The sequence below is a fragment of the Solimonas soli DSM 21787 genome (genome assembly GCF_000474945.1).
Lineage (GTDB): Bacteria > Pseudomonadota > Gammaproteobacteria > Nevskiales > Nevskiaceae > Solimonas > Solimonas soli.
In genome coordinates this window covers 270308-311466 of sequence record NZ_KI440838.1, presented here as the reverse complement: position 1 = coordinate 311466, position 41159 = coordinate 270308, and the positions used below count along the sequence as shown (strand labels likewise).

The following is a 41159-nucleotide window of genomic DNA, read 5'->3' as shown; positions in this document are numbered from 1 at the left end:
CATGATCAGCATGATGATCAGTACGCCCTTCGCCACAAAGTCGCCCTGCGCCCACAAGGCCGACAGACCGTAAGGGTTGTCCACCTGCTCGGTGTGCGCCCCTTCGCCGGCGGCAGGCGCGGCGTCCGCGGGCGCTTCGGCCGGGGCGCTTTCCGTCGTCGGCGCCGGCGGCGGCGTCTGATTCTGGGCCTGAACCGGCAGGCTGGCGACCAGCGCCAGCAGGCTTCCGGCGACCAGCGCCTTGCATGTTTGCTTCAACGACATCTCACATCTCCAAGAGGATGGTGGCTCGGGTTTTTGTATCGGCGCTCGCGCACCGTCGCTTACGGCTGACACTTACGGCTTCTAATAAAAACTGTTCTTAGTCTTCCGGACGGAAGGTGTACTTGATCGTGCCCCATGCCGGCTCGCTCGGCGCATCGAACTTGCACAGGCTCAGGCCCTTGCGCGCGGCTTCGTCGAGCCGCGGATAGCCGCTGGAAGTCACGATCTTGGCATCCTTGACGCGGCCGTCCGTGCCGACCAGCAGCTGCAGCACGACCGAGCCCGCCTCGTTGAGACGCTGCGACACCGAGGGATATTCCGGCGCGCGGCAGCGCTTGCCGTCGATCTTCAGTGAAACCGACGGCGGCGCCTTGACGGCCGGCACCGGCTGCGGCGGCGGCGTCGGCTGCGTGCTCTGCACCGTGATCGCGTGCTGCGGCGGCGGCGTGGCAATGTTGATTTCCGGCGGCGGCACGAACGGCGGCGGCGGCACATCGAGGGTCGGCGGCGGCGGCGGCGGCGGCTCGTCCGGCGGCTTGATCTCTTCGATGATTTTCGTCTCGATGGGCGCCGGCAGGACCTCGATCGCCTTGCGCGCCAGACCCGACACCAGAGCCCAAATCAGCAGCGCGTGGAAAATCACCACGCCCGCGAGACCGACCAGTCGACGGCTCTGATTCGGCTTCTGACCAAATTCCATTGCCAAAACTCGCTCCACGATTCGTTTCGCCGCGATCCTTCCGGCGCTGCCGGACGACCCGGGGGCACCGATCAGTCCGGCGCCCGTGTAGTGAAATCCGCAACCCTGTCCCACGGAGGAACGCCCGCGATTCATCACGGACCGGGCCTACACGGAAGAAATTCCGCGGCGGCCCACGGGCAAGCCTGTCAATGGCGCCGCCGGCCCTGCGCCGACACCGCCATGTCGAATCGACACTGATTCGATCTTGCTTACCGTGAGTTCATCGCAACCGACGCCGTTCGCGCCGCTCGCCTCTAACAACGCCGCACTGCAGCAATCCGGAAATCGCTTCCGTGCGGCCGAAAGGCCAATTGACTTTAACGGCTAGCCGACGGGTTGGCTAGTCCGTTTGGCGGAGATGGTGCCGACAGAGGGATTCGAACCCCCGACCCACTGATTACAAATCAGTAGCTCTACCAGCTGAGCTATGTCGGCGTGGCCCGCGATTGTATCCGGACGCCGAATGCAGACAAATGAATGATGTTCCTTTCCATGCCATGAAGCGAGCGCCGATAATCGGCGTTGGTCTTCTGCCCGCCGGCCGCGAGCCGCGCCATGAGTGAAATCGAACTGCACCGTAAGCTGCTCGGCGACGCCGCGCGCAACCAGGCGTTCCACGCCGCACTACGCACCGTCATCGCGCCGGGCCGCAGCACGGTGCTCGACATCGGCGCCGGCACCGGCTTTCTTTCCTTCCTCGCCCGGCGGCTCGGCGCGCGCCAGGTGACGCTCGTCGAGTACAGCGACGCACTCGAACTCGCCGAGGGACTGGCGCGTCGCAACCGCATCGACGGGCTGTCGTTCATCAAGGCTCACTCGGGTGAGCTGCGGCGCAAGCTCGCCGTCGACATCGTCGTCACCGAAACGCTCGGCAACTACGCGCTCGAGGAGAACTTTCTCGAAACCGCGATCGACGCGCGCCGCTTCCTCAAGGCCGACGGCATCGTGATCCCGGGACGCCTGCGCCAGTTCGTCGCGCCGGTCGTCGGCGATCGCCTGCAGAAGGAGATCGACATCTGGCCCGCGGTCGGCTTCGATCTCGACCTGGCGCCGGCGCGGCGCATCTCGCTCAACAACATGTACGTGCGCAGCGTCGAGCCTTCGGACCTCGGCGGCGACGGCTCGCAGGCGCTGCTCTGGGACGATCTCGACGTCCGCCCGCAGCGCCCGGCGCCGGCGAGCGCGCGGCGCAGGACCCTGCAATGGCGCGGCGCGGCGCTGGCCGGACGACGCATCGAAGGCTACGCGCTGTGGTGGGAGGCCGAACTGGTCGAAGGCATCACGATCAGCACCTCGCCGTTCGCGGCGCCGACGCACTGGCAGCAGATCTATCTGCCGCTGCTGGAACCGCTCGCGCCGCAGGACGGCGACCTCGTCGAATTGACGCTCGGCTCGGACACGCGTCCGGAAGTCGGCGTGCGCGTGTCGTGGAAGACGCGGCTGCTGCGCGGCGACAAGCCAATCGGCGAACAGTCGCTCGACAGCCTGCGCGGGCAGCTCTAGGCGCGGCTGGCCGCCGGCGTCGTGAGCTGCTCGAGCTCGCGCAGATGGCGCAGCGCGTATTCGCGCGTCGTGCCGCACATCTCGGCGCTGGGCTGCAGGCTCGCGCAGAAGGCCGGGCGGCGCGGATCGCCGAACAGCTCGCAGCGCGAATCCTCGCGCAGGTGCACGCAGCGCACGCCGGCCGGCTTGCCTTCCGGCATGCCGGGCAGCGGCGTGGTGATCGACGGCGCGATGCAGCAGGCGCCGCAGCCACTGCGGCATTCGAGCACGGTCATGCCTTACGCTTGTCAAAATTTTTCCCTTCGGATTCTCTCATGAACCGCATCCTCAAGGACCTCATCAAGCTGCTCGATCTCGAAACGCTCGAAGACAATCTGTTCCGCGGTGAATCGCGCGACCTCGGCGGCAAGAGCGTCTTCGGCGGACAGGTCATCGGCCAGGCCCTGACCGCGGCCTCGCGCACGGTGCGCGAGGCGGCTCCGCATTCGCTGCATGCCTACTTCCTGCGCCCGGGCGACATGAACAAGGCGGTCGTCTACGAAGTCGACCGCATCCGCGACGGGCGCAGCTTCTCCGCGCGCCGCGTGCAGGCGATCCAGAACGGCCAGCCGATCCTGTCGATGATGGCTTCGTTCCAGCGGCCCGAATCCGGGCTCGAGCATCAGGCCCCGATGCCGCAGGTGGCGGCGCCGGAACAGTTGAAGACCATGGCGACGCACGTCGAACAATGGCTCGACGAAATCCCGGACGTCGACGAGCGCACGCACGCGGCGCTGACGCGCGAGGTGGCGATCGAGTTCAGGCCAGTGCACCCGCACAATCCGCTGCGGCCGAGCGTGCAGGCGCCGGCGCAGGCGATCTGGCTGCGCGCCGCCGGTCGCCTGCCGGACGATGGCCTGCTGCATCGCTGCGTGCTCGCTTACGCCTCCGATTTCCATCTGCTGTCGACGGCCCTGCGCCCGCATGCGATGAGCTGGTTCGGCGAATCGACGGCCGTGGCCAGCATCGACCACGCGCTCTGGTTCCATCGCGAGCTGCGCGTCGACGACTGGCTGCTGTACGCCATGGATTCACCGACCGCGCAGGGCGCGCGCGGCCTTTCGCGCGGCTTGATCTACGACCGCAACGGTCGTCTCGTGGCCAGCGTCGTGCAGGAGAACCTGATGCGCACGCTGCCGGCGCCCTGAGGCGACGCGGCGTTCAGGCGGCGGCGCTGTCCGGCCGATCCTCGAAGAAGCGCACGACCGCCGCGCGCTGCACGGCGACGTCGGTGATGCCGTTGATCGCGTGCCAGAAAGCCTCTGCCTCGGAGCGGCCCGGCTGCTGCAGGCTGCGCTGTCCGACGCAATACCACTGGATGTGCTTGCGCGCGACGCGCACGCCGCGGCCTTCGCCGTAGAACGCGTACAGCGCGTCGAGGTGTTCGAGCAGCCAGCGGCGGATTTCGAAGCGCGACGGCGGCGCCAGCGGCGCGCCGGTCGCCAGCTCGTGGGCGATCTCGCGAAAGATCCACGGCCGGCCCTGCGCGGCACGGCCGATCATCAGCGCATCGGCAGCCGTCAGGCGCAGAACCTGGCGCGCCTTCGACGCACTGTCGATGTCGCCGTTGGCGATCACCGGAATGCGCACCGCCTGCTTGATCGCGGCGATCGTCTCGTATTCGGCCGCGCCGCCGTACTGCTCTTCACGCGTACGGCCATGAACCGCGAGTGCCTGGATGCCGCAATCCTCGGCGATGCGCGCGATCGTCACGCCGTTCTTCTGCGCACGCGTGTAGCCGGTACGGATCTTCAGCGTCACCGGAATATTTCCCTCTTTGGCGACGGCCGCGACCACCGCCGCGCAGATGCGCGCGACCAGCGCCTCGTCGCGCAGCAGCGCCGAACCAGCGTCGACGCGGCAGACCTTCTTCGCCGGACAGCCCATGTTGATGTCGATGATCTGCGCGCCGTGCGCGACGTTGTAGCGCGCCGCCGTCGCCATCTGCTGCGGATCGTAGCCGGCGATCTGCACCGAGATCGGCGCACTCTCGCCGTCGTGGTCGATGCGCAGCCGCGATTTCTCGGTGTGCCAGAGGCTGGCGTCGGAGGTCGTCATCTCGCTGACCGCGAGGCCGGCGCCGAGCCGGCGGCAGAGTTGGCGGAACGGCCGGTCGGTGACGCCGGCCATCGGCGCCAGCACCAGCGGAACGGCGATTCGGTAAGGGCCTATCTGCATGCGCCTATTGTCGCCGATGCGCCGAGCGTCGCGAAGGCTCCGGTTCAAATGCCTTGAAGCCGGGCCTCAAATCATTTCGATTTCGCGCGTCCGCGGATCGCCGTATCGTGCCTGCGACGTCAGTCCCCAAACGTCACCCGCCCCCAACCCCCCGGGTGACGTCCCCCGGCGGCGGATCGCAAGATCCGCCGTTTTTTGGGTCGCGCGCATCAGCCAGGGAATCGTGCGCACGTGCTCCAGCATCTTGCGGCCGAAGCCGGCGTCGAACAGCAGCACGCCGCGCGGATGCTCGACGACGACCACGTCCATGCCGAAAGTGCGCGGCTCGAAACTGCCGCCGCGGTACGCGAACAGCGCGTTCGACTGCATCGCGCCGGTTTCGAGCACGCCGAAGCGCAGATCGACCGGCGCGGCGAGCGGCGCCAGCGTCGGGGCGCCGCCGTCCGCGGCGGCCGGCAGGGTTTGCGGAGTGAAGCTCCAGGCCAGCGTGCCGAGCGCGAGCACGACGACGAGCCGCAGCGTTTCTTCAGTATGGCGATTCCCTTCGAGGCGAAGCTCAGAACGCATCGAGCGGCATGGCCAGGCAGGTATCGTCGAGCTGTTTCAGCAGCTCGGCGAGCCGCGCCGCCTTCGGCAACTCGTAGCGGAAGAAGTAGCGACAGGCCTGCCGCTTGCCGAGGTAGAACGCGCGATCGGCGGGCGACGCCGCGCCCTCCGCGGCCTGCGCGACCAGAGCCTGGCGCAGCCACATCCAGGCGATGACGATATGGCCGAGCATTTCGAGGTAGGCCGTCGCGTTGGCGACGAAGCGCTCGACGTCACGCGCCGCCACCGCCGCAAGCTGCAGCGTCACCTCGCCGGCCAGCGCCACGTAGTGGCGCAGCGCCTCGCCGGATTCGGCGAGCGCCGGCTCGCGCACGGCCTCGTCCGCCGTCGCGGTCATGCGCGCGAGCAGCAGGCGGAAGGCGGCGCCCTGGTTCATCAGCACCTTGCGGCCAAGCAGATCGAGCGCCTGGATGCCGGTCGTGCCTTCGTGGATCGGGTTCAGGCGGTTGTCGCGGTACAGGCGTTCGAGCGGATAATCGCGCGTGTAGCCGTAGCCGCCGAGCACCTGGATCGCGATCTTGTTCGCCTCCAGGCAGAACTCGCTCGGCCAGCTCTTGGCGATCGGCGTCAGCACTTCGAGCAGCTGATGCACGGCCTCGCGCTGCGCCTCGTCCTCCGCGATCGCCTGCTCGTCTACCAGGCGCGCGCAATACAGGCACAGCATCAGCGCGCCCTCGACATAGGCCTTCTGCTGCAGCAGCATGCGGCGCACGTCGCTGTGCTCGATGATCGCCACCGGCTTGCTGGCGGGGTCCTTGTTGGCGATCGGCCGGCCCTGCGGACGCTGCCGCGCATACGCGAGCGAATAGCGATAGCCCGCGTAGCCGAGCGCCGCCGCGCCCATGCCGACGCCGATGCGCGCCTCGTTCATCATGTGGAACATGCAGGCGAGGCCCTGGTTCGGCGCGCCGATGAGCTCGCCGACCGCCGGCTCGCTCTCGCCGAAGTTCAGCGCGGCGTTGACGGTGCCGCGATAGCCCATCTTGTGATTGAGGCCCGCCACGTGCACGCCGTTGCGCGCGCCGGGCTTGCCGTCCTCATCGACGCGGTACTTCGGCACGATGAACAAGGAAATGCCTTTGACGCCGGCCGGCGCACCGTCGATGCGCGCCAGCACGTGATGCACGATGTTCTCGGCGAGCTCGTGATCGGCGCCGGAGATCCACATCTTGTTGCCGACCAGATGATAGCGGCCGTCCGGCTGCGGAATCGCCCGCGTGCGGATGTCGCCGAGCGAGGAGCCGGCCTGCGGCTCGGACAGGCACATGGTGCCGAACCAGCGGCCTTCCAGCATCGGCTTCATGTAGCGCGCCTTTTGCGCATCGCTGGCGTGCGCGCGCTGCAGATTCGCGGCGGCGGCGGTGAGAAAGGGATAGCCGGCGGTGCCCGCGTTGGCGGCGGTGAAATACGCCATGGCCGCCGCGGTGAGCGTGTACGGCAGCTGCAGGCCGCCGTCCTCGATCGGAAAGGCGGCGGCGATGAAGCCGCCGTCGACGTAGGCGCCGAGCGCCTGCTTCACTTCCGGAATCAGCGCGACGCGGCTGCCGTCGAACTGCGGCTCGTTGGCGTCGAGCTTGGCGGCATGCGGCAGGAATTCCTCTTCGGCGATCTTCTGCGCGGCGTCGAGCACGCTGTCGAAGCTGGCGCGGTCATGCATGGCGAAGCGCGGCGCGGCGCACAGCGCGTCGAGACGCAGTACTTCATGGAGCAGGAAATCCAGATCACGGCGTTCGATCAGCTGCGGCACGGTTGCTCCCCCGACGTTTTTTCCTGCGCACCGTTCACACGGCAGGCGGCGGCGCGCAGGATAGCGCAGCGTCGGCGCCCGGCGCCGTGCGGCGTCGCCATGCATTTCGCTAAGCTCTCGCACCTCCATCTGCCGCGTCCGCCATGCCCGTCCAGGACCTTGCCGCACCGCCGAAGACCCTGCTGCTGCTCGAAGGCCGTCTCGGTCTCGAACTCGCCGGTCTCGCCCTGTCCTACAACCGCCTGCTGCGCGAGCTGCCGCGCGGACACGGGCAAGCGGTGATGGTCGTGCCGGGCTTCGGCATGAGCGACCGCACGATCGCGCCGCTGCTCGGGCTGCTGCGCCGGCTCGGCTACACGGCCCGCGGCTGGGGCTGCGCGCGCAATCTCGGCATGCGTGGCGACGTCAAGAACCGGCTCGCCGCGCGCCTGCGCGAACTGCACGCGCAGCAGGGTCCGGTGACACTGGTCGGCTGGAGCCTCGGCGGCGTCTTCGTGCGTGAAATGGCGCGCCACCAGCCGCAGCTGGTGCGTCGCGTCATCACGCTCGGCAGTCCGATCAACGGCCACCCGAACGCCAACAACATGGTCGCCCTGTTCCGGCTCGCCAATCGCGGCCAGCCGCAGAAGGTCGATCTCGAAGGCTTCGCGCGCCGCATCGTCCCGCCGCCGGTGCCCTGCACAGCGATCTACACGCGCAGCGACGGCATCGTCACCTGGCGTGCCAGCCTCGAAGACGCCGCGCCGAACACCGAGAACGTCGAAGTGCGCGGCAGCCATTTCGGCCTGCCGTTCAACCCGCAGGTCATCCGCCTCATCGTCGAGCGTCTGGCGCGGCCGGACTGAGGCGCGCGCCGGTCGCACGCCGCCCCGCCGTCGTGCTTTTGTTGGACACGTGTTGAATGATTGACATGATGTCAGTAAAGTGCCGCCCATCCACGGCAGGGGGAGGAACCGTGAGCCGCAAGCCGAGCCGCAGCCGCCTGCGCCGCGACGACGAGAAAGAACGACGGCGCGAGGCGCTCATCGATGCCGCCGAAGCCGTGTTCGCGCGCCACGGATTCGAGGCGGCGAAGATGGAAGACGTCGCCCGCCGCGCCCGCGTGTCGCGCGCACTCGTCTATGTCTACTTCAAGAACAAGGCCGAGCTGCAGTTCGCGGTCTGCCGGCGCGCCCTGCGCGTCCTGCGCGAGCGGCTGTCGGCGGCGGCCGACGGCGAGAAGCGCGGCTACGACAAGATCGTCGCGATCGGCCGCGCCTACATGGCCTTTGCGAGCGAATTCCCGCTGTATTTCGCGGCGCTGTCGCGCTTCGAAGCCCACCAGCCGGACCGCATCGACGCCGGCTCCAGCGAGCGCGCCGTACTCGAAGCCGGTGTCGCCGTGCACGAGGTGACGATCGCCGCGCTCACGGCCGGCGCGCGCGACGGCACGATCGCCAGGATCGACAAGCCGATGCTGGTCGCGCTGACGCTGTGGGGCTACACACACGGCGCGATCCAGATCGCGCAGACCAAGGCGGCGTTCCTCGAAGAGGTCGGCCTGTCCGCCGACGAGTTCCTCGCACACGCGATCCGCTTCGGCCTGCAGGGCCTGCGGCCGGCCAAAGGCGCAAAGCCGTGAAGGCCCGAGCGCTCGCGCTCGCCGCATTGCTGCTCGGCGCAACCCTGCCGGCGGCGGCGGCCGACACCCAGCTGCAGGCCTATCTTGACGAAGCGTTGCGCGACAATCCTGCGCTCGCCGCGCGCGGCGCGAACGTGCGCGCCAGCGATTACGATCTCGAGGACGCGCGCGCCCGGCAGTATCCGCAGCTGGATTTCAACGCGCGTTACACGCGCGCGCACGGCGGCCGCACGATCGACATCCCGACCGGGGATCTGCTCAATCCGGTCTACGACACGCTGAACCAGATGCTGGAGCAGCAGGGCCAGCCGCCGCAGTTCCCGAACATCGCGAACCAGAGCATCGCCCTGCTGCGCGAGCGCGAGCAGGAAACCAAGCTGTCGCTGTCCGCGCCGCTCATCGCGCCGCAGCTGTGGGCGAACGTCGATGCCAAGCAGGCGCTGGCCGGCGCCAGCCGCGCGCAGCGCGAGGCCTACGCGCGCAGTCTGGTGCGCGAACTCAAGCGCGCCTATTACGGTGCCGTGCAGGCCGAGGCGGCGAGCGGCATTCTCGAGGCCAGCGAGCGGCTGCTCGCCGAAAACGTGCGGGTCTCGCAGGCCCTGCTCGATGCCGGCAAGGCGACGCGCGATCGCGTGCTGCGCGCCGAGGCGGAGCGTCTCGCCGCCGCCCAGCAGCTCGATGCCGCGCGCACGCAGGCAAGGCAGGCGCGACGCCTGGTGAATCTGCTGCGCGGCGCACCGACCGACGCGCCGCTGACGCTGCCGGCGCCGGATGCGCTCGAGCTGCCGCTCCAGCCGCTCGTCGATCCGCGCCCGCGCCCCGAACTGCGCGAGCTCGACGCCAATCTCAGCGCCGCCGAAGCCGGCGAGCGGGCGGCGCGCGCCGCCCGCTGGCCGACGCTCGGCCTGGCCGCCGACTACGGCATCCAGGGCGAGGAGTACCACTTCGGCCGCGACGACGATTTCGACACCGTCTCGCTGGTGCTGCACTGGGATCTGTGGGACGCCGGCAGCCGCAGCGCGCAGCGCCGGCGCGCCGCGGCGCAGAGCGCCGGCCTGCGCGCCGAGCGCGAGGACCTGCAGCGCCGCCTGGCGCTGGCGCTGCGCGCCGCCGAGGAGAATCTCGCGACCTCGCTGCGCGCCGTGCAATCGAGCCAGGCGCAGCTGGCCGCCGCCGAGGAAAGCTTCCGCATCGCCGAACGCAAGCGCGACGCCGCGGCGCTGTCGCAGATCGAATTCCTCGACGCCGAGCGCGCGCAGCGCGAGGCGCGCATGAATCTGGCGATCGCGCGCTGCGAGGCGCTCGACCGCGCCGCCGAATACGAGCTGGCCAATGCCGGCTATCCATTGCCCGAATCACTGCTGGCGCCGTGAACACGAAGGTTTTGGCATGAACGTCCGCATCATCTTGCTGCTCGCCTTCACCCTCGCCGCCTGCGGCCACGAAGTGCCGCCGCCGGCCAAGGCGCCGCGCGCGGTGCGCGCCGTGACGGTCGAAAGCGGCCCGGCCGAAGCGCCGATCGTCGCCAGCGGCCTGCTGGCGACGCGCGACGAGGCCCGCCTCGCCTTCAAGACCGGCGGCGTCGTGCGCGACATCGCGGTGCGCGCCGGCGACAGCGTGCGCCGGGGCCAGGTGCTTGCCGAAATCGAGACGACCGAAGTCGGCGCCGGCGTCGCGCAGGCGCGCGCCGCCTACGAGAAGGCGCAGCGCGACCTGCGGCGTGGCCGCGCACTGTACGCCGACGACGTCATCACCCGCGAGCAGCTCGACGATCTCGGCACCGCCGAGGCGGTGGCGCGCGCGCAGTTCGACGCCGCGCAGTACAACCTCGGCCACGCGCAGATCGTCGCGCCGGCCGACGGTGTGGTGCTGCGCCGGTACGTCGAGCCGCGCGAGACGGTTGCCGCCGGCCAGCCGGTGCTCGAAGTCGCGCAGTCCGGTTCCGGCCACGTCCTCAAGCTCGGCCTCGCCGACCGCGACGCGGTGCGCGTGCAGCTCGGCGACGCCGCGCAGATCGAGTTCGACGCGTATCCCGGGCGTCGCTTCGCGGCGCGCGTCATCGAGCTGAGCCGCGCCGCCGATCCGCGCAGCGGCGCATTCCCGGTCGAGCTCGGCCTCGAGGCGCAGGCGGACGGCGACACGCCATTGCCGAGCGGCCTGGTCGGCCGCGCGACGATCAGCGTGCGCGGCAGCGGCGCGACGCGCAGCTACGTGCCGATGGCGGCACTGGTCGAAGGCGACCAGCGCGCGACCACGATCTTCACGCTGGACGGAACCACGGCGCATGCGCGCAAGGTCGCGGTCGCCTTCCTCGCCGGCGAGCGCGCCGCCCTCGAGCAGGCACTGCCGGCCGGCACGCGCGTGGTCACCGACGGCGCCGCGTATCTGAGCGACGGCGAAGCCGTGCGCGTCGTCGAGCCGAACTGAGCCGGCGCCATGCGCATCTCCGATTTCGCGGTCCGCAACATGCCGTTCATGCTGGTGGCCTCGCTGCTGCTGGCGGCGCTCGGCGCGTCGGCCTGGCTGAAGATCTCGCGCACCGAGGACCCGCACTTTCCGATCTCGGCGTTCTCGGTGGTCGTCGTCTACCCGGGCGCCGATCCGCAGGAGATCGAGCGTCAGGTCGTCGAACCGATCGAGGACGCCATCCATACGCTCGACGACGTCAAGGAAATCGTCTCGACCGCCGACGACAGCCTCGGCATCATCCGCGTCGAGTTCGAGGCCTACGTCGACACCGACAAGAAGTACGACGAACTGACGCGCGAGATCGACGCGCTGACGCGCAAGCTGCCGGCGGCGGTGGCCAGCGTCGAGATCAACAAGATCAATCCGGGCGACGTCAACATCGTGCAGTACGCCCTGGTCTCGGCCACGGCTTCGTACCGCACGCTGGAGGATGCGGCCGAGGACCTCAAGGACGCGCTCGAGCGCGTGCCGGGCGTGAGGAAGTCCGAGAGCTGGGCCTATCCGCAGCGCGAGCTGCGCGTGGAACTGAATCTCGAGCGCATGGCCGAGCTGCATCTGCAGGCCGGACAAGTGCTCGGCGTGCTCCAGGCCGACAACACCAACGTGCCGGGCGGTGCCGTCGAAGCCGGCGCGCGGCGCTTCAACCTCAAGACCAGCGGCGCCTTCCACAGTCTGCAGCAGATCCGCGACACGGTGATCGCCGGCAATGGCGAGCACGCCATCCATGTCGGCGACGTCGCCGACGTGCGCTGGGACTCCGGGCCCTACGACTACGTCGCGCGCTTCGACGGCCGGCGCGCCGTCTACGTCACCGCCAACCAGAAGACCGGCCGCAACATCTTCGAGACCAGGGCGGCGATCGACGCCGAGGTCGCCGCCTTCGCCAGGACGCTGCCGGCCGGCGTCAGCCTGCAGCTCGGCTTCGACCAGTCGCAGAACGTCAAGTCGCGTCTCGACCGGCTCAGCCACGACTTCCTGCTCGCCGTCGCGCTCGTCGCCCTGACCTTGCTGCCGCTCGGCCTGCGCGCCGCCGGCATCGTCATGGTCTCGCTGCCGCTGTCGCTGCTCACCGGGCTCGCGGCGCTGTACTTCGCCGGCTTCTCGCTCAACCAGCTGTCGATCGCCGGCTTCGTCATCGCCCTCGGCCTGCTGGTCGACGACTCCATCGTCGTCACCGAGAACATCGCGCGCTTCCTGCGCATGGGCCATACGCCCGACGAGGCGGCGATCCGCGCGACGCGACAGATCGCGATGGCCGTGCTCGGCTGCACGGCGACGCTGCTGTTCGCCTTCGTGCCGCTGCTGGCCCTGCCCGGCAACGCCGGCAAGTTCATCCGCTCGATGCCGCTTGCCGTCGTGTTCACGGTCGGCGCCTCGCTGCTGGTGTCGCTGACCATCATTCCCTTCCTCGCCTCGCGCGTGCTGCCGCGCGACGGCGATGAACACGGCAACGCACTGCTGCAGGCCCTGCTGCGCCTGATCCACGGCGTCTACGCGCCCTGGCTGCGCCGCGCGCTGGCGCGTCCGAAGCTCACCGTCATGCTGTCGGCGCTGGCCTTCGCGCTGTCGTTCGCGCTGATTCCGCTGATGGGCCTGTCGCTGTTCCCGACCGCCGATACGCCGCAGTTCCTGGTGACGATCACCACGCCGAACGGCACCGGCCTGCAGCGCACCGCAGCGATCCTCACGCAGGTCGAAGACATCCTCGCCCGGCATCCCGAGGTCAAGCACACGCTGTCGAACCTCGGCCACGGCAATCCACGCATCTACTACAACGTGTTCCCGCACGAGAACGCCGCGAACTACGCCGAGATCTTCGTGCAGCTGCAGCGCTACGACCCGCGCCGCACGCCCGCCCTGCACGAGCAGCTGCGCACGCAGTTCGACGCGCTGCCCGGCGCCGAGATCGTCGTCAAGGAATTCGAGAACGGCCCGCCGATCGAGGCGCCGATCGCGCTGCGCATCATCGGTCCCGATCTCGACCGGCTGCGCGAGCTGGCCGGTGAACTGGAAGCGTTGATGCGCGCGACGCCGGGCGTGCGCAACATCAGCAATCCGTTGCGCCGCGCGCGCCTCGATTTGCAGCTCGACATCGACACGGCCAAAGCCGGCCTGCTCGGCGTGCCGCTGCTCGATCTCGATCGCACGGTGCGTCTCGCCGTCGCCGGACTCTCGGCCGGCGATTTCCACGAGCCCGACGGCGACAAGTATCCGATCGTGCTGCGCGCGCCGATGCAGGCGCAGCCCTCGCTGGCGACGCTGGAGGGCCTGCATGTCGCCAGCGCGGCCGGCGCGCAGATTCCGCTCGCCGAGCTGGCGCGGCTGCAGCTCAGCGAGTCCTCGCCGCGCATCTATCGCCGCAACCGCGAACGCGCGGTGTCGATCACCGCGTACACGCAGGCCGGCTACAACACCGAAGCGCTGACCCAGCAGCTGCTGGGCAAGCTGGCGCAGATGGATCTGCCGCCCGGCTATCGCTACGAAGCCGGCGGCGAACTCGAAGGCCGCCAGGACAGCTTCGCCGGCTTCGGCACGGCCATCCTCGTCGCCATCGCCGGCATCATGGCGGTGCTGGTTCTCGAATTCGGCAGCTTCAGGAGCACGCTGATCGTCGCCGGCGTCATCCCGCTCGGCGTGATGGGCGGCATCGTGCTGCTGTTCCTCTGCGGCTACACGCTGAGCTTCACGGCGATGGTCGGCTTCATCGCGCTGATCGGCATCGAGATCAAGAACTCGATCCTGCTCGTCGACTTCACCAACCAGCTGCGCGAACAGGGCAAGCCGCTCGATGACGCGATCACCGAGGCCGGCGAGATTCGCTTCCTGCCGATCCTGCTGACCTCGGTGACGGCGATCGGCGGCCTGCTGCCGCTGGCGCTGCAGAACTCGCCGCTGTATTCGCCGATGGCGCTCGTCATCATCGGCGGCCTGATCAGCTCGACGCTGATCGGCCGCCTCGTCACGCCGGTGATGTACAAGCTGCTGCCGCCCGATCTCGCCGGGCCGCGAGTGGCGGTCGACTGAGCGCCAGCGTCCTCGAAGCGGTGGCGGAACGTGGTTCAGTGCCGCAGATATTCCTCCCCCATCTTCTCCAGCCCGTCGCGGTAGTAGTCGAAGCGGCCGGACAGCTCGCCGAAGACCTGGCGCAGCCCGAACTCGGCGGCGAGCGGATGGCGCGCGGCGGTGAAGTAGTACGAGCGGCCCATCTTGCAGTAGTACTCGACGGTTACCGGCCGGCGCTTGTAGCGGTGGCGATGCTCGACCCACGCGGCGCAGATGCCGGCCGTGTAGAGCGCGTAGTTGCCGATGTGCGAATGCACGAGGAACCCGCGCTCCGGCCCGGCGTTCGCGGCGGCGGCGACGAGATCGACCAGATACTGATAGTTCGCCTCGTCGTCGCGCGTGACGCGATAGAGACGCTCGGTGCGCGTGAACAGGCCGAGCAGATTGGCGAGATAGTGAATCGCCTGCCGCTCCTGGCTGTTGCGCCGGCCCGGCAGACAGCGGCGCAACAGGATGTTGAAGAACAGCTGCGGCGACACCTCGAGCCACTGCGTCTTCTGGTCGCGAAGCGCGTCGAACACGTAGTCGGCCTCGAGCATCGAGTCGAGCGTCGATGGCTGCTCGATGAGCCGTTGTGCCGCCTCGACCGCATCGATCCCGGGCACCGGGAAATGCTCGAAGAGGAAGATCAGATCCTGCCGCGTCAGCGGCGCCGTGCCACATTGCGCAAAGTCCGGCATCTGCATCGTCATCACCTCCGCACAAAATAGACATTACCGACCAAGCAATTCTTCTGCCAGAGGGCGATGCGCGCCGCTCAGCGGTCGTTCAGCGCGGCTGCGCGGCGCGCGCGACAGCGGGGGCTCGCTATGATCGCGAGCGTGCCGCAGAGCACTGAGACGAAGGAAACAGGAAGCACATGAACCGACGCCATCTGCTGAAATCCGCCGCCGCGCTCACCGCCGCCGGTTTGCCGGCACCGGCCGCGCTGCTGTCGCAGCTCGCGCAGGCCGACGAGCTCAAGCCGCTCGGCAAGCCGCAGCCTTTCGACTACGCGCGCCTCAAGGGCCACGCACGCACGCTCGCCGCGCAGCCGTACAAGGCGCCGCCGGACACGCTGCCGCCGCCGATCGCCTCGCTCGACTGGGACCGCTGGCAGTCGATCCGCTTCCGCGACGCGCACTCGCTGTGGCGCGACGAGAATCTCGACTTCCAGGTGCGCTTCTTCCATCTCGGCTTCACGGTCCGCACGCCGGTCCACCTCTACGAAGTCGTCGACGGCCAGGCGACCGAGATCGCCTATGACGGCGCGATGTTCGACTACGGCCGAAGCGGCGTGAAGGCGGGCTCGCTGCCGGAGAATCTCGGCTTCGCCGGCTTCCGCCTCAACTTCCGCGACGACTGGGCGCGCGATGTCGCCGCCTTCCAGGGCGCCTCGTACTTCCGCGCCGTCGGCGCCTCGAAGCAGTACGGCCAGTCGGCACGCGGCCTCGCCGTCGATTGCGGCCTGCCGCGCCCCGAGGAATTTCCGGTCTTCGTCGCGTACTGGCTCGAACGTCCGGCGAAGGGCGCGAAGCACGTCACCGTCTACGGCCTGCTCGACTCGCCGAGCATCGCCGGCGCCTATCGCTTCGTGCTGACGCCGGGCGAGCCTTTCGCGATGGACATCGACGCGGCGCTGTATCCGCGCCAGGACATCGAGCGCATCGGCATCGCGCCGCTGACCAGCATGTACCAGTTCGGCGAGAACGATCGGCGCATGGCCAACGACTGGCGCCCGGAAATCCACGACACCGACGGCCTGCAGATCTGCAATGGCCGCGGCGAATGGATCTGGCGGCCGCTGGTCAATCCGCGCGACGTGCACGTCAACTCCTTCTTCGACGACGGCCCGCGCGGCTTCGGCCTGATGCAGCGCGACCGCGATTTCGATCACTACCAGGACGACGGCGTGTTCTACGACCGCCGGCCGAGCACCTGGGTCGAGCCGAAGGGCGACTGGGGTCCGGGCGTGGTCATGCTCGTGGAGATTCCGACGGCCGACGAGACCTCGGACAACATCGTGGCGTTCTGGAACCCGAAGGACCCGGTCAGGCCCGGCCAGGAATATCTCTACGCCTACCGCCTGAGCTGGGGCGCCGGCAACCCGCGACAGACGCCGCTGGCGACGACGCAGGCGACGCGCACCGGCCTCGGCGGCGTCATCGGCCAGCCGCGCCGCTATTTCTCGTGGCGCTTCGCCGTCGACTTCGCCGGCGGCCCGCTCGCCCGACTGCCGCACGATGCGAAAGTCGAGGCCGTCGTCAGTCCGGCACGCGGCCGCGTCGAGATCGTCTCGGCACGGCCGCTCGACGCGATCCACGGCTGGCGCGCGATGTTCGACCTGGTGCCGGACGACAAGGCCGATCCGATCGACATCCGCCTGTACCTGGCGCTGAACGGCAAGCCGCTGTCCGAAACCTGGCTCTACCAGTACACGCCGCCGCCGCTGGCGGAGCGCCGGTTCTGAGCGACGCGCTCAGGCCGGCCCCGGACACTCCGTCGGTTTCCCGACTTCGCCGCGCGCGATCTTCTCGGCCAAGGCGCAGGTGTCGCGCACCTGTTCGCGGATGATCTCGGCGAGCCGCCAGGCGCCGCGGCCGGGATAGTCGCGGTCGGCGAACACCAGATACAGCTCGATGTAGCGCTCGCCTCCCTCGCGCATCGGCAGGCGCTTGAGCTCGCCGCGCTCGAGCTCGGCGCGGATGGTTTCCTCGGCGAACCAGGCGAAGCCGAGCCCCATCTTGGCGGCGGCGATCTGCGTCGCCTTGTGCGAGACCGTCCAGCGCTGGTCGGCACCGAGCCAGGCGCCGGATTCGCGGATGCGGTTGTGCGCCGAGTCGCGGACCACGAGCTGGCGATACGGCCGCAGATCGCGATACGTCAGCTCGCGGCCGAGCTGGTGCAGCGGATGGCCCGGGTGCGCGGCGGCGACGAAGCGCACGCGCATCAGCGGATCGCCGATGAAGCCGCCGGGCACGTGGCCGGCAATCGCGAAATCGACCTTGCGCTCGAGCAGCGCCTCGTCGGTGCCGCCGAGCACCGTCTCGTAGAGCTGGATGCGCGTCTGCGGGTGTTCCCCGGCGAAGGTGTCGAAGCAGCGCAGCAGCAGCCAGGTGGGAAAGATGATCTCGGCGGCGAGGTTGATCTCCGCCTCCCAGCCCTCGGCGAGGCCGCTGGCGCCGTCCTCCAGCGCCGCGGCCTCGGCGAGCAGGGTCTGCGCGCGCCGGTAGAGCACCTCGCCTTCGCGGGTCAGCTGCGCCTTGCGGCCCTGGATTTCGAAAATCTTCAGGCCGAGCAGGCTCTCGATTTTCTGCACCGCGTAGGTGATCGTCGATTGCGTCTTGTGCAGGGTTTCGGCGGCCTGCGCATAGCCGCCGGCCTCGACCACGGCGGTCAGCGCACGCCATTGTTCGAGCGTGATTTTCGGCTGGCTCATCGGCTGTCCCATCGATCCATTCGATCTTTATGGCCGATAAATTCCGCTTTTTTATCGAACAAGGCAATATTTAAATGGCGACACTTCTTCAGACACCGGCGCAAGCCCACGGAGTATCGCCATGAGCACCCTCCTGCAGATCAAGACCAGCGTTTTCTCGGACCACGGCAATTCGACCAAGCTCGCCAATGATTTCGTCGCGCGGTGGCAGAAGCGCCATCCGGACGGCCGCGTCGTGGTGCGCGACCTCGGCGCCAATCCACCGCCGCATCTCACCGCCGAGCGCGTGCAGGCGTTCTTCACGCCGCCCGAGCAGCGCACGCCCGAACAGCAGGCGCACTCGGCCGCCAGCGAAGAGCTGATCGACGAGCTGAAGTCGGCGGACGTGGTCGTGCTCGGCTTGCCGCTCTACAACTTCGGCGTACCGTCGACGCTGAAGGCCTACTTCGATCATCTGGCGCGCGCCGGCATCACCTTCCGCTACACCGCAAGCGGCCCTGAAGGCCTGCTCGCCAACCGCAAGGTCTATATTTTCGCTGCGCGCGGCGGCTTCTATCAGGGCACGCCGGCCGATACGCAGACGCCGTTCGTGACCACGTTCCTGAATTTCATCGGCCTTAAGGACCTCGAGTACATTTACGCTGAGGGTCTTAACGTCGGCGAAGAGCAGAAGCGTGCGGCGCTCGCCGCGGCATCCGAAAAGATCGTCAAGCTGGCTGCCTGAGCGGCAGCTTCGGCGCCGGCTCCCTCAACATCGATGCGCTGCTAACGACGGGCGGCGGACTCCACATCCGCGGCCCTGTCGAAGGAGAATCACAATATGAGCACCATCCGCACGCTGCGGCACATCATCCCGTCGATCGCCACCGCCGACGGTGCCGGCGTCAAGCTGCGCCGCAGCATCGGCAGCCAGCGCGGCCTGTATCTGGACCCCTTCCTGATGCTCGACGAGTTCTATTCGGACAATCCGGACGACTACATCGCCGGCTTCCCGCCGCACCCGCACCGCGGCTTCGAGACGGTGACCTACATGCTCGACGGGCACATGCAGCACCAGGACCATCTCGGCAACGTCGGCGATCTCGGTCCGGGCAGCGTGCAGTGGATGACGGCCGCGCGCGGCATCATTCATTCCGAGATGCCGAAGCAGACGGAGGGCCGCATGCGCGGCTTCCAGCTGTGGCTGAACCTGCCGGCGGCGGAGAAGATGAAGCCGGCCGGCTACCGCGACATCCCGGCATCCGAAGTGCCGGCCGTGCAGCTCGCGGATGGCGTCGAGGTGCGCGTGATCGCCGGCACGCTGATCGACGGCGGACGCCGCATCGACGGCCCGGTCAATCCATCCGGCGCGAAGCTGTCCACCGATCCGCGCTACTGGGACCTGCGCATCCCGGCCGGCGGCCACTTCACGCATGCGCTGCCGGAAGGTCACACCGCCTTCGTCTATGTCTACGAAGGCGACGCGGCGATCGCCGGCAAGGCGCTGCCGAACCGCGCGGCCGGCGCCCTCGGGCCGGGCGATACGGTGACGATCGCCGCCGGCGCCGGAGGCGCGCGCGTCCTGCTGCTGGCGGCGAAGCCGATCGGCGAACCGATCGTGCAATACGGTCCGTTCGTGATGAATACGCGCGAGGAGATCGAGCAGGCCATCCAGGACTACCAGAGCGGGGCGTTCGGCAAGGCCGCCTGAGGGTCCGGGCGGGCACGAAAAGGGCCGGCGTCCGCCGGCCTTTTTTTTGTTGCGGCGGCGCCGCGGCGGCCGGCTCGGCATGCCGGCGCGTCGATACAAAATCTTTATGGCTCGAATTTCAACAATCAATTTTGCAAATTGAGCCGGCGCGCCTAGGATGTCGGCTCCGTATCCACCAACACGACTTCAAGAGGGATTTCCGATGTCGCTGATCAATACCCCCATCAAGCCGTTCAAGACGCAGGCTTTCCACAATGGCAAGTTCATCGAAGTCACCGACGCCAGCCTGAAGGGCAAGTGGTCGGTCGTGATCTTCATGCCGGCCGCGTTCACCTTCAATTGCCCGACGGAAGTCGAGGACGCCGCCACGCACTACGCCGAGTTCCAGAAGGCCGGCGCCGAGGTCTACATCGTCACCACCGACACGCACTTCTCGCACAAGGTGTGGCACGAGACTTCGCCGGCGGTCGGCAAGGCCAAGTTCCCGCTGGTCGGCGATCCGACGCACCAGCTGACGCGCGCCTTCGACGTGCACATCGACGAGGAAGGCCTCGCCCTGCGCGGCACCTTCATCATCAATCCGGAAGGCATCATCAAGACGCTCGAGATCCACTCGAACGAGATCGCCCGCGACGTGTCGGAGACGCTGCGCAAGCTGAAGGCCGCGCAGTACACCGCCTCGCATCCGGGCGAAGTCTGCCCGGCCAAGTGGAAGGAAGGCGCCAAGACCATCGCCCCCTCGCTCGACCTCGTCGGCAAGATCTGAAGCGGTCTTCGTCGCGAAAGGTGCCGCGCTGGCGGCACGCACGAGGTGAGTTGAGCGGTAAGCCGTAACAACCCTCGTCCGGTTCCCCCGGACCGGACGAGTTTTTTTGTCTCGAAATCTGTCCCGACACCCAACTTTCAGGAGGAGTCCATGCTGGACGCCAATCTCAAAACCCAGTTGCAGGCCTATCTCGAAAAGGTCACGCGGCCGATCGAGATGGTCGCGTCCCTGGACGACAGCGCGGCTTCGAACGAGCTGCTCGAACTGCTGCGCGAGATCGAATCGCTGTCCGACAAGATCGCGCTGTCGACGCACGGCCAGGACGCGCGCAAGCCGTCCTTCGCGCTGACCAGCCCCGGCCAGCCGATCCATCTGCGCTTCGCCGGCATTCCGCTCGGCCACGAGTTCACCTCGCTGGTGCTCGCCCTGCTGCAGGTCGGCGGCCATCCGTCGAAGGCGCCGGCCGAGTTGCTCGAGCAGGTGACGAACCTGCAGGGCTCGTACAAGTTCGAAACCTATTTCTCGCTCTCCTGCCAGAATTGCCCGGACGTCGTGCAGGCGCTGAATCTCGCGGCGGTGCTGAATCCGAACATCGAGCATGTCGCCATCGACGGCGCGCTGTTCCAGGAGGAAGTCGAACAGCGTCAGGTGCTGTCGGTGCCGCAGGTCTTCCTCAACGGCGAGCCGTTCGCCTCGGGCCGCATGGATCTCGAGCAGATCGTCGCCAAGCTCGACACCGGCGCCGCCGCGCGCGACGCCGAGAAGCTCAAGGCCAAGGCGCCGTTCGACGTGCTGATCGTCGGCGGCGGCCCGGCCGGCGCGGCGGCGGCGATCTACGCCGCCCGCAAGGGCATCCGCACCGGCATCGCCGCCGAGCGCTTCGGCGGCCAGGTGCTCGACACCATGGCGATCGAGAACTACATCTCGATCCCGGAAACCGAAGGTCCGAAGTTCGCGGCCGCGCTGGAGCAGCACGTCAAGGCGTATGACGTCGACATCATGAACCTGCAGCGCGCCGAGAAGCTGGTGCCGGGCAAGGATCTGATCGAGGTGCAGTTCGCCAACGGCGCGGCGCTGAAGGCGAAGTCGGTGATCATCGCCACCGGCGCGCGCTGGCGGCAGATGAACGTGCCCGGCGAGAGCGAGTACCGCAACAAGGGCGTGACCTACTGCCCGCACTGCGACGGCCCGCTGTTCAAGGGCAAGCGCGTGGCGGTGATCGGCGGCGGCAACTCCGGCGTCGAAGCGGCCATCGACCTCGCCGGCATCGTCAAGCACGTCACCCTGCTCGAGTTCGACGGCCAGCTGCGCGCCGACGCGGTGCTGCAGCGCAAGCTCTACAGCCTGCCGAACGTCACCGTCATCACCTCGGCGCAGACCACCGAGGCGCTCGGCGACGGCCAGAAGCTGACCGGCCTGATCTACAAGGATCGCAAGAGCGGCGCGTCGCAGACCGTCGAACTGGAAGGCATCTTCGTGCAGATTGGCCTCCTACCGAACAGCGAGTGGCTGAAGGATTCGCTCAAGCTCTCGCCGCGCGGCGAAGTCGAGGTCGATACGCACGGCCGCACCTCGGTGCCCGGGGTGTTCGCCGCGGGCGACGTGACGACCGTGCCGTACAAGCAGATCGTCATCGCCGCCGGCGAAGGCTCGAAGGCGGCGCTGTCGGCCTTCGACCATCTGATCCGCAGCTCGGCGCCGCAGGAAGCCAAGGCCGCCTGATCGTCTGCTGACGTCGGCCTTGACGACGGCCTCCCGGATCCGGGAGGCCGTTTCGTTTTGCGCGACGAAAAAGCGCAGGCGTGCACCGAGGTGCCGCGCCGACGCCTGACACGCGGTATCGCGGCTTTCCTTCCGTTCCCGCGCAGGGACTGCGCACTGCGGGAGACACCGCAGCGCGGCGCGGGCGAAGGGCTTACAGCGCCCTGGGGATTGCCCCTGACTGCCGCGCAATGGCTGATGGGAAAAATAAACTAAGCACGCGGATTTACCCCCAGATGGGCGCGAAAAGCCTGGCGCGTGGCACCGCGCTTGCGCTCAGATTGCCGAGAGCTGACATCAAAGTCAGCAAGGGGAATGGGGATGACAACAGACGGCACATCGAAGGCGGCCTTTCGGCCGTGCCGCGTCCGCGCTCGCCCACCATTCGCGTGCCCGGCCAGCGTTCAGCTCGAAGAACGCGAGACGACACGCAACCCCGCCGCAACGCACGGAACGCCGCTCGTTCAGGACTGCTGCCACAGCCGCGGTATGGGCTGATCACTATCGGGAATATTCAAATGTCTGATCGTCTGGAGCGCCGCAAGCGGCGCGGGTTGGGGGCTGCCGCAGCGCTCGCGCTGCTGGCCGGCAGCGCGGCGGCGCATGCCTGGGTCGATACCGCGACCAAGGCTTTTCCGTTCAAATCGAGCGTCGCGCTCAGCGACGTCAAGGACGCGCAGCCGCTGCGCATCGTGGTGGCGCTCAAGCTGCGCCGTCAGTCGGAACTGACGCAGTTCCTCAAGGATCAGCACACCGCCGGCACGCTGTCGTACGGCGCGGTGCTGAAGACCGGCGAATTCGCGTCGCGCTACGCGCCGAGCGCGGCCGATGCGCAGGCTGTCGTCAACTATCTGAACGGCGCCGGTTTCAGCAATGTGATCGTGCAGCCGGGCCGCACGCTGATCAGCGCGACCGGCACCGCCGCCGTCGTGCAGAAGGCGTTCAACACGCAGCTCAAGCAGTTCACGCTCAACGGCAAGACGCAGTTCAGCAACGTGAAGGCCGCGCAGGTGCCGGATGCGCTCGGCAATCTGGTGCTGTCGGTGCTCGGCCTCAACAGCCTGGCGACGATGGAGACGCATCACGTCAAGGCCGGCGCCAACGCCAGCCTGCCGGCGCTGAACCTCAGCTACGACTCCACGCAGTTCCAGACCGTCTACAACGCCGGCAGCACGCCGACCGGCGCCGGCACCTCGCTGGCCATCTCCAGCGCCGGCAGCGATCTGTCACAGGTCGTCGCCGATCTGCGCCAGTACGAAGCGGCCAACGGCCTGCCGCAGGTGCCGGTGCGCATCGTCAACGTGCAGCCACCGGGCACGGACACGGCGGGAGACGGCGAATGGGCGCTCGACAGCCAGTCGTCGAGCGGCATCGCCGGCAACCTGAAGGAAATCATCTTCTACAACGCCGCCTCGATGAGCGACGGCGACCTGCTGCTCGGCACCAATCAGTTCGCGCAGGACAACCGCTCGAAGATCGGCAACATGTCGTATGGCGGCTGCGATCTGCTTTACGCACTCGAAGGCGGCGCGGCGGCGAGCGACGCCTCGTTCCAGCAGGCCGTCGCGCAGGGCCAGACCTGGTTCGCGTCGAGCGGCGATGCCGGCGCGGCGTGCTCGGTGCTGATCAATCTCGGCCTGCCGGACTCCGGTCCGATCAGCGCCGAATATCCGGCCTCGTCGCCATACGTCGTGGCCGTCGGCGGCACCACGCTGCTCTCCGACAGCGACTACCACTATGTCAGCGAAGTGAGCTGGGACGCCGGTGGCGGCGGCACCAGCTACTTCGAGCCGGCGCCGGACTGGCAGAAGGGCGTCGCCCTGCTCGCCTCGCTCGGCCTGCGCGCGGTGCCCGACATCGCGATGGATGCGGACCCGTACACCGGCGCGGCCCTGTTCGTCGGCGGCGAAGACGCGGTGATCGGCGGCACCTCGCTGTCGTCGCCGCTGTCGGCCGGCGTCTGGGCGCGCATGCAGAGTGCGCGCTGCAACAGCCTGTCGTTCATCGCGCCGCTGGTCTACGGCCTCTACGACGGCACGCCGCTGTCGACCGCGGCCGGCTTCCATGACGTGCTGCTCGGCACCAACGGCCTGTGGCTGGCGACGCCGGGCTGGGACTACACGACCGGCTTCGGTTCGATGGACATCAGCGCGCTGAACGCCGCGCTGCCCGCCGCTCCGGCGAGCTGCCCGGCCGATCCGATCGCGGCCGATCCGGCCGGCAGCGTGACCATCGTCGGCTACGGCAGCACGACTGGCGGCGACGACGGCTGCACGAGCACGGAAACGACGCTCGCCGAGTGGGATCAGACGGTCGGCCTCGCGGTCGCCGGTTTCGGCGGCGCCGCGGTCACGCACGACTTCACGCTGCCGAGCGATGCGAGCATCAGCGGCCTGCGCGTGCGCGTCAGCTGGGACAGCACCCGCACCGATCTCGACATGACGGTGACGCCGCCCTCGGGCGCGACGCTGTCATCGGCGCAGGGCAGCACCGATTTCGAGGAAGTGAATTTCGCCGCCGGCAACGGCGTCGGCTCGGCACCGCCAGCCGGTCAGTACACGGTCTCGGTGACGCCGTACAGCAACCTCAAGCCGAATTATCCGATCCACGGCGCGGCCTACGTCACCACCAGGACCTGCAGCGGCGGCAGCACCGGCGGCGACACGACCGGCGGCAGCACCACCGGCGGTGACACCGCGGGCGGCTCGACGACCGGCGGCGGCACGACGGGTGGCGATAGCACGGGTGGCAGCACCACCGGCGGCGACGGCGGCCCGACCTCGGCGCCGACGGCAAGGCTCTCGGCTTCCAAGACCACTGGTCCGGCGCCGCTGCAGGTCGTGTTCGATGCGTCCGCTTCGGCGAGCAGCGATGGCTCGGCGCTGAGCAGGTACACGTTCTTCTTCGGTGACGGCACGGATCCGGTGGAGAGCAGCTCGGCCAGCCTCAGCTACACCTATCCGGCGGCCGGCTCGTTCGACGCCAGGGTGGTGGTGACCGATGTGAACGGCAACACGGCAACGTCCGCCGCCGTGACGATCACGCCGACCACGACGATCACCGTCGGCGGCTCGGATCACGCGGTCGCCGCGATGATCGCCTCGCCGAGCAGCGGCTCGGTGCCGCTGACCGTGCAGTTCGACGGCTCGCACTCCTTCGGCGCCTATGGCCAAGCCATCACGCACTACAGCTGGGACTTCGGCGACGGCGCGACGTTGACGACCACCACGCCGACCACCTCGCACGTCTACACCCAGGCAGGCACCTACACACCGTCGCTCTCGGTGACGGACAGCGAAGGCAATGTCTCGCCGGAAAAGGCCAGCGCCCAGGTCAAGGCGGTTGCCGGCAGCGGCAGCGGCGGCACGACGGGTGGCACGACGGGCGACGTCAGCGGCGGCTCCGGCGGTGGCGGCGGCGCGCTCGGCTTCGGCCTGCTCGCCGGCCTCGCCGGTCTCGGCATGCTGCGGCGTCGGCGTCGGACGGGCGCGTCGCACGGAAAATGACTGCGGCGCGCGCCGCTGCGGCGGGCGCTGTTTCAAGAAAGGGATGGCCGCGAGGCCATCCCTTTTTTTGTATGCGCCTCGCGCGCCTTCCCGCCGAAGCGCCGATTCAGCCGCGGCGCACCGCGATGATGGCGTTGCGGCGGCAGGCGGAGCGGACCGGACCGGAAAGGCCTGTGTCCCGACCGGCCGGCCCGCGCCGCGGACAGCGTCGGAACGCCGGCCATGTCGAAAAATCATCCCGCGATACTGCACTGCAACAGAAACATACGGTACAGTATGGACGCCGATTTTCCGCGCGTTCCCGCGAACGCAGAAGCCCTTTTCAGATCCGGAGATTTTCCATGCCGCAATACACCCCCCCGCTGCGCGACATGCAGTTCGTCCTGCACGAACTGCTCAACGTCGAGCAGGCGTTCAAGGAACTGCCGCCGCACGCCGACCTCGACGGCGAGACCGTCAACTCGATCATCGAGGAAGCCGGCAAGTTCGCCTCGGAAGTGCTGTTCCCGCTGAACCAGTCCGGCGACGAGGAAGGCTGCACCTACGTCGGCGACGGCGTGGTCAAGGCGCCGAAAGGCTTCAAGGAGGCGTATGCCCAGTACTGCGAGCAGGGCTGGCCGGCGCTGTCCTGCGATCCGGCCTTCGGCGGCCAGGGCCTGCCGGAGCTCGTCAACAATGTGCTGTACGAAATGCTCAACTCGTCGAACCAGGCCTGGACGATGTACCCGGGCCTGTCGCACGGCGCCTACGCGGCGCTGACCGCGCGCGGCAGCGACGAGCTGAAGAAGATGTACCTGCCGAAAATCGTCTCCGGCGAATGGACCGGCACGATGTGCCTGACCGAGCCGCACTGCGGCACCGACCTCGGCATCCTGCGCACCAAGGCCGAGCCGAACGGCGACGGCTCCTACGCGATCAGCGGCACCAAGATCTTCATCTCGGCCGGCGAGCACGATCTCTCCGGCAACATCATCCACCTCGTGCTCGCGCGTCTGCCGGACGCGCCGGAGGGCACCAAGGGCATCACCCTGTTCCTCGTGCCGAAGTTCATCCCGAACGCCGACGGCACGCCGGGCCAACGCAACACCGTCAAGTGCACGTCGATCGAGCACAAGATGGGCATCCACGGCAACGCGACCAGCGTCATCCAGCTCGACGGCGCCAAGGGCTGGATCATCGGCGAGCCCAACAAGGGCATGAACGCGATGTTCATCATGATGAACGGCGCGCGTCTCGGCGTCGGCATGCAGTCCCTGGGCCTCGGCGAAGTCGCCTACCAGAACTCGCTGGCCTACGCGAAGGATCGCCTGCAGTCGCGTTCGCTGAGCGGTCCGAAGCTGAAGGACAAGCCGGCCGATCCGATCATCGTCCACCCGGACGTGCGCCGCATGCTGCTGACGCAGAAGGCCTACAACGAGGCGGCGCGCGCGCTGTGCTACTGGGTCGGCCTGATGATCGACCAGTCGCACAAGCACCCGGACGCGCAGGTGCGCGAGGATGCCGACGAGCTGGTCGCGCTGCTGACGCCGATCGTCAAGGCTTTCATCACCGACAACACCTTCGAGGGCACCAATCTCGGCATGCAGGTGTTCGGCGGCCACGGCTTCATCAAGGAAACCGGCGTCGAGCAGTACGTGCGCGACGCGCGCATCAACCTGATCTACGAAGGCACCAACACCATCCAGTCGCTCGACCTGATCGGCCGCAAGGTGCTGCAGGACGGCGGCAGGAAGCTGATGAAACTCGGCAAGCTGGTGCAGGAGTTCGTCAAGGCCCACGCCGCCAACGAGCCGATGAAGGAATTCGTAGAGCCGCTGATGGACATCGGCGACAAGGTCACCAAGCTGACCGCGGAGCTGGGCCAGAAGGCGCAGAAGAATCCGGACGAGATGGGCGCCGCCGCCGTGCCGTACCTGCGCGTGGTCGGCCACCTCGTCTATGCGTACCTGTGGGCGCGCATGGCCGCCATCGCGCTGGCCAGGCAGGGCGAATCCGAGGAAGGCAATTTCTACAAGGCCAAGCTGGCGACGGCGCGCTTCTACTTCGCCAAGCTGCTGCCGGAAACCGCGTTCCAGATCCGCTCGGCGCGCGCCGGTTCCGACGCCCTGATGGCGCTCGACGCCGCGCTGTTCTGATCGTCGTTGCCATACGAAAAAGGGCCGGCATCGCCGGCCCTTTCGCTTTGCGGCGGCCGCCGCGGCGGCGCCTCAGAATTCCCAGACCAGATGCAGGCCGTAGCTGTCGGCGTCGTACTTGTTCCCGAACTCGTCCTTGTAATCCATGCTCGTGTAACGCGCCACGAACCAGCGCCAGCCGGCTTCGAGCGAGACGCCGAAGGCATCGTCGAATTTCACGTTCGGCGCGATATCGTCGCCATGGAACTTGATGCCCGTGTGCCAGGCACCGCCGGCGCCGAGGCGCACGCCGTTCGGGAAATGCCAGGTGGCGATGACGTCGACCGGCACGCGGTCGAGATAGATGTCGGCGTTCGAGGCACGCGTCGATTCGTACTTGTAGCCGACCGTGGCGCGCACCGACCATTCGGCCGCCGGCTGCACGTAGAAGCCGAGCGCGGCGCCGAGCCCGCGGCCGGCGTCGACGCTGTCCGAGGAGTCGTTCTCGTAGTAGACACGCGCCACTTCGTCGCCGCCGAACTCGGCCGCGCCTTCCAGCACGAAGCCGAAATGCACCGGCGAAACCACGCGTGGCATCTGCGCCGTGGCCGGCAGGGCGGCGAACAGGGACAGCGCGGCGGCGCCAAGGGCAAGGGACGATGTCTTCATGCGACCTCTCTCGGAATCGATGGAGCGCGGGACGAGCGGGCACGATAGCAATGCGCCGGCGCGGCCGGCCAGTGCGCGGCCGACGCCGCCGTGACGACGCGCACGTTCAGCCGAGCCAATGGCGCCAGGTGATGCACACCAGGACGCCGAGCGTGAGCACGACGCGCAGGCGGAAATAGCTGCTCATCGGATCGAGCACGCGCTCGCGCCACAGCTCGGCGAGCGCCAGCAGGATGAAGACACCGGCCAGCGCCGGCAGCGCCAGCGAGAACGGCAGCATCACCGCGCCCCAGCTGAGCAGCATGAGCAGCGCCGACGCCACCAGCCCGAACAGGCCGGCCGGATTCTCGGCGACGATCAGCGCCAGCCCCCAGAAGGTGCCCGACATGAAGGCGGCGATCAGCGCCGCGTAGAGCAGCCAGGCCTGGTCGAGCCAGACCGGCGCGCTCTGCGGCGACAGCGTCAGCCACAGCGGGCCGGCAATGAACGGCAGGAGGCCGGCGTAGCCGAGGGCGAACAGCAGGCGCGGCAGGTTCATGGTGCATTCCTTCGGTGCTGATGCAGCCTAGAAGCCTGAGCGGCCGAAACGCAAGCGGCCGCGGCTCCCGACGCGCCGCGCGCCGCGAGGCGCCGCAACGCAAAAGGGCCGGCGCTGCCGGCCCTTGCACGCGGGAAAGAACGGATCAGTGCGCTGAGCGCAGCGCGGCCTCGCGGGCCGGCTCGCCCTTCTTGCCGAGCTCCTCGAGCAGCGTGCTGAGGTCTTCGGCGTGCTCCTCTTCCTTGGCGAGGATTTCCTCCATCATGCGCCGCGTGGTCGGATCGTCGTTGCCGAGGTACTGCACGATCTCGCGGTAGCTGTCGATGGCGATGCGTTCGGCGATCAAGTCTTCCTCGAGCATCTGCACGAGATCGTCGCCCTCGATGTACTCGGAATGGCTGCGCGTCAGCAGGCCGTCAGGCGACAGATTCGGCTTGCCGCCGAGCTGCGTGATGCGCTCGGCGAGCTGGTCGGCGTGCTGCTGCTCCTCGTTGGCGTGTTCGAGGAATTCGGCGGCGACGCTCTTGGCATGGATGCCGCTCGCCGCGTGGTAGTGATACTTGTAGCGCAGCACGCAGACGATCTCGGTGGCCAGCGCTTCGTTGAGGATGCGGATCACCGCTTCGCGGTCGGCGCGGTAGCCTTCCGTCACCGCGCCGCGCTCGATGTGCTCGCGCGCGCGGCGGCGGATCGTCTCGATGTCGGTGAGGAACGGTCTGTTACCCATGGCAGGACTCCTTGGCTGTGAGATGGGCCGTTTCCGTGCCCGCCCATCAGCCTGCCGGGCGGCGCTGAATCGCGCCTGACCCGCTCAGCCCGGCGCCGCGAGTGGCCGAAGGCGCACTCGAAGGCGCGCGGGCGCGGGCCGGCGAAACACCGGCCAGCGCGCAGGCGCAGCCGATGTCGCGCGCACGATGGGCGCATCCAGCAGCCCGGCCTGCGGCACGCCGGGGATGAGCGGATGCCAGCTCGCCGGCAAGGCCAGCGTCCACAGCCCGTCGATCGCCAGACCCGCTCCCAGCAACAGCGCGATGAGCGCCGGCATGCCCGAATCTCCATTCCGTCCGGCGCTGGACGAGGCAGCCGGCCGGAATGTGACATGGCGCGAGGGGCGCGCGCTACGCGGCCACGGCCGCCGCCCGGGCGGCGCTCAGCCGAACAGGCGATCGGCGACGAAAGGATTGCCGCGCCGCTCCTCGCCGAAAGTCGACAGCGGCCCGTGGCCCGGCACGAAGCGGATGTCATCGCCGAGCGGGAACAGGCGCTCGCGGATCGAGCGAATCAGGTCCTCGTGATTGCCGCGCGGAAAATCGCTGCGGCCGATACTGCCGGCGAACAGCACGTCGCCGACGAACGCGAGTTGCGAAGGCGCGTGGTGGAAGACGACGTGGCCGGGCGTGTGTCCCGGGCAGTGCAGCACTTCGAAGGCGAGGCTGCCGAGCGTGACCGTGTCGCCCTGCCGCAGCCAGCGCGTCGGCACGAAGCTGCGCGCCGGCGGGAAGCCGTAGCGCGCCGCGGCCTCCGGGATGCCGTCGATCCAGAAACCGTCGCCCTCGTGCGGTCCCTCGATCGGCACGCCGAGGCGTTCGGCGAGCTCGGCGACGCCGCTGGCATGGTCGAGATGGCCGTGCGTGACCAGCAGCTTGTCGATCGTCACGCCGTGATGGCGCGCGCGTTCGAGCAGGCGCTCGACCTCGCCGCCGGCGTCGACGAAGGCGCCGCGCATCGTCTCCGTGTCCCAGATCAGCGAGCAGTTCTGCTGGAAGGCGGTGACCGGAATGATTTCACAGCGCAGGCTCATGGCGACTCGGATCGTTGGGTGACGGCGTCGGTCGACTGTAGCGGATCGTTGGCGCTGCGGATACGCAGCGGCTCGCCGACGTGCAGCATGCGCGTCGGATACGCGAAGCCGATGCCTTCGGCCTCGAACTTGCGGACCATGGCCAGGTTGATGGCCTGCTGGGTGTCCATGTACTTGTTGAAATCCGGATCGAGCATCCAGTACACGACCTCGAAGTCGTAAGAGGATTCGCCGAAGCTCGCGAAATGCGCGCGATCGAAGCGCACGGTGGGCTGCGCCACGACGATCTCGCGCACCTGGTCGGCAATCTTCTCGAGCTTCGCCACCGGCGTTTCATAGAGGATGCCGAACTTGAACACGACGCGACGCTCGCGCATGCGCTTGTAGTTGCGCAGTCGCGACTTCAGCAGATCGCTGTTCGAGAACACCAGCTGCTCGCCGCCGAGGCTGCGCAGGCGCGTGGTCTTCAGGCCGACGTGCTCGACGGTGCCCATGTAGTCGTCGACGATGATGAAGTCGCCGACCACGAACGGCTTGTCGATGACGATCGACAGCGACGCGAACAGATCGCCGAGGATGTTCTGCACGGCCAGGGCGACGGCCACACCGCCGACGCCGAGGCCGGCGATCATGGCGGTGACGTCGATGCCGAGATTGTCCAGCACGACCAGCGTCAGCATCGACCACAGCACCAGCTTGCCGACGAATGCCAGCGCGCCAAGGCTGGTCGTCGCGCCGGGGTTCTCGGCCGCCGCGCGCTCGCGCGAGCGCGCGATCCAGAAATCGAGCAGCGCGGCGAGCCAGAGGCCGAGCTGGACGATCACGGCGATTTCGGCGGCGCGCGCGAGTCCGCCGTCGAGCTTGTCCGGCAGCACCAGCGAGCGCGAGGCGATCAGCAGCGCCGGCAGCCCGGCGAGCCACAGCTTCGTGCGGCGCACGACCGCGATCAGCGAGTCGTCGAGCGACGTCGTGGTCCGCCGCGCGATCGCGCCGAGGCGGCGCACGACGAGGCCGCGCACGGCCCAGACCAGGATGACGATGGCGGCGGCAACGATGAATGCGTACAGCCAGCGCAGCAGCGAATTGCCGAGAAACTCGAATTCAAGCATCAGTATCGTCCTGTCGGTGTCAACGGGACGTACCATGGTAATGATATCGAACGCAGTGTCGACCTTTGCCGCGGATGAAGCGGTACGCCTTCAGTCCGGAAATTCGCCGTCGACGTAGAACCAGCGCCCGGCCTCGCGGCGGAACCGGCTGCGTTCGTGCAGGCCTTGCGCGCTGCCGCCGCCGATCTTGAACTTGGCGACGAATTCGACGACCGCCGCGTCGCCGTTCGCGACATGCCGCAGCACTTTCAATCCCAGCCAGCGCGTCGCCGGATCGAACGCGACGCGCGCCGGCCGCGTCGCCGCGTCCCAGGTGTCGAGCAGATACGGCTCCAGCCCGCGCGCGTAGGCGCTGTAGCGCGAGCGCATCAGCGCCTCGGCGTCGGCCGCCGCGGCGCCGGCATGCAGGGCGCCGCAGCATTGCGCGTAGGCGCGCGCCGAGCCGCAGGCACAGGTCGCGTCCGCCGGCGCGCCGGCTTTCACCATGGCGCGCTCAGGCCAGCAGGCTGGCGGCGCGCATGCCCTGCCAGACGCACAGCGCCGCGGCGATCAGCAGCACGATGAAGCTCAGCAGGATGCCGAGCATGCGGCCGAGCTTGAACTGTGCGGTGAACGACAGCGCGATGCCGTGCAGCACGCGGCCGACGAGCAGCGCCGCACCGAGCGCGTGCAGCACGTAGATCGAGAAATGACTGAGTTCGAGGATCGCGATCAGCAGCAGCGTCAGCGGCACGTATTCGGCGAAGTTGGCATGACCGCGCACGCGCCGCGCCATCTCGGCGTTGCCGCCGTCGCCGAGATGGATCTGGAACTTTCCCCGCCCCTGCACCACGCGCACGCTCAGCACGAGGAACCACAGGCCCAGCAGTCCGGCGTACAGCGGTGTGACGATCATGGCGGCTTCTCCCTTTTTTGACCGCCGCCAGCCTAGGCGAGCATCCCGCACGCGGCAAGCATTCAGCCGCGATGCGCATGATGCGAGAATCGGCGGCGACGGCCACGCATCGCGTCGCTCCGGGAGAAAAAAACGATGAAGCCATTGGCGAACCGGCGGGCCTGGCAGGCCGCCCTGCTGGTGTCGGCCCTAGCGCTCGCGCACTGCGGCGGCGGTGGCGGCCTGCCGGACGAGGAGCCGCCGCCCGTCGGGGCCGTCGCCGCGCAGCGCGCGTTCTCCGGCCTCGGCTTCGACGCGCCGCTGTTCGTCACCGCGGCGCCCGGCGACACGCGGCGGCTGTTCGTCGTCGAGCAGGGCGGTCGCGTCTACGTGATCGACCGCAGCAGCGCGAGCCCGGGCAAGCAGCTCTTTCTCGACATCGGCACTCGCCTCGACACGGCGGGCGAGCAGGGCCTGCTCGGCCTCGCCTTCGATCCGGCCTACGCCACGAACCATCGCTTCTATGTCTACTACAGCGCCGCCCCCGGCACCGGCGGCGTCGCGCGCAGCACGGTCGTCGCGCGCTACACGGCGCGCAGCGCCGACGAGGCCGATCCGGCTTCGGAAACGAAGCTGCTGACGATCACGCAGCCGGCGGACAGCAGCAAAAATCACAACGGCGGCTGGATCGGCTTCGGTCCGGACGGCAAGCTCTACGTCGCGGTCGGCGACGGCGGCGGCACCGGCGACCCGGACAGGCACGCGCAGGATCTCGGCTCGCTGCTCGGCAAGCTGCTGCGCATCGACGGCAACGGCGACGTGCCCGCCGACAATCCCTTCGTCGGCCAGAGCGCCGCACGCGCGGAAATCTGGGCCTACGGCCTGCGCAATCCCTTCCGCAACAGCTTCGACCGCGACAACGGCACGCTGTGGATCGGCGACGTCGGCCAGAGCGCCTGGGAGGAAATCGACATCGGCGCCAGGGGCGCCAACTACGGCTGGCGCAAGTACGAGGGCACGCACGTCTACAATAGCGGCGACCCGGCGCCGGCCGGCGTGACGATGCCGGTCTTCGAGTACGACCACAGCAACGGCCGCTGCAGCATCATCGGCGGCTACGCGTATCGCGGCGCGGCGCTCGCCGGCATGCAGGGCCGCTATGTCTACGCGGACTACTGTTCCGGCGAAATCTGGGCGCTGGCCGACGATCGGCAGTCGAGCACGCGCCTCGCCACACTCCCGACGCAGCCGACGTCGTTCGGCGAGGACAGCGACGGCGAGCTGTATCTCAGCGGCGCGAACGGCGCGCTCTACAAGCTCGTGCCGCCATGAGCGCCGCCGCCACACGGGCGGGCTCCGCCGTCGTCACCGCCGGCGCGCAGGGCATCGGCAAGGCGATCAGCGCGGCACTGATCGCGCGCGGCCTGCACGTGGTCATGCTCGACGTCGATCGCCAGGCCGGCCGCGCCGCCGAACAGGAACTCGGCGGCGCGACCCGCGCCGTCTTCGTGCGCGGCGATGCCGGCGACGCGAGCGCGGTGCGTGCGGCCATCGCCGCCGCGCGCCGCCTCGGGCCGCTGCGCGCGGCGGTCGCCAATGCCGGCATCTCCATCCCGAAACCGCTCGCCAAGCTCAGTCTGCGTGAGTGGAATCGCGTGCTCGGCGTGAATCTCGGCGGCGGCTTCCTGCTCGCCAAGCACGCCGCGCCGGCCCTGCGCCGCACGCGCGGCGCGATCGTGCTGATCGCCTCGACCCGCGCGCTGATGTCGGAACCGGACTGGGACGCCTATGCCGCGAGCAAGGGCGGCGTGGTGGCGCTGACGCACGCGCTGGCGATGAGCCTCGGCCCCGAGGTGCGCGTCAACTGCGTGAGCCCCGGCTGGATCGCCACCGACGCCTGGCAGGCGCCGTCGCGGCGCAAGGCGCCGGCGCTGTCGAAGCAGGACCATGCGCAGCATCCGGCCGGCCGCGTCGGCAAGCCGGAGGACATCGCCGCCGCGGTCGCCTACCTGCTGTCCGACGAGGCCGGCTTCGTCACCGGCGCGAATCTGGTCGTCGACGGCGGCATGACGCGCAAGATGATCTACGCCTGAGTGCGTTCAAGCGGGCTTCTGCGCGCTGACGACGCGCGTCGGCGTCACGAACAGGAAGCTCGGCGCACCGACGCGAACCTGCGCGCATCCCAGCTCGCGCAGCAGCGCCGCGTATTCGGCGCCGTGGCGGATGTCGATCAGCACGACGCGCCCGCCGGGCCTCAGCACGCGCATGATCTCCTCGATGGCGCGCCGCCGCCCGTCGCGCTCGGCGATGTTGTGCAGCGTCCAGCTCGACAGCACGACGTCGAAGCTCGCGGCGTCGAACGGCAGGCGCCGCGCATCGGCGCTGCGCACCTCGATCCGCCCGGCGACACTTTCGAGGCGCGCGTTGCGCAGCGTCGCCTGCGGACTGTTGCGCGCCTGGTCCTGCGCGCGCCAGATATCGATGCCGACCGCCCGGCCGCTCGTGAGCCGCTGCGCGGCGCCGATCAGCATCAGGCCATGCCCGCAGCCGACGTCGAGCACCTGCTCGTCGCCGCGCCAGGGCAGCGTCGCCAGCACCTTGTCGCGCAGGCGCAGCTTGCCGACGCGGCTGCCCCACAGCATCACGCAGGCGGTGGCGACGAAGGCATAACCCATCCAGCCGAGCGAGCGCGCCGTGCCGAGCAGGGTCTGCGCGTACTGCGGCGGCAGCATCGCGACCAGGCTCGGTGCGGCGAAACCGACGACGATCGCCAGCGTGCCCATGGTGAGAAAGCGGCGCACCGCGTCCGGCGCGTCGATGCCGTAATCGGGCAATGGGGTATCGCGGGAGCCGCCCTTCATCTGCAGACCCATCAGGCCACGGCCGGGCAGCATAGCGTACCGTGCGCATGCATCCGCCGACTGGCGCCAAGCTCCGCCGGGCCTGCCCTTGGGCCCGGAAAAAACGGCGGCCCCAGGGCCGCCGTCCGCCACCGCCGCCTTACTTGAACTCGTAGCCGAGACTGAAGCGGAAGTAGCGCGGCTTCTGGAACGAATCGGAGTCGCGCGGCGTGCCGTAGGCCGGGTTGTCGATCGTCAGCAGTTCCTTCGACTCGTCGATGTTGGTGACGGTGTCGCCATTGAGCACGTTGAAGACATCCATGCCGAGCGTCAGGCCGGGCACGAACTTCGGGCTGTAGCTGACCGACGCGTTGAGATCGATGATCCAGCCCAGGCGTCCCTCGCTGCCGCGACCGACCCGCTTGCCGTCGACATACGAGAACTCCCCCTCGTACTGCTCGTTGTACGCGTCGATGATGGCCTGATTGGTCTGCGGGTCGTAATCACCCAGCGGCGTGCCGGGCGGGATGCGGCCATAGGCGTTCTTCGGCCGGCCGCTGATGGCCGAGAAGCTGAGACCCACCATCCACTCGTCGGTGATCGCATAGGCCCCGGAGATCTTGACGTTGTGGCGGTGATCCTGCGGCAGGTCGCCGTAGGAAATGAGCTGCGGGAGATCGAAGGTCGACGAGATGCCTGGATCGGCCTGGCCCGTATCGGAGCGCGCGTAGCCTTCGAAGTTGCCGTAGGTGTGCGACCAGGTATAGCTGCTCTTGACGAACCACTTGCCGTCGAACGCGCGATCGAGGTTCAGCGTGAGGGCGTAGTACTTGCGTTCCGCCTTCGGCAGGCCGAGGAAGTCGGACGTCAGCGTGACGTTGTCGATCTCGCCGTCGAAGTTCCAGTCCTGATTCCTGATCACCGCATCGCGGCCCGGATTCAGCAGGACGCAGCCATAGGTGAGATCGCCTTCTTCCGTCGGGAAGTAACCGCAGGTGTCTTCGATGACCTCGTTCAGGCGGCGATGCAGACCCTTGATGCCGGCGCTCCACGACGGCGCGACTTCCATCTCGTAGCCGAGGATGAACTCGTCCTGCGAGGACGGCTTGAGGTTCGCGGCGCGCGGATAGTCGTTCGAGACCGCGGCGGACGTGGTCGCACCGATCTTGTCGCCGAGCGTCGGGATGCCGGTCAGCGGATCGATCGCGGTGAACTCGTAGTACGAGCTCTCGTCGACGCCGCCCGAAAGCGTGCGCGTCGCGGTGTTGGTCTCGATGGGCATGTAGTAGCGCCCGTAGTTCGCATAGATCCTCGAACGGCCGTCGTCGAGCGGATCGAAGGCGATGCCGAGGCGCGGACCCCACTGCTCGTCCTGCCTGGTCCAGGACCGGCCCTGGCGGTTCTTGAGGTCGAAGGTGTCGTTGCGCAGGCCGAGCGACAGCAGCAGCTGCCGATGGATCTGCCAGCGATCCTCGATGTAGTACGCGCTCAGGTCGTTGTCGAACTTACCGAAGATCGGATACGTGCGCAGACGCACGAAATCGGCGCCTTCGGCGATGGTCTCGCCACCCACGGAGCATCCCGCCTCGGGATCTTCCTCGTTGTGGCAGCGCGAGTAGGTATAGACCGTGCCGTTGCCGACGTAGGCCTGCGTGATGTCCGTCGTCAGGTCCTCGACTTCGTAGCCGGCCTTGACCTGGTGCTCGCCGAGCAGCGAGAAGAAGAACGTGCCTTCCAGGCGCCAGGATTCACGCGTGTCCAGGATGTCGCGATTGCGCGTCTCGGCCGAGACACAGCCGAGACGCTCGTTGGAGCCGGTGCGGTTGTCGATCACCGCCGTGCACGGCCCGCCGTCGCCCGCCAGCGCGGACGACTTGTCCTTGATTTCGCCATGGCCGTACAGCGCGGAGAGGCTGAACCAGTCGGCGACCTGTCCGTCGTAGTTGGCGATGTAGGCCTGACCGCCGGTGGTCGCTTGCGTCCTCGAACTCGCCGCGCCGACCGCCTTGTCGTCGAAGTCATAGTCGTAAACGGCGATTTCCGAGTCGCGCTCGTCGGAGAAGGTGGTGAACTGCAGGCGGTGGCCCGGCGCGAGATTGGCGGCGAGATTGAGCGCGTAGTAGAGCGGGCCGTCCGACTTCTCCTTCGAATACGTGTCGCCTCGCGCGCCGACGTACTGGCTCGAGATGTCCTTCATCCCGACCACGCCATAGAAGAACAGGCGGTCCTTGATGAGCGGCCCGCCCGCGAACAGATTGCCTTCGACGCCGTCGTCTTCGTCGGCACTGTTGTAGACCTTGTGGACGACCTTGCCCGCGTTGTCGACGAAATCCACGTCGGGCGAGTGCCCGCGCGCCCATTCCGGTTCCCAGAACAGATTGCCGCCGGCCAGGAAGCTGTTGGTGCCGGTCTTGCTGACCATGTTGACGACGCCGCCGAGCGAGCGCCCGAAGGCCGCGGAGTAGCCGCCGGTCTTGATCTGCGTCTCCTGCAGAAACTGGAAGGGCACTTCGCTGCCGCCGAGGCCGAGGCGGAAGTCGGTGATGTTGAAACCGTTGAGGAAGAAGCCGTTCTCGAGCGGCGAGGCGCCGCCGAAGGCCACCAGATGGTTGCCCTGCTTGGTCTCGTAGTCGCTCGATCCGGCGCTGGCGTCGGGCGCCAGCATCTGCACGGCACTGATGTGGCGCTGCACGGGAAGCCTTTCGAGTTCCTCCGCGCTGAGATTCGTCGAGGTTTCCACGGCAGTCGTGTCGACATTGCTGCGCTGGCCCGTGACCGTGACTTCGGCGATCTCCTCGGCGACGAAGCGCAGCTGCGCGCCTTCGCCGATCGACACCGTCACGGTCTGTTTCTGCTCGCCGCCCTCGACGACGGCCGTGACCTCATAGCTGCCGACCGGAACCGCGGTGATCTGGAAGCTGCCGTTCGCGCCGGCCACGGTGCCGCGGACGTAGCCGGTTTCCGCACTGCGCAGGGTGATGTTCGCGCCTGCCGGTGCGATGCCGTAGACATAGCCTTCGGAATTGCTCGCGGCGCGCGCCGCGCCGGGCGCCAGCACGGTCAGCATCAGGCCGCTCTCCAGCGCCGTGAGGGCCAGCGGGCTGCTCAGGGCAAGCGCGAGCGCGCTCTTCCGCCAGGGCCGCTCTGCCGCGCGATGCCGTGCCTGGCCCGAAAGCCGGTGGCGCGCCGGCCGCGCATGTAAGGAATCCGTCATTGAAATCTCCCAAGTGCGTTAGATGATTGCGGGCAGGAGCCGGACGGCTTCCAGCGCGGTAATCAGCGCGCGCCGGTGCCCCACACCGGCGCGCGGTCCCGAGGTTTCGGATCGGTTCTCAGGCGGCGATGCGCGCCGGATAACGGGCCGGGCCGTAGCCCGGCAGGCGCATGTCCGGATTGCCGTAGACGCGGGCGTCGATCAGCGCGCGCAGGGCGCGGACCTCGTGCTCGAGCGCGGCGAGGCGCTGTTCGGCGGCCGACTCGGTGCCGTACTTGGCGCGCCAGTAGTAGTAGGCCTGCCGCGAGATCCGGTGCCTGGCGCAGAGGCTGACCACGGATGGCGCCTCGCCGCTGTCATACTCGCGGAGGATGGCCAGAATCTGCGCTTTGGAGTGACGACATTTCATCTGCGTGCCTCGTCGAAAACAGGAGTGGTCGGGCGGCATCCTGCGCAGCGGGCCGGCGGGCGTCCTTAGGACGCACTGAGGCTTTCCTGAGGTTTTCGTGAGGCAGAAAATTTTTTTGCGGCGACCAGGATGTGCGGCGTGCGCGGCCTCGCCCCGGCGCGCCGCGCCGCGTCCGCCCGCCGCGGGGAGTCCTGAATGAACGCACCGATTCCGGAACCGAATCTGCAGCCGGCGCGCTGGCGTTTCGGCGTGGTGGAGCTGGACGAGTTCCGGCTCGAGATCCTGCTGGCCGGCGCAAGCGTCCCGGTCGAATCGAAGTCGCTCGAATTGCTGCGCGTCTTCGTGCGCCATCCGGGCGAGGTGCTGACCAAGGACGAGCTGCTCGACGCCGTGTGGCCCGGCCGCGTGCTCAGCGAGTCGGTGCTGGCCCGCTCCGTCTCGCTGCTGCGCCGCGCGATCGGCGACGGCGAGCAGCGCGTCATCCGCACCGTGCACGGCTACGGCTACCGCTTCGACGCCGCCGTCGAGCGCCTGACGCCGCTGAAGACGCAATCGCCGGCGACCCTGCACCTGCGCGCCGGCGAGGTGCCACCGCTGCGCCCGAACTGGACGCTGGTCGAACGCCTCGGCGAAGGCCGCAACGAAACCTGGCTGATCGAGCAGGCCAAGACGCGCGAGCGCCGCGTCCTCAAGTTCGCCGGCGACGGTGCCGGGCTCTCGACGCTCAAGCGCGAGATCACCCTGCAGCGCCTGCTCACCGAGAGTCTCGGCGAGCGCGCCGCCGTGGTGCCGGTGCTCGACTGGAATCTGCAGGAGGCGCCCTACTTCATCGAGACCGAATGGTGCCCGGCCGGCAGCCTCGAACGCTGGCTCGGCGAGCATCCGCACGTGCCGCTGCAGACGCGCATCGAGCTGGTCGCGCAGGCCGCCGAGGCGCTGGCCGCCGCGCACGGCGTCGGCGTGCTGCACAAGGACGTCAAGCCGGCGAACCTGCTGATCGTCGGCGACGCCGCCGGCCGGCCGGGGGTGCGGCTCGCCGATTTCGGCAGCGGCATGCTGATCGACGACACGCGCCTGCAGGCGCTGTCGATCACCCGCCTCGGCCTGACGCGCGAGATCGGCGACGGTGATTCCTCCGGCTCGCTCATGTATCTCGCGCCGGAGGTGATCGCCGGCCAGCCGGCGACGCTGAAGAGCGATGTTTACGCGCTCGGCGTGCTGCTGTATCAGCTGATCGTCGGCGATCTGCGCCGGCCGCTGGCGCCGGGCTGGGAGCGCGATGTCGACGAGCCGCTGCTGCGCGAGGACATCGCCGCCGCCGCGCAGCTCGATCCGGCGCGCCGCCTCGCCGACGCCGCGCAGCTCGCGCAGCGCCTGCGCGCGCTCGACGGTCGTCGCCTGCAGCTGGAGCACGAACGCGTCGAGCAGGCGCGCGCCGACGCGGCGCGCCGGCAGATCGAACGCTGGCGCGCGCAGCGCGGCTGGATCGCCGTCGCGTTCGCGGCCCTGGCCGTCGGCCTCGCCGTCAGCACCTGGCTATACGTCGACGCACGGCGCGCGCGCGACCAGGCGCAGCGCGCCGAGCTGGCGGCCGGCGCCGTCAACCAGTTCCTGCTCGACGACGTGCTGGCGGCGACCGATCCCGAACTGAGCGGCCGGCCCGACATCACGGTGAAGGAACTGCTGCAGGTCGCCGCCGGCAAGCTCGGCGACCGTCTGCAGGGACAGCCGCTCATCGAGGCGTCGATCCGCCGTTCACTCGGCAACGCGCTGTTCGGCTTCGGCCAGTGGACCGCCGCCGAGGCGCAGTTCCGCCGCGGCCTGCAGTTGCTTGGCGATGCGGCCGCCGAGCAGCCCGGCCTCGCCGCCGATCTGCATCTGCAGATCAGCCGCTGCCTGCTCGACACCGAGGCTTTCGGCGAATCGCGCCGGGAGGCCGAACAGGCGCGCGTGCTGGCCGACGGCGCCGGCCTGCGCGCCCTGTCGCTGGCCGCGCAGGTGGAAGTGGCGCGCCTGAGTCACATGGACAACCGTCCCGGCGATGCGCTCGCGGCGATCGAGGCGCTGACGCCGCAGATCGAACGCGAGCTGGCCGCCAACGATCCGATCCAGGCGCGCCTGCGCCGCTATCACGCCGACCTGCTCTGCGACACCAGCCGCATGGATGAATGCCTGGCCGCCAACCGCGAGGCGGTCGCCGTCAATCTGCGCCTGCATC

35 protein-coding genes, 1 tRNA gene and 1 pseudogene (1 of these 37 cut by a window edge) are annotated in these 41159 nt (G+C 68.6%); 17 read left to right on the top strand and 20 right to left on the bottom strand.

Going from position 1 to position 41159, the window contains the following annotated elements; all coding sequences use genetic code 11:
* The 3 genes and pseudogenes from K344_RS24495 to K344_RS0117770 all read right to left on the bottom strand — a co-directional run.
* Positions 1–264, bottom strand: a pseudogene (locus K344_RS24495) (MotA/TolQ/ExbB proton channel family protein); the annotation flags it as partial.
* A 97-nt stretch (positions 265–361) separates the two neighbouring features.
* Positions 362–964, bottom strand: coding sequence for an energy transducer TonB (locus K344_RS0117775; protein ID WP_028081798.1), 603 nt, complete (start codon positions 962–964; stop codon positions 362–364).
* Between the two features lie 401 nt (positions 965–1365).
* Positions 1366–1441 (bottom strand) — tRNA-Thr (locus tag K344_RS0117770).
* Between the two features lie 120 nt (positions 1442–1561).
* Between K344_RS0117770 and K344_RS0117765 the strand changes: the two genes are divergently transcribed.
* Positions 1562–2509: a methyltransferase domain-containing protein gene (locus K344_RS0117765; protein WP_028081797.1), complete on the top strand. Its 948-nt coding sequence runs from the start codon at positions 1562–1564 to the stop codon at positions 2507–2509.
* Here the strand turns inward: K344_RS0117765 and K344_RS0117760 are convergent.
* A complete protein-coding gene (locus K344_RS0117760) occupies positions 2506–2784 on the bottom strand; it encodes a zinc/iron-chelating domain-containing protein (protein WP_028081796.1) in 279 nt (92 codons plus the stop codon). The genes K344_RS0117765 and K344_RS0117760 overlap by 4 nt on opposite strands.
* A gap of 39 nt (positions 2785–2823) precedes the next feature.
* On the opposite strand from K344_RS0117760, the gene tesB reads away from it, so the two are divergent.
* The gene (gene tesB, locus K344_RS0117755) at positions 2824–3696 is read left to right on the top strand and encodes an acyl-CoA thioesterase II (RefSeq protein WP_028081795.1); all 873 of its coding nucleotides are present in this window, start codon (positions 2824–2826) and stop codon (positions 3694–3696) included.
* 13 nt (positions 3697–3709) lie between these two features.
* Here tesB and dusB read toward each other — a convergent pair whose 3' ends face one another.
* The 3 genes from dusB to K344_RS0117740 all read right to left on the bottom strand — a co-directional run bounded on the left by dusB (position 3710) and on the right by K344_RS0117740 (position 7079).
* Positions 3710–4726: a tRNA dihydrouridine synthase DusB gene (gene dusB, locus K344_RS0117750; RefSeq protein ID WP_028081794.1), complete on the bottom strand. Its 1017-nt coding sequence runs from the start codon at positions 4724–4726 to the stop codon at positions 3710–3712.
* A 66-nt stretch (positions 4727–4792) separates the two neighbouring features.
* Entirely contained in the window at positions 4793–5230 is a 438-nt protein-coding gene (locus K344_RS0117745) for an MBL fold metallo-hydrolase (protein WP_028081793.1), read from the bottom strand.
* A gap of 52 nt (positions 5231–5282) precedes the next feature.
* Positions 5283–7079 carry an acyl-CoA dehydrogenase gene (locus K344_RS0117740; RefSeq protein WP_028081792.1) on the bottom strand — a complete coding sequence of 599 codons (1797 nt, stop codon included), beginning with the start codon at positions 7077–7079 and terminating at the stop codon, positions 5283–5285.
* Positions 7080–7222: 143 nt separating this feature from the next.
* On the opposite strand from K344_RS0117740, the gene K344_RS0117735 reads away from it, so the two are divergent.
* The 5 genes from K344_RS0117735 to K344_RS22415 all read left to right on the top strand — a co-directional run bounded on the left by K344_RS0117735 (position 7223) and on the right by K344_RS22415 (position 14193).
* Entirely contained in the window at positions 7223–7924 is a 702-nt protein-coding gene (locus K344_RS0117735) for an alpha/beta fold hydrolase (RefSeq protein WP_028081791.1), read from the top strand.
* Positions 7925–8034: 110 nt separating this feature from the next.
* Entirely contained in the window at positions 8035–8700 is a 666-nt protein-coding gene (locus tag K344_RS0117730; RefSeq protein ID WP_028081790.1) for a TetR/AcrR family transcriptional regulator, read from the top strand.
* Positions 8697–10073, top strand: a complete 1377-nt coding sequence (locus tag K344_RS0117725) for a TolC family protein (protein WP_028081789.1) — start codon at positions 8697–8699, stop codon at positions 10071–10073. The genes K344_RS0117730 and K344_RS0117725 overlap by 4 nt, the downstream gene beginning before the upstream one ends.
* Positions 10074–10089: 16 nt before the next feature.
* Positions 10090–11127: an efflux RND transporter periplasmic adaptor subunit gene (locus K344_RS0117720; protein ID WP_028081788.1), complete on the top strand. Its 1038-nt coding sequence runs from the start codon at positions 10090–10092 to the stop codon at positions 11125–11127.
* A 9-nt stretch (positions 11128–11136) separates the two neighbouring features.
* Positions 11137–14193 (top strand): efflux RND transporter permease subunit, encoded by a 3057-nt coding sequence (locus K344_RS22415; RefSeq protein ID WP_043114850.1) that lies wholly within the window; start codon positions 11137–11139, stop codon positions 14191–14193.
* Between the two features lie 35 nt (positions 14194–14228).
* On the opposite strand, the gene K344_RS0117710 is transcribed toward K344_RS22415, so the two are convergent.
* Complete coding sequence (locus tag K344_RS0117710) at positions 14229–14924, bottom strand: hypothetical protein (RefSeq protein WP_051362373.1); 696 nt, start codon at positions 14922–14924, stop codon at positions 14229–14231.
* Positions 14925–15091: 167 nt separating this feature from the next.
* Between K344_RS0117710 and K344_RS0117705 the strand changes: the two genes are divergently transcribed.
* Positions 15092–16681, top strand: a complete 1590-nt coding sequence (locus K344_RS0117705) for an OpgD/OpgG family glucan biosynthesis protein (protein WP_028081786.1) — start codon at positions 15092–15094, stop codon at positions 16679–16681.
* A gap of 9 nt (positions 16682–16690) precedes the next feature.
* On the opposite strand, the gene K344_RS0117700 is transcribed toward K344_RS0117705, so the two are convergent.
* Positions 16691–17650 (bottom strand): LysR family transcriptional regulator, encoded by a 960-nt coding sequence (locus K344_RS0117700; RefSeq protein ID WP_028081785.1) that lies wholly within the window; start codon positions 17648–17650, stop codon positions 16691–16693.
* A gap of 121 nt (positions 17651–17771) precedes the next feature.
* Here K344_RS0117700 and K344_RS0117695 point away from each other — a divergent pair, with 121 nt between their 5' ends.
* The 6 genes from K344_RS0117695 to K344_RS0117670 all read left to right on the top strand — a co-directional run bounded on the left by K344_RS0117695 (position 17772) and on the right by K344_RS0117670 (position 27508).
* A complete protein-coding gene (locus K344_RS0117695) occupies positions 17772–18374 on the top strand; it encodes an FMN-dependent NADH-azoreductase (protein WP_028081784.1) in 603 nt (200 codons plus the stop codon).
* A 96-nt stretch (positions 18375–18470) separates the two neighbouring features.
* Positions 18471–19340 (top strand): pirin family protein, encoded by an 870-nt coding sequence (locus K344_RS0117690; protein ID WP_028081783.1) that lies wholly within the window; start codon positions 18471–18473, stop codon positions 19338–19340.
* 202 nt (positions 19341–19542) lie between these two features.
* Entirely contained in the window at positions 19543–20106 is a 564-nt protein-coding gene (ahpC, locus tag K344_RS0117685) for an alkyl hydroperoxide reductase subunit C (protein ID WP_028081782.1), read from the top strand.
* Positions 20107–20256: 150 nt separating this feature from the next.
* On the top strand, positions 20257–21828 hold the full coding sequence (ahpF, locus tag K344_RS0117680; protein WP_028081781.1) for an alkyl hydroperoxide reductase subunit F: 1572 nt from the start codon (positions 20257–20259) through the stop codon (positions 21826–21828).
* Positions 21829–22385: 557 nt separating this feature from the next.
* Entirely contained in the window at positions 22386–25373 is a 2988-nt protein-coding gene (locus tag K344_RS23215; protein ID WP_169729317.1) for a protease pro-enzyme activation domain-containing protein, read from the top strand.
* Between the two features lie 341 nt (positions 25374–25714).
* Complete coding sequence (locus tag K344_RS0117670) at positions 25715–27508, top strand: acyl-CoA dehydrogenase C-terminal domain-containing protein (protein WP_028081780.1); 1794 nt, start codon at positions 25715–25717, stop codon at positions 27506–27508.
* 72 nt (positions 27509–27580) lie between these two features.
* Here K344_RS0117670 and K344_RS0117665 read toward each other — a convergent pair whose 3' ends face one another.
* The 8 genes from K344_RS0117665 to K344_RS0117630 all read right to left on the bottom strand — a co-directional run bounded on the left by K344_RS0117665 (position 27581) and on the right by K344_RS0117630 (position 32499).
* Positions 27581–28156: a putative outer membrane beta-barrel protein gene (locus tag K344_RS0117665; protein WP_051362371.1), complete on the bottom strand. Its 576-nt coding sequence runs from the start codon at positions 28154–28156 to the stop codon at positions 27581–27583.
* Positions 28157–28262: 106 nt separating this feature from the next.
* The gene (locus K344_RS23210) at positions 28263–28694 is read right to left on the bottom strand and encodes a DUF3429 domain-containing protein (RefSeq protein WP_051362370.1); all 432 of its coding nucleotides are present in this window, start codon (positions 28692–28694) and stop codon (positions 28263–28265) included.
* Between the two features lie 145 nt (positions 28695–28839).
* Positions 28840–29421 (bottom strand): ferritin-like domain-containing protein, encoded by a 582-nt coding sequence (locus K344_RS0117655; RefSeq protein ID WP_028081778.1) that lies wholly within the window; start codon positions 29419–29421, stop codon positions 28840–28842.
* An 84-nt stretch (positions 29422–29505) separates the two neighbouring features.
* Complete coding sequence (locus tag K344_RS0117650) at positions 29506–29739, bottom strand: hypothetical protein (protein ID WP_028081777.1); 234 nt, start codon at positions 29737–29739, stop codon at positions 29506–29508.
* A 105-nt stretch (positions 29740–29844) separates the two neighbouring features.
* Positions 29845–30495: an MBL fold metallo-hydrolase gene (locus tag K344_RS0117645; RefSeq protein ID WP_043114849.1), complete on the bottom strand. Its 651-nt coding sequence runs from the start codon at positions 30493–30495 to the stop codon at positions 29845–29847.
* Complete coding sequence (locus K344_RS22395; protein WP_245586259.1) at positions 30492–31640, bottom strand: mechanosensitive ion channel family protein; 1149 nt, start codon at positions 31638–31640, stop codon at positions 30492–30494. The genes K344_RS0117645 and K344_RS22395 overlap by 4 nt, the downstream gene beginning before the upstream one ends.
* A gap of 54 nt (positions 31641–31694) precedes the next feature.
* On the bottom strand, positions 31695–32090 hold the full coding sequence (locus tag K344_RS0117635; protein ID WP_028081775.1) for a YchJ family protein: 396 nt from the start codon (positions 32088–32090) through the stop codon (positions 31695–31697).
* 7 nt (positions 32091–32097) lie between these two features.
* The gene (locus K344_RS0117630; protein ID WP_028081774.1) at positions 32098–32499 is read right to left on the bottom strand and encodes an MAPEG family protein; all 402 of its coding nucleotides are present in this window, start codon (positions 32497–32499) and stop codon (positions 32098–32100) included.
* A gap of 135 nt (positions 32500–32634) precedes the next feature.
* On the opposite strand from K344_RS0117630, the gene K344_RS22390 reads away from it, so the two are divergent.
* Together K344_RS22390 and K344_RS0117620 are read left to right on the top strand one after the other, a co-directional pair.
* Complete coding sequence (locus K344_RS22390) at positions 32635–33810, top strand: PQQ-dependent sugar dehydrogenase (RefSeq protein ID WP_084197578.1); 1176 nt, start codon at positions 32635–32637, stop codon at positions 33808–33810.
* A complete protein-coding gene (locus K344_RS0117620; protein WP_028081773.1) occupies positions 33807–34571 on the top strand; it encodes an SDR family oxidoreductase in 765 nt (254 codons plus the stop codon). Before K344_RS22390 ends, K344_RS0117620 begins: the two co-directional genes overlap by 4 nt.
* 6 nt (positions 34572–34577) lie before the next feature.
* Here K344_RS0117620 and K344_RS0117615 read toward each other — a convergent pair whose 3' ends face one another.
* From K344_RS0117615 to K344_RS24365, 3 genes are all read right to left on the bottom strand, one after another.
* On the bottom strand, positions 34578–35372 hold the full coding sequence (locus tag K344_RS0117615; protein WP_051362367.1) for a class I SAM-dependent methyltransferase: 795 nt from the start codon (positions 35370–35372) through the stop codon (positions 34578–34580).
* A 106-nt stretch (positions 35373–35478) separates the two neighbouring features.
* Positions 35479–38532, bottom strand: a complete 3054-nt coding sequence (locus tag K344_RS0117610) for a TonB-dependent receptor (RefSeq protein ID WP_028081771.1) — start codon at positions 38530–38532, stop codon at positions 35479–35481.
* Positions 38533–38650: 118 nt separating this feature from the next.
* Entirely contained in the window at positions 38651–38941 is a 291-nt protein-coding gene (locus K344_RS24365; RefSeq protein WP_051362366.1) for a transposase, read from the bottom strand.
* Positions 38942–39136: 195 nt separating this feature from the next.
* On the opposite strand from K344_RS24365, the gene K344_RS23205 reads away from it, so the two are divergent.
* A protein-coding gene (locus tag K344_RS23205) for a tetratricopeptide repeat protein (protein ID WP_051362365.1) crosses the window boundary here: on the top strand, positions 39137–41159 show its 5' portion. 701 nt of this gene lie beyond the right edge of the window; 2023 of the gene's 2724 nt are visible here — the first part of the coding sequence; its start codon is at positions 39137–39139; its stop codon lies off the right edge, out of view.

Bases quoted from the DNA above. Each gene is read 5' to 3' on its own strand.
- K344_RS0117655 (WP_028081778.1), bottom strand. From the start codon at position 29,421: ATGGGTAACAGACCGTTCCTCACCGACATCGAGACGATCCGCCGCCGC.
- K344_RS0117705 (WP_028081786.1), top strand. From the start codon at position 15,092: ATGAACCGACGCCATCTGCTGAAATCCGCCGCCGCGCTCACCGCCGCC.
- K344_RS22395 (WP_245586259.1), bottom strand. From the start codon at position 31,640: ATGGTACGTCCCGTTGACACCGACAGGACGATACTGATGCTTGAATTC.
- K344_RS0117760 (WP_028081796.1), bottom strand. From the start codon at position 2,784: ATGACCGTGCTCGAATGCCGCAGTGGCTGCGGCGCCTGCTGCATCGCG.
- K344_RS0117735 (WP_028081791.1), top strand. From the start codon at position 7,223: ATGCCCGTCCAGGACCTTGCCGCACCGCCGAAGACCCTGCTGCTGCTC.
- ahpF (WP_028081781.1), top strand. From the start codon at position 20,257: ATGCTGGACGCCAATCTCAAAACCCAGTTGCAGGCCTATCTCGAAAAG.
- K344_RS0117775 (WP_028081798.1), bottom strand. From the start codon at position 964: ATGGAATTTGGTCAGAAGCCGAATCAGAGCCGTCGACTGGTCGGTCTC.
- K344_RS0117720 (WP_028081788.1), top strand. From the start codon at position 10,090: ATGAACGTCCGCATCATCTTGCTGCTCGCCTTCACCCTCGCCGCCTGC.
- tesB (WP_028081795.1), top strand. From the start codon at position 2,824: ATGAACCGCATCCTCAAGGACCTCATCAAGCTGCTCGATCTCGAAACG.
- K344_RS22390 (WP_084197578.1), top strand. From the start codon at position 32,635: ATGAAGCCATTGGCGAACCGGCGGGCCTGGCAGGCCGCCCTGCTGGTG.
- K344_RS0117665 (WP_051362371.1), bottom strand. From the start codon at position 28,156: ATGAAGACATCGTCCCTTGCCCTTGGCGCCGCCGCGCTGTCCCTGTTC.
- K344_RS0117650 (WP_028081777.1), bottom strand. From the start codon at position 29,739: ATGCCGGCGCTCATCGCGCTGTTGCTGGGAGCGGGTCTGGCGATCGAC.
- K344_RS23215 (WP_169729317.1), top strand. From the start codon at position 22,386: ATGTCTGATCGTCTGGAGCGCCGCAAGCGGCGCGGGTTGGGGGCTGCC.
- ahpC (WP_028081782.1), top strand. From the start codon at position 19,543: ATGTCGCTGATCAATACCCCCATCAAGCCGTTCAAGACGCAGGCTTTC.
- K344_RS0117615 (WP_051362367.1), bottom strand. From the start codon at position 35,372: ATGCTGCCCGGCCGTGGCCTGATGGGTCTGCAGATGAAGGGCGGCTCC.
- K344_RS24365 (WP_051362366.1), bottom strand. From the start codon at position 38,941: ATGAAATGTCGTCACTCCAAAGCGCAGATTCTGGCCATCCTCCGCGAG.
- K344_RS0117645 (WP_043114849.1), bottom strand. From the start codon at position 30,495: ATGAGCCTGCGCTGTGAAATCATTCCGGTCACCGCCTTCCAGCAGAAC.
- K344_RS0117690 (WP_028081783.1), top strand. From the start codon at position 18,471: ATGAGCACCATCCGCACGCTGCGGCACATCATCCCGTCGATCGCCACC.
- K344_RS0117700 (WP_028081785.1), bottom strand. From the start codon at position 17,650: ATGAGCCAGCCGAAAATCACGCTCGAACAATGGCGTGCGCTGACCGCC.
- K344_RS0117710 (WP_051362373.1), bottom strand. From the start codon at position 14,924: ATGACGATGCAGATGCCGGACTTTGCGCAATGTGGCACGGCGCCGCTG.
- K344_RS0117620 (WP_028081773.1), top strand. From the start codon at position 33,807: ATGAGCGCCGCCGCCACACGGGCGGGCTCCGCCGTCGTCACCGCCGGC.
- K344_RS0117695 (WP_028081784.1), top strand. From the start codon at position 17,772: ATGAGCACCCTCCTGCAGATCAAGACCAGCGTTTTCTCGGACCACGGC.
- K344_RS0117610 (WP_028081771.1), bottom strand. From the start codon at position 38,532: ATGACGGATTCCTTACATGCGCGGCCGGCGCGCCACCGGCTTTCGGGC.
- K344_RS0117630 (WP_028081774.1), bottom strand. From the start codon at position 32,499: ATGATCGTCACACCGCTGTACGCCGGACTGCTGGGCCTGTGGTTCCTC.
- K344_RS0117765 (WP_028081797.1), top strand. From the start codon at position 1,562: ATGAGTGAAATCGAACTGCACCGTAAGCTGCTCGGCGACGCCGCGCGC.
- dusB (WP_028081794.1), bottom strand. From the start codon at position 4,726: ATGCAGATAGGCCCTTACCGAATCGCCGTTCCGCTGGTGCTGGCGCCG.
- K344_RS0117670 (WP_028081780.1), top strand. From the start codon at position 25,715: ATGCCGCAATACACCCCCCCGCTGCGCGACATGCAGTTCGTCCTGCAC.
- K344_RS22415 (WP_043114850.1), top strand. From the start codon at position 11,137: ATGCGCATCTCCGATTTCGCGGTCCGCAACATGCCGTTCATGCTGGTG.
- K344_RS0117635 (WP_028081775.1), bottom strand. From the start codon at position 32,090: ATGGTGAAAGCCGGCGCGCCGGCGGACGCGACCTGTGCCTGCGGCTCG.
- K344_RS23210 (WP_051362370.1), bottom strand. From the start codon at position 28,694: ATGAACCTGCCGCGCCTGCTGTTCGCCCTCGGCTACGCCGGCCTCCTG.